The following is a 56436-nucleotide window of genomic DNA, read 5'->3' on the forward strand; positions in this document are numbered from 1 at the left end:
CCTGACTTACTTTAGTGTGAGACTCTTGATACTTTCGCTATCTGATCCGAGGATCAGCTCGCTTCCATCAAGCGCCCACACTTATCGGCTGTTAATTTTTAAAGAGCATTCTGCGAGGAACTTCGTGTTTCCCGGCAGCGCTGCGTTTTCAGCAGCAGAGAAGCGAGATTATGAACCGTGTTTCGCAGTTCGTCAACAACTTTTTAACACCATCGTTGCGACTGCGGGGCTCAACTTCCAGGCTAGTGGCGCGCTCCAGACTTCAGCACACCACCCGCCCTGCTTCCCTTCTCCCGCGCCGCGTTTCCGTTAGCGCGAAAGAGGCGTGATTGTAGGCAGCCTCTTCGATCTGCGCAAGGGGTTTCTCGAAAAATATAAGGCCCCGCACGCTGCCGCGTGCGGGGCCTTATATGGAAGCAGCCGAACCGTCAGGCCGCCGCGCGCACCTGGCGCGCGACGATCTCCATATAGTGATCAAGATCCGGCGTCACCTTGCCTTCCTCCTTCGCCGTATCGTCCCAGCGGCGCAGACGCAGCGCCGCCTCCGCGAACGGGCGCTGCAGGAACGCCGCCGTCTCCTCTTCGCTGAAGATGCCGCCCTGCAGCGCGAGGCTGCGCACCGAGTCCGGCGACAGGCTCTCGAAGTAGCCGGCGTCCGTGCGGCACAGGCAGCGCTTCGCGTCGACGTGCAGCCGGATCGGCTCCAGCACGGCGTCGGAAAACAGCGGCCGCAGGAACGGCAGCACGTAATACTGATGCAGATCGTCGATCCCGCGCGCGCTCGGCGTCTCGCCCTGGCGATTCAGCAGATGCCCGAGGTCATGCAGGAACGCGGCCGCGACCAGCGCTTCGTCAGCCCCCGCCTCTTCGGCCAGCAATCCACTCTGCAATGCGTGCTCGAGCTGCGTGACCGGCTCGCCGCTATAGGCCACATGGCCATGCTCGCGATACAGCCCGTGGATCTCTTCCACCGTCAATGCCATTCACTCACTCCCAAGGCAGCGAAAACGTCTTCAGGTTCGTGAAGCTCTTCATCGCCTCCTGAACGCCTTCCTTGTAACCGAGCCCCGAATCCTTGATCCCGCCGAACGGCGACAGCTCGATCCGGTATCCGGGCACTTCCCATACATTCACCGTGCCGACGTTCAGCTCGTTCACGAACCGCACGACCGCCGCCGTGCTGTCGGTACAGACGCCGGACGACAGCCCGAACGCCGTCCCGTTGCTGATCCGGATCGCGTCGTCGATCGTGTCGAACGTGATCACCGGCGATACCGGGCCGAAGGTCTCCTCGCGCACGATCGTCATCGACGGGTCGACGTTGTCGAGCACCGTCGGCGCATACAGCGCGCCGCGCCGCACGTTGCCGGTCAGCAGGCGCGCGCCCCGCGCGACCGCCTCCTCCACTCGCGCCTCGAACAGCCGCGCCGCTTCCTCGTCGATCACCGTGCCCATCTCGTTCGCGGGATCGAACGGGTCACCGTACTTCCATGCGCGCGTCTTCTCGACGAGCAACTCGGTGAACGCGGGCGCGATCGAGCGCTGCACCAGCATCCGCTTGACGGCCGTGCAGCGCTGCCCCGAATTCCGGTACGAGCCGAGCACCGCCAGCGACGTTGCGCGATCGAGATCGGCATCGTCGAGCACGATCAGCGGATCGTTGCCACCCAGTTCCAGCACGATGCGGCGGTAGCCGGCACGCGCAGCAATCGCCTTGCCGATCGCCACGCCGCCCGTGAAGGTAATCAGCGACGCGTGCGGGTGCGTGACCAGTTCGTCCGCGATCTCGCGCGGATCGCCGGTCAGCACCTGCAGCATCGGCTCCGGCAAACCGGCTTCGTACAGCAGGTCGGCCAGGTAGAACGCCGACAGCGGCACCTTCTCCGACGGCTTCACGATCACACGGTTGTTGGTCGCGATCGCCGGCGCGATCTTGTGCGCCACCTGGTTCATCGGATGATTGAACGGCGTGATCGCGACGATCACACCGTCGAGCGGCTGGCGCTGCGAGAACACGCGGCGCGCCTTGCCATGGGGCGTCAGATCGCACGAGAAACTCTGCGCGTCGTCGCGCAACGCCTCGACCGCCGCAAACTTCAACACGTCGGCCACGCGGCCGATCTCGTAGCGGGAATCCTGTTTCGACAGCCCCGATTCGAGCGTGATCAGGTCGGAAGCTTCCTCGGTGCGCTCGCGCAGCAGCGCGGCCGCACGCTCGAGGATCTGCGAACGCTCGTACCGCGTGAGCGTCGGCCGGTACGCCATCGCGTAGTCGAATGCCGTGCGCACATCGTCGACGCTCGCCAGCGGCGCCGTCCCGACGCGCGTGCCGGTGTAAGGGTCCATGACATCGAGCGTGCGTTCCCGCGTCGCGCGGGTGCCGCACCAGCGCAGCGCCTCCGCACGAAACGCCGGATGATCGTGTCGGGGATGAGCCATCATGTCGCGACCCGGTTCAGCACGAAATCGAACACGTCGAAGTTGCGCGGGCGACGCGCAGGATCGATCGGCTCGATACGGCGATTGAACAGCAGCGGTACTTCCTGCTCCGACACGCCGCCATGCGAACGCAGCGGCACCGTGAGGCCCGACAGATCGTGTTCGCGCTCGCGCGTGCCGAGCGTCATGTCGCGGCGGCCGATCACGACGAGATCGCCGATCCGGTCGGCCGGCAACTCGAAACGGGCGGCGGCTTCCGCGTTGTCGAGCACGAGCTCGACGCCGTCGAGGCCGCCGACGCGCCACATCGCCTCGGCCCGGTCGACGCCCGGCGCCAGATAGACGGTCGCAAACGAGCCGAGCGCGCCGTGGTGCACGACGTACGGATCCGTGATCGGCAGGATCACGCGCGCGGCCTGCACGCCGTACCAGCTGTCGAATGCATCCTGCAGATAGATGACGTTCGGCCGGCCTGTCGCAGGATCGTGCTTGGCGTTCATCCCGTGGTCGGCCGTGAGGCCGATCGCCCAGCCGAGCGCGTCGAGTTGCGCAAGATAGCCGTCCATCATCGCGTAGAACGCGTTCGCGCCGGCACTGCCCGGCTCGCACTTGTGCTGCACGTAATCGGTGGTCGACAGGTACATCAGGTCGACCTGGCGCGTCTGCGCAAGCCGCACGCCGGCCGCGAACACGAATTCGGACAACGCCGCGCTGTAGACGTCCGGCGACGGCAGGCCGACCCAGTCGAGCACGTCGACGATCCCGTTTTCGGCGAGATTCGCCTGCGCGGCCTTCTCGGCCGAAAAGCAGATGCCGTTCAGCTGCCAGCCGAGCAGCCGGCGCAACTTGTCCTTCGCCGTCACGACGGCGACCCGCGCACCCGCGTCGGCGGCCGCCGCGAGCAGCGTGCCGGCCCGCAGGTAGGCCGGGTCGTTCATCATGACTTCCGCGCCGCGTCCGCCGTCGGCGGCCGGATCCCAGAAATAGTTGCCGCAGATCCCGTGGACCGACGGCGGCACGCCGCAGACGATCGACAAGTTGTTCGGGTTGGTGAAGGTCGGCACGACGCAATCGGCGCGCCAGGCCGTGCCTTCCGCGATCATCCGGCCGATGAACGGCGCGACGCCCGCGGCCACCGCCCGTTCGAGATAGTCGTACTCGCAGCCGTCGACGCAGACGACGACGGTCGGCTCGACCGGCAGCCGGTAGTGACGGCCGTTGACGTCGACGGAACGTCCCGCGAGACCCGTCGATGCGCCGGCTGCCGACGCTTCACCAGGCTGGCGCAAGGCGAACGCGGCGTTCATGATGCCACCCGCTTGCCGCGCGGCACGCGCGCAGCGATCAGCAGCAGCGCCGCGAGCGACGCGCCGAGCATCAGCAGCGACAGGGCCGATGCCGGAAGGTAATACCCGCGCTCCACCTGGCCGATCACGACGATCGGCACGGTGGCGAAGCCGGGCGGATAAACCGTGAGCGTCGCGCCGAGCTCGCCGAGCGACAGCGCGAACCCGAGCGCGAGGCTCGCGCGCAGCGCCGGCACGAGCTGCGGCAGCAGCACGCGGCGCAGCACCATCGCGGGCGGCGCACCGAGGCTTGCCGCCGCCTCGCGCAGCACGGTCAGTTCCGGACGCAGCGCGGCGGCCGCGCAGCGATAGCAGAACGGCAAAATCAGCGCGAGCTGCACGAGCACGACGATCGCCGCCGAACTCGACAGGTCGACCGGCTTCTGGTGATACGCGATCAGCACCGCGAGCCCCAGTACGACGCTCGGCACGCCGTTCGGCACCATCACGAGCGCATCGACCACCGCGCCGAGGCCGCGCCGGTCGCGCCCTTCGAGCGCCAGTGCAAGCCACAGCCCGAGGACCGTGCCGACCGCCGACACGCCGAAGCCGATTTCCAGGCTCGTCAGCAGCGCATCGTATTCCGGCGACCCGAGCCGCTCGAACCAGCGCAGGCTGTAGCCGGCCGGCAGAATCGTGCCCGACCACTGCGTCGACACGCTCGACAGCGCGACGACGATGACCGGCAACACGAACAGCCAGAAGCACGCGAACGCAGCCAACGCGAGCGCCGCGCGCGACGCATGCTTGAGCACCGTGTCGCCCCAGCCGATCTGGTGGCGCGGCACGGCTTGCCCGATACGAAATTCAGCGGACATCGTTTCCTCCCGTCGCACGCCGGTTCACCCGGCGATAAACCGCATACAGCGCCAGCGACAGCGCGAGCATCACGACCGCGCCGGCCGACGCGGTCGGCAGATCGAGGTCGACCGTCGCGCTGCTGTAGATCGCAACCGGCAGCGTCACGAGCCGCGCGCTGCCGAGCACGAGCAGAATCCCGAATTCGTTCAGCGTCAGCAGGAAACACAGCACGGTGCCGGCGGCGATGCCCGGCCACGCGATCGGCAGCACGACGCGACGTGCCAGCATCCAGCCGGACGCGCCGAGGCTGCGCGCGGCTTCGATCAGCCGCAGATCGAGCGTCGCGAACGACGCGAGCGTCGGCCGCACGACGAACGGCGTATAGAACACGGTCTGCGCGAGGATCACGCCGCCGATGCCGAACAGGAAGTTCAGCGGCGGCTCCTCCAGATGGAACAGGTGCTGCAGCGCGATGCTGATCGACCCTTGCGAGCCGTACAGGAAGATCAGCGTGAACGCGACGAGGAACGACGGGAACGCGACGTACAGCTCCAGGAAACGCGTGACGAGCGACGCGCCCGGAAACGGCTTGAAGAACAGCAGTGCAGCCAGCAAGACGCCGAGCACCGACGCCGTGCCGGCGCTCGCGAACAGCACGCCGAGTGTGGTCAGCATCACGCTGCGCGTGTCGGGGTTGCCGAAGAACGTGCGGTACGCGGCGAAACTCAGCCCGTGGTCGCCCGACACGCTCAGCAGCACGAGCCGCACCAGCGGATAGACGACGAGCGGGCCCAGCAGGACGGTCGCGAGCGCGGCCAGGTGCAGATCACCCATGCGCTTGCGGCGCCGCGCGGCGGCGGCGTGCGCGGCGGCCGACGCGAGCACGTGCGGCGGCAGGCCGGCTTCAGGGCTCGATAAGGACGACATCGTCTGCCTCGCAATGCAGGGAAACGCGCGCACCGCGCTCGGGAGCCGCACCGCGGCCGCGTTGCATCGTGACGCGCACCGGCTCGTCGGGGGCCGCATCGATCGTGACCGCGATCGACAGGTCCGCGCCCTGCCATTCGACGGACGATACCGTGCCGTGCAGCCCGCCCGCGGCGGGCGGCATCAGGGTCAGGCGCTCGGGGCGCACGCAGGCCACCTTGCCGCGCACTTCGTGGCGCGGATCGCCGAGCGGGAAGATCACGTGCGGCGGCAGCAGGTTCGCCGGGCCGAGATAGCGTGCGACGTAGCCGTCCTGCGGCGCGTCGTACAGCTGCTGCGGCGTACCGAGCTGCGCGATGTGGCCGTCGCGCATCAGCAGCGCGCGATCGGACAGCACGAGTGCGTCGTCGCGGTCGTGCGTCACGCAGACGACGGTCAGGTTCGGCAGGCGCTCGTGCAGCGCCTTCAGTTCGCTGCGCACCGATGCGCGCAGGTTGGCGTCGAGCGCCGACAGCGGCTCGTCGAGCAGCAGCACGTCCGGCTCGATCACGAGCGCGCGCGCCAGCGCGACGCGCTGCTGCATCCCGCCCGACAGTTGCGCGGGCAGGTGATGGCCCGCATCGCCGAGCTGCACGAGCTTCAGCGCATCGGCGACGCGGCGCGTCACTTCCGACGACGCCATGCCGCGTGCGCGCAGCCCGAATGCGACGTTCTCGAACACCGTCAGGTGCGGGAACAGCGCGTAATTCTGGAACAGCAGACCGAGATTGCGCTTGTGCGGCGGCGCATAGGTCAGGTCGCGTCCGGCCACGGTCAGCGTGCCGGTCAGGCCGTCGGCCTTCACGAACCCGGCGATGAAGCGCAGCAGCGTGGTCTTGCCGCAGCCGCTCTTGCCGAGCACGGTCAGAAATTCACCGGCACCGATCGACAGCGACAGATCTTCCAGCACCGTGCGTGCGCCGTAGCGCACGCTCAGGTGTTCGATCTGCACGCCGCCCGGCGCGCCGGACCGCAGCGTTGCCTGCGGTTCGGCGGCGCCGAATGCGCCGGGATGGGTCAGGGTGGTGTCCACCGGGTTCATCCTCTTGCTCACAAATACAGGCGGCGTGCGCCGATCACTTCGGCTTGACGACGTCGAGCTGCTTGCCCGAGCTGCCGATCACGTCCTTCTTCCAGCGCTCGATCCACACCGGCTTCTTCGCCATCACCTGGGTCCAGTCGACCGGGATCAGCTTCACGCCCGAAATCGCCTTCTTGACCGCCTCGCCGTTCTTGCCGGCCAGCGGCACGTCCGTGCGGCCCGGGATGCCGTACATGTCCGGCACCTTCGACTGCACGTCCGTCGACATCAGGTAGTCGATCAGTTTCTTGCCGGCGTCCTGGTTCGGGCCGCTCTTGATCAGGCCGATGCCGTAAGGGAGCTGGAACGTGGTCGGCTGGTCGCCTTCCTTCGCGGCCAGGAAGATCGGCTTGACGGACAGCGCGCCGTGTTCGGCGTCGTCGAGGTCCATCTGCAGGTCGCCGTTCGCGACGCTGATTTCGTTACGCGACAGCAGCACGTTCAGGTAGCCCGTGCCCTTCGTGTGGAACTTCACGCTCTGCGACAGCTTCGCGAGGTAGTCGAACGCCTTGTCCTCGCCCATCAGCGACGTCGTCAGGATCAGCACGGCCATGCCGTCGCCGGCGGTGGCCGGGTTCGAGTACGCGACCTTGCCGGCGTAGGCCGGCGCGAGCAGGTCGGCGAACGTCTTCGGCTGGTTCTTCACGACATCCGGGTTGATCGCGAACGAGAAGTAGTTGTTCACGAACGTCGCCCACGTGCCGTCTTCAGCCTTCGCGATGGCCGGCACGTTCTTGTAGTTCACGCTCTGGTACGGCTGCAGCAGGCCCATCTGGCCAGCTTGCTGAATGAACGGCGGCAGCGTGACGATCACGTCGGCCTTCGGGGAGTTCTTCTCGATGTTCGCGCGGTTGACGACTTCACCGCTGCCCGCCGTCACGATGTTGACCTTGACGCCTTCCTTCTTCTCGAAAGCCGGCAGCACATCGCGATAGAGGTTCTCGAGACCGTCTGCCGTATACAGCACGACCGCGCTCGCCGCATGTGCGGGCAGCGCGGCGCCCATCAGGCCGGCGACGCTGGCGGCCAGCGCAAGCTTGCGGAACGCGCCGGCAGCGGCGCGCGAGGGTTTCTGCAGTGTCATCTGACTTCTCCGTAGGCGGAACACCAAATGGCCGGGGCACGATCCGGCTCTCCTGTTATCTCCGGGCAAGGCCGATCGACGGCCCGCCTCGCTACCGCGCCGAGGTGAGGTTTCGCGCGGCAAGCGAAGGATCACAGCGTTCGATGACAAACCCGTGACGAATGCGGCAATTTCCAAAAAATGACACATTTTGCCAATATCATGCAAGTCATTCAGAAATGCCGCACGGCGTTTCTTCCGACCTTTGCAGAGGAAAACCATGTCCGATCCGATTCTTCTTACGCCTGGCCCGCTCACCACGTCCGCCACAACGCGCCACGCAATGCAACACGACTGGGGCTCGTGGGATGCCGCGTTCAATCAACTGACGGCCAGCGTCTGTGCGGATCTCGTCGCGATCGCGCACGGCGGCGATGAATACGTGTGCGTGCCGATGCAGGGCAGCGGCACGTTCTCCGTCGAAGCCGCGCTCGGCACGCTGGTGCCGCGTGACGGCGTCGTGCTGGTACCCGACAACGGCGCGTACTGCGCGCGCATCCTGAAGATCCTCGGCCGGCTGGGTATCGAAGCCATCGCGTTGCCGTTCGGTGAAGATGCGGCCGTCGATCCGGCCGCGATCGAAGCCGCGTTCGTGCGCGAGCCGCGCATCACGCACGTCGCGCAGGTGCATCTGGAGACGAGCGCCGGGATCCTGAACCCGCTGGACGACATCGCCGCCGTGTGCCGGCGCCACGGCAAGCGGCTGATCGTCGACGCGATGAGCTCGTTCGGCGCGCTGCCGATCACGCTGGCCGGCAGCGGCATCGATGCGCTGATCTCGGCGAGCGGCAAATGCCTAGAAGGCGTGCCGGGGATGGGGTTCGCGATCGTGCGGCGCGACGCGCTCGACGCGAGCGAAGGCAACTCGCCGTCGCTCGCGCTCGATCTCCACGATCAATACGCGTACCTGCGCAAGACGGGCCAGTGGCGCTTCACGCCGCCGACGCACGTGATCGCCGCGCTGCGCGCCGCACTCGATCAGTACCTCGCCGAAGGCGGCCAGCCGGCGCGCGGCGCGCGCTATGCAGACAACTGCCGGACGCTGGTCGAGTCGATGCACGCGCTCGGCTTCACGCCGTTCCTCGATGCGCGCGTGCAGGCGCCGGTGATCGTCACGTTCCACGCGCCCGACCACCCGGCCTACGATTTCCGCCGCTTCTACGACGCGGTGCGCGACGCGGGCTTCATCCTGTATCCGGGCAAGCTCACGCAGCTCGAGACGTTCCGTGTCGGCTGCATCGGCGCGATCGACTCGAACGACATCCGCCGCGCGGTCGCGGCCATTGCGCAGGCGGTCGAATCGCTCGGCATCGCGGTGCAGCGCGCGTAAGCGCCATACCAAGCCAGCCGACTCATCCGCCGGCGCGCGCACGCAAAAAAGCCCGGCGGCCTTGCGGCTGCCGGGCTAACGCACAGGATCTGCGTGGAGCCGGTGCTTACAGCTCGATCCGCTTGATGTCGCCGACCACGAAGATGTACGACGCCGCGCCGACCAGCGCGATCACGCCGATGAACACGAGCGCGCCGACGAACGACCCGGTCGACGCGACGATGAAGCCGACCACGAGCGGCGTGACGATGCCCGCCAGGTTCGCCGCGAAGTTGAAGATGCCGCCCGTGACGCCGAGCAGGCCGTCCGGCGCGATGTCCGACACGAGCGTCCAGCCGAGAGCAGCCATCCCCTGCGCGAAGAACGCGACCGACATGATCGCGATCACGGCCTCGTTGCTCTGCACGTAGTTCGCGAGAATGATCGTCGATGCGAGCAGCAGGCCCGCGATGATCGGCAGCTTGCGCGCGAGGTTCGCGGACTTGCCGCGACGCAGCAGCCAGTCGGAGAAGATCCCGCCGAACATCACGCCGACCGACGCGGCGATGAACGGCATCACCGCGAAGAAGCCGATCTTCAACCAGCCCATGTGGCGCTCGGTGGCGAGGTAGGTCGGGAACCAGGTCAGGAAGAACACGAGCGTCGAGTTGCCGGCGAACTGGCCGAGGCAGATGCCCGCGAGCTGGCGCTTCTTCACCAGTTGGCCGACCATCGCCCAGCTGAACTTGGCCTGCGCCGGCTTGTCGCCCTTGTCGCCGCTCTTGCGCGCACCGTGCACGAGACCGCCGCCCGCCTCGATATAGGCCAGCTCCTCCGAATTCGCACCCGGATGGTTGCGCGGCTCGTGATAGAACTTCCACCAGACCAGGCCGAACACGATGCCGACCGCGCCGACGACCCAGAACAGCGAGCGCCAGCCGAACGCCCCCATCAGCGCGAACAGCACCGGGCTGAAGAATGCGAGGCCGATGTACTCGCCGACCGTGTAGGTACCCGTCGCCATCGCACGCTCGTTCTGCGGGAACCACGTCGCGACGACGCGGCTGTTGGTCGGGAAGCACGGCGCTTCCGTCACGCCGAGGCCGAGCCGGCAAGCGAGCAGCGTCGCGACGCCCGGCACGAAGCCTTGCAGGAACGTGCACAGCGACCACAGCGTCATCGACCAGTAATAGGTGATCTTGCTGCCGAAGCGGTCGAGGAACAGGCCGCCGGGAACCTGCATCGCGACATACGTCCACGAAAACGCGGAAAACATGATGCCCATCACGGCCGCGTTGATGCCGAGCTCCTTGGTGAGCTGAGGCGCAGCCACCCCCAGCACGGTGCGGTCGAGATAGTTGATCATCGTGCCGATCGCGAGCAGCGCGAGAATCTTGTAGCGCGCCGAAGTGCGCCGGACGGTGCCGGACGCCTGCGCCGGCGCGGCGCTCGTGTGAGTGGTGTGCTGCATGGTCGTCTCCTGGTCTCTCTTTCTGGAATAGGTCAGCGCGCGACGAGCGACTGAAAGTGTTCGAACATCCGCTCGGCGTCGGGCGTGCGTCCGGTGAATATCTCGAACGCGTCGACCGCCTGGTAGACGGCCATCCCGCCACCCGGCAGCGTGGCGCAGCCGGCCGCGCGCGCCGCGTGGATCAGTTCGGTTTCGAGCGGGAAGTACACGATGTCGGCCACCCACATGCCCGCGTGGAGCAGTTCGGCCGGCAGCGGCAGGCCCGGATGCTTGGCCATGCCGGTCGGCGTGCAGTGGATCAGGCCGGTCGCCGCGCGCATCGCGGCCGCGAGATCGTCGCCCTGCACGACGCGTGCCGCCGGGAAACGCTGCTGCAGCTCGGCGGCGAGCGCGGCGGCGCGCGTGCCGTCGACATCGAAAATCGTCAGTTCGGCCGCGCCCATCTGCAGCGCTGCGTGCGCGACGGCCGCGCCCGCGCCGCCCGCGCCGAGCTGGACGACGCGTTCGAGCGACGCGCCCGGCAACCCGCGGCGGAACGATTTCGCGAAACCGGACCAGTCGGTGTTGTGGCCGATCCGCTTGCCGTCCTTGAACAGCACGGTGTTCACCGCGCCGAGCGCGCGTGCGTCGTCCGACAGTTCATCGAGGTGTTCGATCACGCGCTGCTTGCACGGGTGCGTGATGTTCAGGCCGTTGTAGCCCATCCGCTGCGCGGCATCGAGCAGTTGCTGCAGCGCGTCGACGGTCACGCCCAGCACGTCGAGATCGATGCGCCGGTAGACATAGCCGAACCCCTGGCGGAATCCTTCTTCCTCGTGCATCGCGGGCGACAGCGAGCCGCCGATGCCCTGGCCGATCAGGCCGATCAGAAACGACGGGCGGCTCATCGTGCGGCTCCCTGCGCGAACAGCGTCGCCAGGCGCTGCAGCGCGAAGAGGTAGCCCTCGGTGCCGCAGCCGCAGATCACGGCTTCGGCGAGCGCCGACACATAGGAATGGTGCCGGAACGCCTCGCGGCGATGCACGTTCGAGATATGCACTTCGATCACCGGCTTCGCGATCGCGGAAAGCGCATCGGCCAGCGCCACCGACGTATGCGTATAGGCGGCCGGGTTGATCACGATGCCGTGCGTGTCGTGACGCGCGGCGTGCAGCCAGTCGATCAACTGGTGCTCGGCGTTCGACTGGCGGAAGTCGATTTCCAGCCCGAGCGCCTCGCCCGCCGTACGGCAGCGCTGCTCGACGTCGGCCAGCGTTTCCGCGCCGTAGATATGGGGCTCGCGGGTGCCCAACAAATTCAGGTTCGGGCCGTTCAGCACGAGCACCTTGTGCTTGCTCATCGTGTTTCTGCTCCTGAAACAGGGGCAGACCACGATCGGCGCCGCCCCGAAGACATCGGAATGTGGCGCTAGTGTGCGCCCGTGCAAGCGGGCTGTCTTTTCGGGTTTTCGCTAATTTGTACCACCTAGTTAGTTTGTACAATATGCATCACCCGCCTAGTAAATTCGGGATATGGCGCCTGTCATGAACTCAACGACTGGTTCATTCAGGGCCGGTTCGGCCAACGCCATGCCCGCTCATCCTCAGGAATCGCCCATGCAGCGCTCGATCGCCACCGTGTCACTGTCCGGCACGCTCGCCGAGAAACTCGCCGCCATCCAGGCCGCAGGCTTCGACGGCGTCGAAATCTTCGAAAACGACCTCGTCTACTTCGATGGATCGCCGGCCGACGTCCGGCGCATGGCCGCCGATCTCGGCCTCGACATCGTGCTGTTCCAGCCGTTTCGCGACTTCGAGGGGGTGAGCGCGGCCCAGCTCGCCCGCAATCTCGACCGGATCAAGCGCAAGTTCGACGTGATGCATGCGCTCGGCACCGACCGCATCCTGGTGTGCAGCAACGTATCGGCCGACACGATCGCGGACGACGGGCTGCTCGTCGACCAGCTCGGCGCGCTCGCCGAAGCCGCGCGGCAGGCCGGTGTGGTCGCCGCGTACGAAGCGCTCGCGTGGGGGCGCGTGGTGAAGCGCTACGGCCATGCTTGGAAACTCGTGAATGCCGTGAACAGCCCGCACCTCGGCCTGGCGCTCGACAGCTTCCACACGCTGTCGCTCGACGATTCGCCGGACGCGATCGCGGACATCCCCGGCGACCGGATCGCGTTCGTGCAGATCGCCGATGCGCCGAAGCTCGCGATGGACGTGCTCGAATGGAGCCGCCATTTCCGCTCGTTCCCGGGCCAGGGCGACTTCGACCTCGCACGCTTCACCGCGCGCGTGATCGAGTCGGGCTATACGGGGCCGCTGTCGCTCGAGATCTTCAACGACGGCTTCCGCGCGGCGCCGACCGCGATCACGGCGGCCGACGGCCATCGCTCGCTGCTCTATCTGGAAGAACTGACGCGCGAACGGCTCGCGCAGGACGGCCGCGCGCCGGCCGCCGACCAGCCGCTGTTCGCGCCGCCGGCGCCGCCCGCGCACGTCGGGTTCCAGTTCATCGAATTCGCGGTCGACGCGCAGGCGGCGGCGACCGTCGGCGAATGGCTCGGCCGGATGCGCTTCCGGCTCGCGGGCCGCCATCGCTCGAAGGACGTGACACTGTTCCAGCACGGCGCCGCGTCGATCGTGCTGAACGCCGAGCGCGACTCGTTCGCCGACGCGTTCTTCCAGCAGCACGGACTGTCGCTGTGCGCATCGGCATTCCGTGTCGACGACGCGAAAGTGGCGTTCGAACGGGCGGCCGGCTTCGGCTATGCGCCGTTCTCCGGCCGCGTCGGGCCGAACGAGCGCGTGCTGCCGAGCGTGCAGGCGCCGGACGGCAGCCTCGAATACTTCGTCGACGAAGCGCCGAACGCGCCGACGCTGTACGAATCGGACTTCGTGCTGACCGACATCGACGGCCCGAGCGAAGTCGGCCCGCTCACGGGTATCGACCACGTGTGCCTCGCACTGCCGGCCGACGCGCTCGATACGTGGATCCTGTTCTTCAAGACGGCATTCGGCTTCGAGGCCGAGCGCAGCTGGCTCGTGCCCGACCCGTACGGGCTGATGCGCAGCCGCGCGGTGCGCAGCGCCGACGGCTCGGTGCGGATCGCGCTGAACGCGTCGGTCGACCGGCACACGGCGGTCGCCGAATCGCTCGACCGCTATCACGGCACGGGGCTGAACCACGTCGCGTTCCGCACCGACGACATCGTGAAGACGATCGCCGCGTTCGCGGCCGACGGCATTCCGTTCCTGCGCATTCCGCCGAACTACTACGACGATCTCGCCGCACGCTACGCGCTGCCGGACGACCTGATCGACACGCTGAGCACGCATCACCTGCTGTACGACCGGGACGAACACGGCGGCGAATTCCTGCATGCGTATACAGAACTGGTCGACAACCGCTTCTCGCTCGAGATCGTCGAACGGCGCGGCGGATACGACGGCTACGGCGCGACGAATGCGGCCGTGCGGCTCGCCGCCCAGGCGCAGCGCAGGAAATAAGGGAAGGAAGCCGACAGGGATTCAAGGGGCGCATCGGAATCGCGCCCCGCGGCCGCCTCAAAGGGCCACATCCGGCGCGCGCGATCGTGGTGAATCGCTCGGCCGCGCCCCCGCCCGCACGGCTCGCCGCGAGCGGGCCGGAAACCGCATTCCATCGGGCGTTACATCCGGTAACCCGTACCGCAGCGCAGCATCGCGTCGCCCCGTGCGGTTTTAAGAATCGCTTAAGTCTTCGACGGCACCATCCGCAACCAGTACCCGATGGTTATCTCGAAAAGGAGGAAAGCGATGAGCGCCGTAGAAGCACCCGCGGGCCGCCCGGCCGCGCCCCCTGCAAAGAAGACGATGCTGCGCCGCCTGCTCAGTCATCACGAAATCGCGACGCTGCTCGTGCTGCTGCACGCACCGATCGGCGCCAATGCCAAACCCGAACTGCCTGCGCTACAGGAAGCCGGTCTCGTCGAGATGGTCAAGCTCGACACCGAAACGGCACCCAGCTTCCGGCTGACCGAAGACGGCACCGCCGTGCTGAAAGGGCTCGGCTACCGCTGAGCCGACGTCTTCATCCCTTTCCCGCTTTCCCGCATCACCCCGATTCCCAGCGACCCGCCGGCCCTGTCGGCGTGTCGCGTCACCCTGCCCGCTCCTGCAGCATCAACCGGTATTCCGTCGGCGTGACGCCGACCGTCGCCTTGAACTGGCGCGTGAACGCGCTGTGATCCGTATAGCCGCATAGCGCCGCGACGTCGGTCACCTTGTCGTGCGTGACGAGCAGCGCGGTGGCCGCATCGAGCCGTGTCTTCAGCAGCACCTGGCGCGGCGTCAGGTGGAACACCTTGTGGAAGTAGCGTTCGAGCTGCGCGACCGACATCCCCGCCATCTGCGCGAGATGCTTCAGGTTCAGCGGCTGCACGTAGTGATCCTGGATGTGCTGGACGACGTCGGCGAGCCGGCTGTACGCCGGGTGCGATCCCTCGTGCGCCTTCAGGTCGCGCGAGATGCCCGCGAGGCCGACCACCCTGCCCGCGGCGTCGCGCAGCGGCTCCTTGCAGGTCAGGCACCAGCCCGGCTGACGGCCCGGATACAGGTGCAGCTCCAGCTGGTCCATCAGTTGCTGGCCGGCATTGATCGTCGCCATGTCCTGCTCGAAATAGCTGCGGCCGAAGCGGCGCGGAAACACTTCGTCGGCCGTCTTGCCGAGCAGGTCGCGCTTGTCCTTGTAGCCGCAGCGCATCGCCAGCGTGCGATTGACGATCGCGTAGCGGCCGCTCGCATCCTTCACGAAGAAGGCGACGTCCGGCAGTGCATCGAACACCGGTTCGAGCAGGCGGAAGTGCGCAAGCATCGCGCCGAAATCGGCATTGTCGGGCTGGTAGCGCAACGGTTCGGACAGGCTCATGGGCGGTACGGCAAGCAAGGGCGTCATCCCGGCAACCGCAATGCGAGTGGCAGATGGCGTCGATTATAGAAGCGCCCTTCGATCGCGTCGCGCCGATCGCAAAGGCGGGCAAGTTGGCGGCAGCCGGCGCAACGCGCCGCCGATCGGCCGGCATCGTCATGCGACATACGTTGCGTGCGCAACCACTGCGTCGAGCGTGCGGCGGCCGGCCGCGACTCCGCTTGTGTCGACGGAGCCACCTCGCGTGCGCCGGTGCCGGCACGCCACGCGGACTGGCGCACTCGCACACCGGCACGGTACGCCCGAACTCGCCAGCATAAAAATGCGAACGTGCAGCGTCTTGGCGCGTTTGCGCATTCGGCGTGACGATTTCGGCATATATCAGGGTTATCGACGATATGCCGATATCGTCGCCGGCCGCGCATCGAACGCGCAAGACGCACGCATTTTCGCTATCTAGACTTCGCTTCACGGTCACGAGACGACCTCACGCCGCGGCAGCAATCGGCATGCGTGGCCTGCGGCATCCGCCATCCGATACGCCGATTCCGGCACAGCCCGGGCAGCACGCGGCACGCACGCATGGCCCTCGCATCGGCCTGCCGACTGAACCGTCTCGCCCGGTTTACCGGCGCCGGCCCGCCAGCCGGCGGCGGCCCAACCACGCCATCAAGGGGAAGTGAAAGTGAAGCTGAAGGTATCGCACGTCGCGCTGGCCGCTGCCTGCGCACTGTCGGGCGCGCACGCCATCGCCGCCGACGTCGTCAAGATCGGTTTCGCCGCACCGCTGACCGGCCCGCAGTCGAACTACGGCACGGACATGCAGAAGGGCGTGCAACTCGCGATCGCCGATTTCAACGCGACGCGTCCGACGATCGGCGGCAAGCCCGTCACGTTCCAGCTCGACTCGCAGGACGACCAGGCCGACCCGCGCACCGGCACGACCGTCGCGCAGCGGCTGATCGACGACAACGTCCGCGGGATCATCGGGCACTTCAACTCGGGCACGAGCATTCCCGCGTCCGACCTGTACGATCGCGCGGGGCTGCCGCAGATCTCGATGGCCACGTCGCCGCAATACACGGCGCGCGGCTACAAGACGACCTACCGGCTGCTGACGAGCGACGCGCAGGCGGGCCGTATCGTCGGCACGTACGCGGTGAAGACGTTGCGCTTCAAGCGCATCGCGATCATCGACGACCGCACGGCCTACGGCCAGGGCATCGCCGACGAATTCGCGAAGGCCGTCGAAGCGGCCGGCGGCACGATTATCAAGCGCGACTTCACGAACGACAAGGCGCTCGATTTCTCGGCGATCCTGACCAACCTCAAGGGGATGAACCCGGACGCGATCTTCTACGGCGGCGGCGACGCACAATCGTCGCCGATGATCCGCAAGATGCGCCAGCTCGGGATGAAGTCGGCGTTCGTGACGGGCGAGATGTCGCGCTCGCCGACGTTCCTGAAGGTCGGCGGCGACGCGGCCGAAGGCGCGATCGTCTACATGGGCGGGCTGCCGAAGGAGAAGATGCCGGGCTTCGCCGGCTACGCGGCACGCTACAAGGCGCGCTTCAACGAAGACGTGATCACCTACTCGCCGTACTCGTATGACGGCACGATCGCGCTGCTCACAGCGATGAAGGACGCGAACTCGACCGACCCGAAGGTGTACACGCCGTATCTCGGCAAGGTGTCGGTCAAGGGCGTGTCGGCCCCCAGCATCGCGTACGACACGAAGGGCGACCTGAAGGATGCACCGGTGACGATCTACAAGGTCGAGCACGGCGCGTTCAAGCCGGTCGATACGATCGCCGGCAACTGATCCGCAAGACCCTGCCCCGCGCGGCGCGTCAGCGGCTCACCGGCCGCCCGCGCCGCGCGCCCTTTTGCGTCCGTGTTTGCGTCTGCTCCGACTTCGCGATCCGAACCGTTCCTCGGCGCGCCCCCACGCGCGTGCATTTCGCGCTCCTGTAGAATCCCCCCACCCGCTTTGACGCTTCGTCTCCGCCGCGCCCCATCCCGGTGCGGCGGCGCGTGTTTCGTGCCGCACCCGGCACGCCGCACGCTTCGACGACGCAAGCCGCGCCTTGTCAGTCCATGCCGAAAAGCGGGCCCTGGAGACGCAGCACCGACAACACCATTCGAAAAACCAATCGTCCTGACCATGCAAGCTTCCGAATTGAGCGGCGTGCCTCGCGCCGCCGAACGCGCGCTCACGCGCAGCGACTACAAGACCCTTGGCCTCGCTGCACTCGGCGGCGCCCTCGAGTTCTACGACTTCATCATCTTCGTGTTCTTCGCGCCGGCGATTGGGCAACTGTTCTTCCCGCACGACATTCCCGACTGGCTGCGCCAGCTGCAGACGTTCGGCATTTTCGCGGCCGGCTACCTCGCGCGCCCGCTCGGCGGCGTGATCATGGCGCACTTCGGCGACCTGTTCGGCCGCAAGCGGATGTTCACGCTGAGCGTGCTGATGATGTCCGTGCCGACGCTGCTGATGGGCCTGCTGCCGACCTACGACACGATCGGCATCCTCGCGCCGGTGTTGCTGCTGCTGTTCCGCGTGCTGCAGGGCGCGGCCGTCGGCGGCGAAGTGCCGGGCGCGTGGGTGTTCGTGTCCGAGCACGTGCCGTCGCGCCACATCGGCTATGCGTGCGGCACGCTGACCGCGGGCCTGACGGCCGGCATCCTGCTCGGCTCGCTGGTGGCCGCGGGCATCAACAGCCGTTACTCGAGCGCCGAAGTCGGTGCGTTCGCATGGCGCATCCCGTTCCTGCTCGGCGGCGTGTTCGGCCTGTTCTCGGTGTACCTGCGCCGCTGGCTGCACGAGACGCCGGTGTTCGCCGAGATGAAGGCGAAAAAGGCGCTCGCGGCCGAGATTCCGCTGAAGGCCGTGCTGCGCGACCACGGCCGCGCGGTGATCGTGTCGATGCTGCTCACGTGGATGCTGTCGGCCGCGATCGTCGTCGTGATCCTGATGACGCCCGCGCTGCTGCAGAAGCAGTTCCACCTGACACCCGCGACGACGCTGTTCGCGAACAGCGTCGCGACGCTGTGCCTGACGGCCGGCTGCATCACCGCGGGTTCGCTCGCGGGCTGGATCGGCGCGAAGCGTGTGCTCGCCATCGGCGGCATCGGGCTGGCCGCGTGCTACTACCTGCTGTTCACGCAGGTCGCGGCCGACGCGTCGACGCTGCCGCTCTACTACGGGATCGCGGGCTTCATGGTCGGCACGATCGGCGCGGTGCCGTTCGTGATGGTCAAGAGCTTCCCGGCCGTCGTGCGCTTCTCCGGCATCTCGTTCTCGTACAACGTCGCGTACGCAATCTTCGGCGGCCTCACGCCGGTGATCGTGTCGCTGATGATGAAGTCGAACCCGCTCGCACCGGTGGTGTACGTCGCGGCGATCTGCGTGCTCGGCGCGATCGCCGTGCAGTTCTCGAAGGATGCGAAGGAGGATTCGCCGCACTGAGCGGCGACGGGGCGCGTGCGGCGGCGTCCAGCGCCGCATCGAATGACCGGACGCACACGCGACGCACGCGCGCTCCATGAACAAAGGGCCGAATCCCGCGGGATTCGGCCCTTTTGTTTTGCTTCAGCGCAACGGCAACGGCCCGAGTCGGTGCGATCAGCGCAGGCTGCCGTACGTCGTGCTCGGCCGACGCAGGCCGTCGATGCTCGCGCCGCCGGCGCCGGTGACGAACAGCAGCAGGAAACCGCCGGCGATCGCGATGTTCTTCCAGAAATGGATCACCATGTCGTGCTGGACCGCGGCGTCCGTCGCGTCCCAGAAATTGTGCCCGACCATCGCGGTCGCGACCGTGTAGAACGCCATCAGCAGGGCGAGCGGTTTCACCTTGTAGCCGACGATCAGCAGCAGCCCGCCGAGCCCCTCGATCGCGACGACGATCGGCCCGATCACCTGCGGATACGGCACGTTCAGACCATGCAGGTAGCCGATGAAATCGCCATAGCCGAGCAGCTTCATCACGCCGCCCCACAGGAACAACGCCGCCAGCGCCAGGCGCGCGAAAAAAATGACGCCGGAATCGACGGAACGCGTCATGCCTCTCTCCTCGTATGCAATTCGGCCGGCTGCCCGGAGCACACCCGGACAGCTCGGCGCCGCGCGACCCTGCGGGGCCCGCGGCAAATGGGCCAGCATAGACAGAGTTTCGGCCGTGTCCAAGAAAAAGGTTGTAGCAAATCTTTACACGGCGGCCGCCGCGCGGCCCGATGACGGCGGGATGAAAACGCGTTTAGCCCGCGTCGCTCAACAACACGCCCTTCTTGAAGATGAAGCAGCCGTAGCCGCGCAGCTCGCCGGTGACGATCACCGCGTACGTCTGCTGCGCGCGCTCGTAGAACGCGAACCGCTCGATGCCCGTGAGCGGCACCGAGCGCCCTTCGGCACGATCGATCTCGGCCTGCACTTCGCGCTGTACGGGAGGCACCGCGGCTGCGTCGCCGACGACTTCCATTCGCCACGCGGGGGTGTCGACGTACGTGTCGAGCGGCAGCACGGACAGCACCGCGCGCACGACGCGTGCCGAATCGGCGCCGTCGATCCGCAACGCGCGGCCGACCACCGTGTGCTCCGCGACGGATTCCGCCGGGAAATTCGCATCGCAGATCGCGATTTCGTCACCGTGGCCCATCGCGCGCAGCGTGTGCAGGATGTCGGCGTGCAGCAGCGGGTCGAGATTCTTCAGCATGTCGGCTAGTCTCCGGGATCAGGAACGAACGCATAACGTTACCCGATCCCGGTGGACACTGCGCATGCGTCGCTCGCGTCACGACGCCGCGGCCGGCATTTCGTCGATGAAACCCGTGACCGATGCGAGGCGGCCCGACGCGTCGACGGTGCCGAAGTCCGAACCCTTCACGATCGCCGCGCCGTCGGGCGACACGAGCGCCCACGAGAACCGCAGGTGCTGGCCGAACCCATCGACGTCGGTCGTGCGGCGGAAGCGGAACGCGGGGAAACGCGCCTGCACGGCCGCGATCATCGCGTCGATGCCGGCGTGGCCGTCGCCGGTCATCAGCGGATCGCGATAGGCCGCGTCGCTCGCGTAGGTCGCATCGATCAGCGCGCGGCGGCGCGCGACGTCGGGTTCGTTCCAGGCGTCGATGTAGCGGTCGATCAGGTCGGCGTGAACGGACGAGGCGGATTGGGCGGTGTTCATGGCGAGGCTCCTTGTGTCGATGAGAGGGCGATGTCGCGAACGTGGCGTGTTTCGTGTTCGCGTGCAGACATCGTCGCCTGCCTAGCGCGGGCGGTCGATTACGTGCGGGGTAAGGAAATCGCGCCGGTCGCGTCGAGCCAGTGGCCGCTCCGCACGCCGGACATGATCCGCCATGCTGCAAGTTCTCCTCATCATGGACATCCCGCCGACACTTGCTCCACCGAAATGAAAACGGGCGCCCTCGGGCGCCCGCTTCGTCCGGTGGCAACAGCCGCGCGTGTCAGGTCACCGGCGCCGGATTGAACAGCGTCAGCGCATTCGCGAGCTTCCATTGCTCGGCCCACGTGCGGCGCTTGCCGCTCGCGACGTCGAGCATCAGCCGGAACAGCGCCCAGCCCGTGTCCTCGATCGTGGCCGCGCCGGTCGCGATCTGACCCGCGTCGAGATCCATCAGGTCGTGCCAGCGGCGCGCGAGATCGCTGCGCGTCGCGACCTTGATCACCGGCACCTGCGCGAGCCCGTAAGGCGTGCCGCGACCGGTCGTGAAAATATGCAGGTTCATCCCGGCCGCGAGCTGCAGCGTGCCGCAGATGAAGTCGCTCGCGGGCGTCGCCGCGTACAGCAGCCCCTTCTGCTTCGCGCGATCGCCGGGACGCACGACGCCGGCGATCGGCGCACTGCCCGACTTCACGATCGATCCCATCGCCTTCTCGACGATGTTCGACAGGCCACCCTTCTTGTTGCCGGGCGTCGTGTTCGCGCTGCGGTCGACGCGGCCGCGCTGCAGGTAGCGGTCGTACCAGTCCATCTCGCGGATGATCTCGCGCGCCACGTCCTCGTTCGCCGCGCGCGACGTGAGCTGCGCGACGCCATCGCGCACTTCCGTCACCTCGGAGAACATGATCGTCGCGCCCGCGCGCACCAGCAAGTCGGCCGCGAAGCCGACGGCCGGGTTCGCGGTGAGCCCCGAGAACGCATCGCTGCCGCCGCACTGCACACCGACGACGAGATCCGATGCCGGGCACGTCTCGCGGCGGCGGCGGTTGAGCCGCTCGAGATGCGATTCGGCCATCGTCATGATCGAGTCGATCATCGAGTTGAAGCCGACGTGCGCGGCGTCCTGCAGGCACACCACGCCGCCGTTGTCGGTCGCACCGTCGGCCGCGACCGGAATCGTGCCGGGCGGCAGCAGGCGCTCGGGCTGCAGCTTCTCGCAGCCGAGGCTCACGGTCATCACCTCGCCGCCGAAGTTCGGATTCAGGCTGATGTTGCGCAGCGTGCGGATCGGGATGTCGGCATCGGGCGCGTCGATCGCCACGCCGCAGCCGTACGTGTGCTCGAGCCCGACCACGTCGTCGACGTTCGGGTAGCGCGGCAGCAGCTCGGCCTTGATCCGCTTCACTGCGTGCTCGACGACGCCCGACACGCACTGGACGGTCGTCGTGATCGCGAGGATGTTGCGGGTGCCGACCGAGCCGTCGGCATTGCGGAAGCCCTCGAACGTATAGCCTTCGAGCGGCGGCAGCGGCGGCGCGGCGCGGGTTGCGAGCGGCAGGTCGTCGAGCCCCGGCGGCTCGGGCATGCGCATCGTGCGCTCGTTGACCCAGCTGCCGCGGCGCAGCTCGACCAGCGCATAGCCGATCACCACGTTGTAGCGGACGATCGGGTCGCCGGCCGCGAGATCGACCAGCGCAACCTTGTGCCCCTGCGGCACGCCTTCGCGCAGCGTCAGCCCGTCGGCGAACGTCGCACCCTCGGCCAGGCCGCCGTCGTTGACGACGATCGCGACGTTGTCGTCCGGATGCACACGGATATAGAGCGGGGAAGCAGTCATCGAAATTCCTGGAAGCTATCGGCCATATCGTTAGTCATCATACGACATTCGACCGGAGTCGGCGATGCTGCGTAAACCCTTATCCGGAAAGACCCTACTATTTCTTTACCAGCAAACCGCTTGCGTCCCCCCTCCCCTCGTTGTACGATGACATACAACGACATCGCCAATGTGGCTCGTATGCCGTTCCCGACGAACCCAGCACTCGCGCTAGACGGACGACCCAACCATGACCTCACCGCAAGAACTCAAACAGATCATTTCCCACGGCCTGCTGTCGTTTCCGCTGACGGACTTCGACGCCGAAGGCAGCTTCCGCCCGTCCACCTATGCCGAGCGCCTGGAATGGCTCGCGCCGTACGGTGCGAGCGCACTGTTCGCGGCCGGCGGCACCGGTGAATTCTTCTCGCTCACGCAGCGCGAGTATTCGGACGTGATCCGTGTCGCGACGGAAACCTGCAAGGGCAAGGTGCCGATCCTCGCCGGCGCGGGCGGCGCGACGCGCGTCGCGATCGAATATGCGCAGGAGGCCGAGCGCCTCGGCGCGAGCGGCGTGCTGCTGATGCCGCATTACCTGACCGAAGCCAGCCAGGAAGGGATCGCCGACCACGTCGAGCAGGTGTGCCGTGCGCTGAAGATCGGTGTCGTGGTGTACAACCGCGCGAATTCGAAGCTGAACGCCGACATGCTCGAGCGCCTCGCCGATCGTTGCCCGAACCTGATCGGCTTCAAGGACGGGGTGGGCGAAATCGAAAGCATGGTGACGATCCGCCGCCGGCTCGGCGACCGGTTCGCGTACCTCGGCGGGCTGCCGACGGCTGAAGTCTATGCCGCCGCGTACAAGGCGCTCGGCGTGCCGGTGTATTCGTCGGCCGTGTTCAACTTCATCCCGAAGACGGCGATGGCATTCTACGAAGCGATCGCGAAGGACGACCACGCCACGGTCGGCCGCCTGATCGACGAATTTTTCCTGCCGTACCTGAAGATCCGCAATCGCCGCGCGGGCTACGCGGTCAGCATCGTGAAGGCGGGCGCGAGGCTCGTCGGCCATGACGCAGGCCCGGTGCGTGCGCCGCTCGTCGATCTCACCGACGAAGAAGCGGCGGAGCTCGACGTGCTGATCAAGAAGATGGGGCCGCAATAAGCGGTGTTCGTCGGCGGCGCACGTCGCATTGGCACCGCGCCGGCAGTGCTACATCGCGGCCGGCATTCGCCGGCCGCGCCCTTTTGCGCGCTTTCCGCGATGACGCACGCATCCGCCGCCATGCGTGTCGCCACCGTCACATCTGCGCGATGACCCCGACGATCCGGTAACGCACGTTCCCCAGCTTGACGCGTGTCGCCTCGATCTGGTCCTGCGCACCCGATCGCGCGCGCGAATTCGATTCGCTGCCGAGGATCTGCCCGAGTACGTCGCGGTCAACGACCGCGTCGAAGAACCGGCCGACCGTGATCGTCGCCGACTGCTTCGCGGTCGCGAGCTGGCTGTTCGCCTGCATCAACGCTTCGGTGCGCAGGCCCGGATCGCGTTCATCGATGCCGCGCCGGTACTGGAGCGCGAACACCAGCGCTTCCATGTCCTGCCGGAAACGGCGAACGGCTTGACCGAACACGAGCGAATGCGCGTCGGAACCGGTGACGAGCCGCCCCTGGTTGATCGTGATGTCGAATTCGCTGCCGCCCAGGTCGCGCTGGAATTCCAGCAGTGCATTCGCGAGCACGCGTCCTTCGCTGTACTGGCCAATCTGGGTGCGCACGGATTTCGCGACGTCGCCGATCGCTTTCCACAATCCGGCCGCGAACAGGTGGTCGCCACGTTTGTTGATATTCATGGATTCGGTACCCTTTTAGACTTTTTCTCGATCTCTCAGGTTTCGCCCGCAGGTCGGTCGACCCGGGGCTTCGGTACTGTAGGAGAAAAGCGGGCGGCGGGAAAGCCGGCCCCAAAGCTGCGATGCAAAAAAGGCGGAAGCGGCTTACCGGCCACTTCCGCCTTTTCGTTTGTTGCAACCCGCAAGCACCCAGGCTCACCGGTCGCAATGGAACGCTCCCTCAATCGAGGTGCGTCATCACTCCGCCTTCCCGTCCCGCAGCCGCGGAATCGCGAGCGGATTGCTTTCCTGCAACCCTTCCGGCAGCAGATCGTCCGGGAAATCCTGGTAGCACACCGGCCGCAGGAAACGCTCGATCGCCGTCGCGCCGACCGACGTGACGGCCGGGTTCGACGTGGCCGGGAACGGCCCGCCGTGCACCATCGCGTCGCACACCTCGACGCCGGTCGGGTAGCCGTTGACCAGCAGGCGGCCCGCCTTGCGTTCAAGGATCGGCAGCAGCCGGCGCGCGAGCGGCTTGTCGTCGGCATCCATCTGCAGCGTGGCCGTCAGCTGGCCTTCGAGCGCTTCGAGCACGCGCGCGACTTCGTCGAGATCGCGGCAACGCACGATCAGCGACGCCGGCCCGAACACCTCGTGGCTGAACGCCGGCTCGGCGAGGAACGCCTGCGCACCGACTTCGTACAGCGCGCCGCCGGCCTGGCAGTCGGTCTGCGCCGCCTCGCCCGCGCCGATTTCACGCACGCCCGGCAGTTCGGCCAGCTTGCCGCGGCCGTTGCGATACGCATCGGCGATGCCGCGCGTGAGCATCACGCCGGCCGGCTTCTTTGCGAGCGCCTGCGCGGCGACGGTTTCGAAGCGGTCGAGATCGGGGCCGTCGATCGCGAGCACGAGGCCCGGGTTGGTACAGAACTGGCCGACGCCCAGCGTCAGCGAATCGACGAAGCCCGTCGCGATCGCGTCGCCGCGCGCGGCAAGCGCCGCCGGAAACAGCACGACGGGGTTGATGCTGCTCATTTCCGCGTAGACGGGAATCGGCTGCGGGCGCGCGTTCGCGAGCTGCACGAGCGCCATGCCGCCCTGCCGCGACCCCGTGAAGCCGACCGCCTGGACCGCCGGATGGCTGACGAGCGCCGCGCCGATCACGCGGCCGGGGCCGACCAGCAGCGAGAACACGCCCGCCGGCATCCCGGTTTTCGCGACGGCGGCGCGGATCGCGCGGCCCACCAGCTCGGACGTGCCGAGGTGCGCCTCGTGCGCCTTCACGATCACCGGGCAGCCGGCCGCGAGCGCCGACGCCGTATCACCGCCGGCCACCGAGAACGCGAGCGGGAAATTGCTCGCGCCGAACACGACGACGGGCCCGAGCCCGACTTTCTGCAGCCGCAGGTCCGAACGCGGCAGCGGCGTGCGCGCCGGCTGCGCGGGATCGATCGACGCGGCGAGAAAGCGCCCGTCGCGCACGACGCGCGCGAACAGCCGGAGCTGGCCGACGGTACGACCGCGCTCGCCCTGCAGCCGCGCGACGGGCAGGCCCGTTTCGGCGTGCGCGCGCTCGATCAGCGCGTCGCCGAGCGCGACGATTTCATCCGCGATCGCGTCGAGAAACGCCGCCCGGGCCGCGAGCGGCTGCGCGCGGTACGCGTCGAACGCATCGCGCGCGAGTTCGCATGCGCGCTCGACGTCGGCCTGCGACGCAACGCCGAACGCCGGCGCGTCGATCGGCTCGCCCTTCGACGGGTCGAACGCGCGCAAGGTACCGGCCGAGCCGGCGACCGCTTCGGCGCCGATCAGCATCTCTCCAGTCAGTTGCATGGGGTGTGCTCCGTGGTTCGGGAATAGGTCGTTTATTGTAGCTCAACAGATATGATGTCCGCCCACCTTGCTTCAATATTCGCGTCAATGATCGGGCGGGTGCCGGCACGCGCAAAACCCTTATTTCACGCGCCAATATCTGGGATTTTTACGCCTTCACGTCACCATCCAGAGGGAAAACCCGAGGTTTCTGCGTCTGATTATTGCCAATAAACTGTCGCCAAGTCATACGACGACATACATTAAAGTGTCTAATCAAACCCCTTCTCGCGAGCTTCCGCTCGACCTCGCGCGCACCGCGCGCCGGACCGCCGTGCGCTACTGGATCCTGGCGATGCTGTTCGTCGTCACGACGCTCAACTATGCGGACCGCGCGACGCTGTCGATCACCGGCACGCCGATCCGCAAGGCGTTCGGCATCGATCCGGTGACGATGGGCTACATCTTCTCGGCGTTCAGCTGGGCGTACGTGCTCGCGCAACTGCCGAGCGGCTGGCTGCTGGACCGCTTCGGCGCGCGGCGCGTGTATGCGGCCAGCATCTTCCTGTGGTCGGCGTTCACGCTGCTGCAGAGCACGATCGGCCTCGGCGGCAGCGCCGCGTTCGCGGTCGCCGCGCTGTTCGCGATGCGCTTCGCGGTCGGCATCGCCGAAGCCCCCGCCTTTCCGGCGAACGCGAAAGTGGTCGCGAGCTGGTTCCCGACCGCCGAACGCGGCACCGCGTCGGCGATCTTCAACGCCGCGCAGTACTTCGCGGCCGTGGTGTTCTCGCCGCTGATGGCGTGGCTGACGCATGCGTACGGCTGGCACCAGGTGTATCTGTGGCTCGGCCTCGCGGGCATCGCGCTCGCGTTCCTGTGGCTGCGGGTCATGAAGGATCCGGCCGACCATCCGGCCGTGAACCGCGCGGAACTCGAGCATATCGAGCAAGGCGGCGGCCTCGTGCGCACCGCCACACGCAGCGGCAACGGCGCGCGCTCCGAAAGCAGCCGCGTGGCCGGCTGGTACTACGTGCGCCAGCTGCTGTCGAACCGGATGCTGATCGGCGTATATCTGGGCCAGTATTGCGTGAACGTGCTCACGTACTTCTTCCTCACGTGGTTCCCGATCTACCTCGTGCAGGCGCGCGGGATGTCGCTGCTGAAGGCCGGCTTCATGACGTCGCTGCCCGCGATCTGCGGGTTCCTCGGCGGCGTGCTCGGCGGGATGCTGTCGGACGGGCTGATCCGCCGCGGCGTGTCGCTCACGCTCGCGCGCAAGATCCCGATCGTCGGCGGAATGGCGCTGTCGATGGTCATCATCGGCTGCAACTACGTCGACAGCGAAGTGCTGGTGATCGTGCTGATGGCCGTGTCGTTCTTCGGCAAGGGGATCGGCTCGCTCGGCTGGGCCGTCGTCGCGGATACCGCGCCGAAGGAAGCGATCGGCCTGTCGGGGAGCCTGTTCAACATGTTCGGCAACACGGCCGGCATCGTCGCGCCGATCGCGATCGGCTACCTCGTCGGCGCGAGCGGCTCGTTCAACGGCGCGCTCGTGTTCGTCGGGCTGAACGCGCTCGTCACCGTGTTCAGCTATCTCGTGATCGTGAAGGACATCAAACGCGTCGAACTGCGTCATCGCGACGCCTGACGTTCGGCTTCAAGACAAAACGACGGCGGCCGCATGAAAACGGCCGCCGTTGTTGCATTCGACCTCGGGTACCGGCCGTCAGATCGATGAATGCGCGACGCGCAGCATGTCGTGCACGCCGGACGTCATCAGCGCGAGGAACGCGAGCAGGCCCACGTAGCAGAGCGCGTACGTCGTCTTCGTCTCGATCGACGTCGCGTAGTACACGCGGTTCTCCGGCGCGTCGGGATCGTAGCGCCACGCACGCCTCAGCTGCGGCAGCGCGAGGATCGCCATCACGATCAGCAGCGGGCTCGGGCGGTACACGAACAGCGCGATCAGCACCGGCACGCCCGCGAACCAGATGCGCGGCGACAGCACCGCGGTGATCCGCCCGCCGTCGAACGGCGACAGCGGAATCATGTTGAACAGGTTCAGGAAGAAGCCCGTGTACGACAGCGCGAGCAGCAGGTTGCTGTCGGTGTGGCGCGCGGCCGCGTAGCAGGCCAGCGCGCCGAGCGTGCCGACGAACGGCCCGGCAAGCCCGACGTACGCCTCGGTTTCCGCGTCGTGCGGCATCTCCTTCAGCTGGATCCAGGCACCGACGAACGGGATGAAGGTCGGCAGCCCGACGTCGAGCCCGCGCCGCTGCGCGGCGATATAGTGGCCGGCCTCGTGCACCAGCAGCAGCGCCACGAAACCGGCGGCGAACCGCCAGCCGTAGAACAGCGCGTAGACCGCGATCGACGCCAGCATGGTGCCCGCCGACATGAGCACCTTGCCGAGCTTCAGGCCGCCGAAGATCAGCAGCAACAGCTTCGTCATTCCTTGCGCTCCGTGCCGGATACGTCGGCGACGCTGGATGCCTCGGCGACGGCCGGCACCGCGGCCGCCTTCGGCTTGCGCCCGAAGAAGCGCTTCAGTGCCGCACCACCGGCCAGCAGCGCGACCGCGCCGATCTTGAAGAACTTCACCGCAAACGCGCCGATCAGCGCGAGCAGGCCGAGCTTCTTCGCGCCGACGCCGACGATCAACGCCGCGAGGCCGTATTCGGCGACGTGGTCGGTCGACTTGTTGAAATCGGCGTAGCGCTTGCCGTCGTTGAAGCGGATGTTCGACAGCAGTTCGTCGGCCGACGCCTTGTATTTCGGCAGGTCGGCCAGCGTCGACGCCATCGTCAGCGACAGGTAGCCGTCACGGCCGAGCACGAGCGTCCGGTAGTTCACGCCGTCGTTCTCGGCGTTCGGGGCCGCGCCCTTGTCGCGGATGATCGCGGACCACACGAGCCGGTGCGTGGCGGCGTCGTAGGCGGGCGCCTTCGCCCAGCCGACCACCTCGGTCTCCGGCAGGCCGCGCTCCTTGCGCCCCGGGTTGTCTTCCTCGGTGCCCGACTGCAGGCTCTTCAGCAGTTCGTCGGGCTTCCAGTCCTTCGCGTCGTCGTCGCGGATATAGCCGCTCGGCTCGAACGACACGACCGAAATCCAGTCGGCATCGGGATCGTCGGGCAGCACGAGGCCGACCAGCTTGGATTCGTCGATCGAGTTGCCCATCGAGCGCAGGTAGCGGCCGGCTTCGGCAGCCGGCACGAACGATTCGCCGGCTTTCAGCTTCAGCACGGCTTCGTGTTTCACGTCGATATCGGTCGGGCCCTTCACGACCGCGTCGTTGGCGGCCGCGGCGGCGGCCCTCATTTCCACCTGCGCAGCTTCGGTCTGCGCGTGGCCGGTGGTCGCGGCGAATGCGAGCGTCGCCACGCAGGCGAGCCGGACGGCAAGTTTTTTCATTGTTGGATTCCCCTGGAATGCCTTGTCGTAAATATGCACGCCACCGGCCCAGGCGTTTTCAATCGCGGGTCCGGCGTCGTCTCTCAGTTGGCACGGGGGCTATGGTAACGCAGCGCGGTGACGCGCCCGGGGAGCGGCGCGATGCTTACGTCCGAGGTAATGCCCAAGGTACGCGGGATTGCCTATCATCTGCCACATGAACCCGACCGCCGCCCTCCATTCGCCCTCCCCGTCCGCCGGCCGCGCGCCAGGCATCGGCCCGCTGCTGCGCACGTGGCGGCAACGCCGCCGCCTGAGCCAGATGGCGCTCGCGCTCGACGCGGACGTCTCCGCGCGCCACCTGAGCTTCGTCGAATCGGGCCGCGCGCAGCCGAGCCGCGAGATGGTGCTGCATCTTGCCGAGCGTCTCGACGTACCGCTGCGCGAACGCAATGCGCTGCTCGTCGCGGCCGGCTTCGCGCCGCTATTCCGCGAACGGCCGTTTTCGGATCCGCAACTGGATGCCGCGCGCCATGCGGTCGAAGCCGTGCTGCGCGGCCACGAGCCTTATCCGGCGCTCGCCGTGGACCGCCACTGGACGCTGCTCGCCGCGAACCGGATGCTCGGCGCGCTGGTCGCGCAAGCCGACCCGGCGCTGCTGCAGCCGCCCGTCAACGTGCTGCGGCTGAGCCTGCATCCGGACGGGCTCGCGTCGCAGATCGTCAACTGGCACGAATGGCGCGCGCACATCCTGCATCGGCTGCAGCGACAGATCGATGCGAGCGGCGACCGCACGCTGCACACGCTGCACGACGAACTCGCCGCGTATCCGGCGCCGGCCGGCCAGCCCGACGACACGCAGGCGCGCACCGACTTCGCGGAGATCGCCGTGCCGCTGCGGCTGCGCACGGCGGCCGGCGAACTGACGTTCTTCAGTACGACGACGGTGTTCGGCACGCCGGTCGACGTGACGCTGTCGGAACTCGCAATCGAGGCGTTCTTTCCGGCGAACCCGGAGACGGTGGAGGCCATGCGGGCGCTGGCGGATGCGTTGCCGGAGGAATAAAGCCGGCCGGCGCGCCGGCGCCGCGGCCGCGATCAGCGGCGCTCGAGCGCCAGCTTCACGCCGAGCCCCAGCAGCACCACCCCGCTGACGCGATGCATGCGCGTCAGGATGCGCGGATTGCGGCGGATCGATGCAGACAGCAGGCCCGCGAACAACGCGACTGGCCCTTTGACGAGAAACGTCAGGCCGGCAAACGTCGCGCCCAGCACGAACAGCGACAGCATCGGATGCGCGGTGCCCACCGGCACGAATTGCGGCAGGAACGCCAGATAGAAGAGCGCGACCTTCGGATTCGACACGTTGGACAGCGCGCCTTGCGCGAACGTGCGAAGCCGCGATGCCGGCGCACCGTCGCGGCCGCTCGCGAGCGTCAGTTCGCCCGACGAACGCAGCAACGTGATGCCGAGGTACAACAGATACAGCGCACCGATCACCTTCAGCGCCGTGAACAGCCATTCGGATGCCTGAAGAAGCGCGCCCAGACCGAGCGTCGCGAGCATCGTATGAACGAGCAGCCCGACGCTGACGCCCGCGGCCGTCACGAGGCCCGCGCGCGTGCCGCCGGACAGCGTGCGTGACATCACGAGCACCATGTCCTGACCCGGCGTGACGATGATCAGAAGCGACGTTGCGATGAACGGCAGCCAGGATAGATGTGACATGGGAGCGCTCCTGAAGGGATAGCCGGCGGGCGGGAATCGCCCGGCCGGTCTTCAGATTATCGGTGCCCTTCCGTGGAGATTGGATGCGTATTTGGCTACGTGAGATCCGCGATTTGGAGCTAATCTCTAGTTTTCAAGCTTCTGGTAGCAAAAAATGCCAATCAAACTGGACGCGATCGACCGGCGCATTCTGCGTGCATTGCAACGGAATTCGAACCAGACGAATGCCGAACTAGCACAACAGGCCGGGCTGTCGCCCACGCCATGCCTGCGCCGCGTTCATCTGCTCGAGGAACAAGGCGTGATCGACGCATATGTCGCGCTCTTGAACCCGGCTGCCGTCGACCTGCGATTCACCGCGTTCGTGCGCGTCACGCTGGAGCGCCAGGATAAGACCACCGTCGAACGCTTTGCGCGCGAAATAGAGCAAGCGCCCGAAGTACTCGAATGTCATCTGATGGCCGGCAGCTACGACTATCTGCTGCGCGTGATCGCGCGCGATCTCGACGACTACCAGCGCTTTCAGATGGAAACGCTCACGCAGATCGAAGGCGTCCGCAACGTCGAAACGGAGATTCCGCTGAAACGCATCAAGCAGACGGTTCGCCTGCCGATCTAGGCATCCAGAAACGTCACGGCCTGCCCTGCCGGCTCCCCGTTCAGTTCGCCATCGCGCACCACGACCTGCCCGCGCACGACCGTATGCACGGGCCAGCCCGTCACCGCGCACCCGTCATAGGGCGTCCAGCCGCTCACGCTGGCGATCCATTCGTCCCGGATCACGCGACGCGCTCGCAAGTCGACGATGCTGAAATCGGCGTCGTAACCCACCGCGATCCGCCCTTTCCCCGCGATGCCGAAGATGCGCGCCGGCCCGGCACTGGTCAGGTCGACCAGCCGCGCGAGGCTCAGGCGGCCCGCCTGCACGTGATCGAGCATCAGCGGCAGCAGCGTCTGCACGCCGGTCATCCCGCTCGGCGATTGCGGATAAGGCCGGCGTTTTTCGTCGCGCGTATGCGGCGCGTGATCGCTGCCGATCACATCGACCACGCCATCTCGCACGGCCTGCCAAAGCGCATCCTGATGATGCCGCTCGCGCACCGGCGGATTCATCTGCGCGAACGTGCCGAGCCGCGCGTAGCAATCGGGCGCGTGCAGGCTCAGGTGATGCGGCGTGACCTCGACGGTCACGCGATGCCGGTGTTGCGCGAGAAACGCCATTTCCTCGGCAGTGGACACGTGCAGCACATGCAGCCGCCGGCCCGTCTCGGCAGACAGCCCGACGATGCGCCGCGTCGCCGCCAGCGCGCTTTCCTCGTCGCGCCAGCGAGGATGATCACGCACGTCGCCGCTGGCTTCGACGAGCGCCCGGCGTTCGCGCAGCCGCGCCTCGTCTTCCGCATGCACGGCCATGCGCCGCCGCCCGCTGCGCACGATCCGGCGCAACACGGCTTCGTCGTCGGCCAGCAGGTCGCCGAACGAACTGCCCATGAAGACCTTCACGCCCGCGCAGCCCGGCAGGTTTTCGAGTACCGGCAGCCGTTCGGCGTTCGCGGCCGAGCCGCCGATGTAGAACGCGTAGTCGCACCAGGCACGGCCGCGCGCAAGATCCAGCTTGGCCTGCAGATCCTGCGCGGTCAGCGTCAGCGGATGCGTGTTGGGCATCTCGAAGATCGTCGTGACGCCGCCGAGCACCGCGCCGCGCGTGCCGGCCTCGAGGGTCTCCTTGTGCGTCAAGCCCGGTTCGCGGAAATGCACCTGGCTGTCGACGACGCCCGGCAACACGTGCAGGCCGCCGGCGTCCAGCAGGACGTCGGCGCTCCACGTGCCGTGCAATGCGCCCAGCGCGACGACACGGCCGTCCACGCACGCGATGTCGATCCGCTCAGCCCCGTTGGGCGTCATCGCCGTGCCGCCGTGCACGAGCAGGCCGGCGTGACGTCGCCGCAGCGCATCGCTCACGCCCGCTTCACGTCGGATAGGCTCGTCCATGACTCAGAACTCGTTCTGGATGTGCTTGTAGCCCAGTACCAGCGCATTGTTCGTGCGTGCGACGTCCTCGGAGAAATCGCTTGCGTCGGCCGTCACCTGCGGCAACGCGGCGAGATCGGTTTCCGGCCCGATGCGCTCGGTCGAACGCACGTAGAAACCCGGCGGCAGATGGCAGCCGTCGACGACCGCGTTGTAGCGCACCACGCAGCCGTCGTCGATCGTGCAGTTGAACAGCACGCTGTTGAAGCCGACGAACACACCGTTGCCGACCTTGCACGGGCCGTGGACGATCGCGCGATGCGCGATCGACGTGTGCTGGCCGATGGTGACGCTCGCGCCCGACTTCGAATGGATCACCACGCCGTCCTGGATGTTCGAATGCGCGCCGATCACGATCGGCGCGATCCGGCCGCCGGCATCCGTTTCGTCGGCGCGGATCACCGCGTACGGGCCGATGAACACGTTCTCCTCGACGATCACGAGCCCGCACAGAATGGCGGTCGGATCGACGAAGGCGCTCGGGTGAATCTGCGGCAGGTCGCCGCGCGGGTTCTTTCTGATCATCAGGATTCCTGCCTTGAAAGGGGGTGGCCGCGCTTGATCCGCTCGAACAGGCCCGGATCGCGCCACTGTGCGGCGATGGCCGGCGCGAACACGATGTCGTCCAGGTCGATGCGGCCCATGCGCGGGTTGAACGCATCGTCGCGAAAGCACTGCGCGTAACCGGTCTCGGTCTCGTGAACGATGATCGAATGCAGCCGAACGTCGGCTTCGCCGTTCGTCATGCGGGTGCTGGACAGCGCCGCATCGACGAGGCGAAAGAACACGCGCGAGAACTGCTCGGCGCTCGGCGACACGGGCAGCAGCACCCAGCGCTCGGAATGCCGGCGCATGCTTTCGACATAACACGGGTCGTCGTCCGTCCACAGCGTCACCGCGTGATCGAACGCGTCGATCAGGTCGCGCACGTCGCCCTTGAGCAGCCCGAAGTCGTAGATCATCTGCCCGTGATCCAGCGCGTGCGCTTCCAGCAGCAGCTCGACGCGGTACGAATGGCCGTGGATCGAATGCGAGCAGCGCCGCGTGCTGCAGCCGCGCACGACGTGCGCGTTCTCGAAGCGGAACAGCTTGCGGATCAGCATGCGTCGGCGCCTTCGCGCACCGGCGCGGCCCAGGCCACCGCATCGTGCGGATGCAGGCTTTCCAGATGGCGCACGTGCACGTGCGGGGTCGCATGGTGGCCGTCCAGCGCGGCCTGGACCCGGCGAGCGGCGTCCTCGACGAACATCAGGTTGCCGCCGTTCAGCACCGCGAAGGCCTGCTCGTCCGCGCGCTTGACGGCCGTCTGCACCGGCGTGCCGAGCGCGTGCTCGATGCGATCGATCAGGTCGATCAGCCCCAGCGTCGCGCCATCGGCGGGCAGCGCCACGCTGACGACGGCTTCGCTGCGCTGGCTGTGCGGCGTGGCCGCCGTCGCGTGCCGCTTCAGCCACGCGGCGACCGCCGCCGGCTCCACGCGATCGTCGCGACCGAATGCCGCCAGGAACGCCTGCTCGACCCAGTGCCGCGACAGCGCGGCGGAGCACGGGCACGTCGACGAATAGACGACCGTCACCTGCGCGCGCAGCGCGAACCGGGAGCCGGTCAGCATCGCGTCGATCCGGACCGGATAGGCTTTCCATCCGGCCAGCCCGTCCGTCACCAGCGCGGCGCGGCGTGCCAGCAAGTCGAAGCGCAACCGCAGCCGCGCGCTGCGCGTGTCGCAGTCGCGATGGCTGTCGACCATCGCGTGCAGCACACGCTGAAGGCCGGCCGGCGACAGCGCCGCGCCATCATCGAGCCCGTCGAGCAGCCGGTACAGCCGCGACATGTGGATGCCCTTCACGTGCGGCGCAGGCAGATCGACCTGCACGTCGGCGCGCGCATGCACGTCGCGCCGGCAGCCGGGTTCGGCCACTGCAACGGGCAGGTCGATGCCCTGCATGCCAACCCATTCGAGCGGGCGGCCACCCGGCGCGGCATCGGTCAGGGAAATATCGGGAAGCGGTGCGTTCATGCTCGGAATCCGGTGGAGCGCCTTCTCCATCCGGATCGATGCAGGAAGCGCGGTCAGGTCAGGGCCAGTCGCGAAACGGGTTGTCCCACGTGGTCCAGTGTTCGGGGCCGGTGGCCATCTCGGCGTCGGTCAGCAGACACGCGTCGAAGCGTGCGCGTAGCGCCGGCTCGTCCATGTCCATGCCGATCAGCACGAGCTCCTGCCGCGCATCGCCGACGTGCTCGTCCCAGCGCGCGCGGATCTGCGCGACGGCTTCCGCATCCTGCGGCCAGCGCTCGGGCGGCATGGCCGCCCACCAGTAGCCGGCCGGCCCGTGCCGCGCGACCGCGCCGGCCTGCGACCACGAGCCGGCGACGGTCGGATGGGTGGCGAGCCAGAAGAATCCCTTCGAGCGGACGACGCCCGGCCATTCGCTTTCGACGAGATCGAAGAAGCGCTGTGGATGGAACGGCCGGCGCGCACGATAGACGAAGCTGCGGATGCCGTACTCGTCGGTCTCGGGCGTGTGCGTGCCGCGCATCTCCTGCAGCCAGCCCGGCGCGCGCGATGCGGCTTCGAAGTCGAACAGGCCCGTGTCGAGCACGCGCTCGAGCGGCACCTTGCCGAACTCGGCGATCTCGATCCGTGCGCGCGGGTTCAAACCGCGCAGCAGCGCGACCAGCTGCTCGCGCGCGCTTGCGTCAATCAGGTCGATCTTGTTGATCACGATCACGTCGCAGAACTCGATCTGGTCGATCAGCAGATCGACGACCGTGCGCGCATCTTCCTCGCCCATCGATTCGCCGCGCGACTGCAGGCTGTCGCGCGACGCGTAGTCGCGCAGGAAATTGAACGCGTCGACCACCGTCACCATCGTGTCGAGCCGTGCGACTTCGCCGAGGCTGCGGCCGTCCTCGCCTTCGAACGTGAACGTCTCGGCCACCGGCAGCGGCTCCGAGATGCCGGTCGATTCGATCACGAGCTGGTCGAACCGCCCTTCGCGTGCGAGCCGGTCGACCTCGATCAGCAGGTCCTCGCGCAGCGTGCAGCAGATGCAGCCGTTGCTCATCTCGACCAGCTTCTCGTCGGTGCGCGACAGCCCCGCGCCGCCGTCGCGCACGAGCGCGGCGTCGATGTTGACCTCGGACATGTCGTTGACGATGACCGCGACGCGCCGGCCCTCGCGATTGTTCAGGATGTGGTTGAGCAGCGTCGTCTTGCCGGCGCCGAGGAAGCCGGACAGGACGGTCACGGGAAGCCGCGTGGACGGGGAGAGTGCGGGGCTCATCGGGCGATTCCGGGAGGAGAGTGGACGATCATCGAGTGATACATAGTATCGCAACGATATAACATATCATTTCAAACGTCCAGCATGCCGGTTAGGTTTTGTCCGGAGCGGACCGCGCCGCTCCGGCATCACGCCGTCATGTATAGAGCGACGCCTGCGGCAACTCGCCCGTCAACGCGAACCGGCCCACATCCCGCAGCCGGTAGTCGAGCGGATCGTGCAGCGTATGCGTGCGCGCGTTCCGCCAGAAGCGGTCGAGGCCGAGCGACGCGGCTGTCGCGCGTGCGCCGCAGGCGTCGAACAGCGCCTCGCCGTTCTCGAGCGCCGCGCGCTGCGCGACGATCTTCGCCTCCGATACCGCGAGCGCCACCTCGGCGCGCTCGTCCGCCGTCAGCGCATCCTGTCGCGCCCATGCACGCTGCAACGCGGCGGCCGCGCGATCGGCCAGCACCGCCGCGGCGATCGCCCGCACGCGCATGTCGCCGAAGCGCTGCAGCGTGTACGGATCGTCGCTCGCCTGCGCGACCTCCGACTGGATCCACGGGCGGCCATGCTTCAGCACGTAGTCGCGCGCTTCCGCCAGCGCGCCTTCCGCGAGCCCGACGAACAGGTTGGTCAGCACGAGCTGCGACACGAGCGTGCGCAGTGTCGCGCGCGGGGTCGGCGGCGTCTCGGAACGGTGCAGTACCTCGTCCGCCGCAAGCGTCACGCCGTCGAAGCGCACGCTGCCGCTGTCGGTCTGGCGCTGGCCGATCGGATCCCAGTCTTCGTTGACCGTGATCCCCGCACGATCGGTCGGCACCACGCCGAACACGGTGCGGCCAGTGTCCGGATCGTGCGCGGACACCGTCATCCGCTGCGAGCCGCGCGTGCCCGAACAGAAGCCCTTCACGCCCTCGAGCCGGTAGCCGCCGTCAGGCGTGGCCGTGGCCACGAGCCGCGTGTCGAGCGGATTGACCGCGTTGCCCCACCACCATTGCTGCTCGACCGTGCCGCGCAGGTAGCGTTCGCGCTGCGCGGCGTTGCCCCACACGTCGACGCTCACCACCTGCAGGCACTGGAACCCGACGAGATGCGCGAGCGCGCTGTCGACGCGCGCGATCTGCCGGATCGCATCGTAGATCTCGGGCCATGCGGCTTCCTGCCCGCCGAACGCACGCGGCACCGCGAGCGTCAGCAGGCCCGCATCGGCGAGCCACCGCTTCTCCTGCGCCGCATGACCGCCCGCGCGGTCGCGCGCGGCGGCCGTGGTGCGCAACGCGTCGATCGCGCGCGCCAGCGCGACGGGGTCGAAAGCAGGCGTATCGGTATCGGGCGCAAAGGTCGCCGGGCCACGCGGATCGTTCATGCGACGGCTTCCTGCGCAACCGCTTCACCCGACAGCGGCACCAGCGCGTCGAGCTGGCGGCCGGTCAGCCGCGACAGGATCTCGCGCCGCCAGTCGTCGTAGATCGCGCGGTATTCGGCGATATCCGCGCCGAACACGTGTGCGGTATGCGCGTACTCGTCGTGCAGATAACCGTCGAGCCGCGCCTGCGTTTCCTCGTCGGCCGCGATCACGCGATCGATCAGCGCATCGCGTTCGGCCACCGGCAGCGCCTTCAGCGTGTCGAACCACCACTGGACGATCTGCACGCGATGCCATTCCTCGTCCGGCCGGATCCGGTTCTCGCCATGCTCGCGCATCGCGGAATCGCCGATGAGGCCGGTCTTGCGCTGGATCCACAGCTTCGCGAGGATGTGCAGCTCGTAGTGCCATTCGAACGCGAGAAAGCCCGCGATGTCGCGCACCGCGATGTCGCCGATGCGCGCCCAGTGCGCGGAGACGAGGCGGTCGACTTCCGGCAGCGGATCGCGCCCCGTCAGTTCGGTCACGCGTTCGCGGCCGATCACCGCGTGCGCGCCGTCGTCGCCGAGCTGGCGCGACAGGATCAGCTGGAAATGCGGATCGTCGCGGAACAGCGTGTCGATCGCCTTCGCGACGACCTGCACGATGAACAGGTCGTGCGACGCCATCTTCGTGTAGTAGTCGGCGACGGCGGCCAGCTCGTCGTCGTTGTGCGGCTCGCGCGGCGGCGTGGCGAGCTTCGCCGGGAAGTCAGGACGATGGCGTCGCGCCACGTCGAGAAACAACGCTTCCTCGAATTGTCCGTTCCATTCGCGCGGCGCGCCGATGGGCAAGGTCATAGGTTCTTTCTCTCAGGATCATGAATGAAGCGAGCGGACTCTTGTGGCGTCGCTCAGGTACGCCGGGTCACACGTCGGACCAGGCGGTCGCCCGTGATTTGCACGGCCGAGACGAGCGCGATCAGGATCACGATCACGGTCGCCATGACGGTGGTGTCGAAACGCTGGTAGCCATAGCGGATCGCGAGATCGCCGAGGCCGCCCGCGCCGACGGCGCCCGCCATCGCCGTCGAGCCGATCAGCGCGACGACGGTAATGGTGAAGCCGCCGAGCATGCCGGGCAGCGCTTCGGGCAGCAGCACGTGCCAGACGATGTGGCGGCGCTTCGCGCCCATCGCGAGCGCGGCCTCGATCAGCCCGCGGTCGACTTCACGCAGGCTCACCTCGGCGATCCGCGCGAAGAACGGGATCGCGGCGATCGACAGCGGCACGACGGCCGCCCAGACGCCGATCGTCGTGCCGATCAGCACGCGCGTGAACGGCAGCAGCGCGACGAGCAGGATGATGAACGGCGTCGAGCGGAACACGTTGACGAGCGCGCCGAGCACCGCGTTCACGCCGCGCCGCTCGTAGATGCCGCCGGGCGCGGTCGTCACGAGGATCACCGCGAGCGGGATGCCGATCAACGCGGCAATCATGGCCGATGCGGCGACCATCGACAGCGTGTCGCGGATCGCGTCGAGCAGTTCGGGCCACCAGAGGTCAAACATAGCCGAGCACCTCCGCGTGATTCGCGTGGCGACGCGCGCGTTCGAGCAGCGCGGCTACTGCACCGCCGCGGGCCGGCGGTTGGCCGGCATCTTCCGCGCGCAGGGCTGCCGCGATCACGAGCCGCCCCTGTGCGTGCCCCTGGATGCGCTCGATCCCGCCGTGCAGGAACCTCACCGAACCGCCGAGCGCCACTGCAAGCGCGCCGACATCCGGCTCGCCGCCGCTCTCGCCCGTATAGCGGACGTCGAGCACGACCTGCGCGCCTTCAGGCAACGCGGCTTGTTCCGGCAACGGCTGCACGCGCGCGGCCAGTTCGGCCGGCAGGTCGTGCACGAGCGTGCTGAGCAGCGCGCGCGTCGCGCCGTGGCGCGGATCGCCGAACACGCGCCACACGGGGCCCGTTTCGACGACTTCGCCCTGCTCGATCACCGCGACCGTGTCGCACACCGCGCGGATCACTTCCATCTCGTGCGTGATCAGCACGATCGTCAGCCCGAGGCGGCGGTTGATGTCGGCGAGCAGCGCGAGGATCGACTGCGTCGTCTCGGGATCGAGCGCCGACGTCGCCTCGTCGCACAGCAGCACCTCCGGATCGTGCACGAGCGCGCGGGCAATGCCGACGCGCTGCTTCTGCCCGCCCGACAGGCTGGCCGGATACGCGTCGCGCTTCGCGGCGAGCCCGACGAGTTCGAGCAGCGCCTCGACCTTGCGCACGCGCTCGGCCTTCGGCACGCCGGCGATCTTCAGCGGCAGCGCGACGTTCTCGAACACCGTCTTCGCGGACAGCAGGTTGAAATGCTGGAACACCATGCCGGTGCGGCGCCGCAGCGCGACGAGGCCATCCTCGTCGAGCGCGCCGACGTCGACGCCCTGCACGCGCACGCGGCCCGAGCTCGGCCGTTCGAGGCCGTTCACGAGCCGCAGCAGCGTCGACTTGCCGGCGCCGCTGCGGCCGATGATCCCGAAGACCTCGCCGCGCCGCACGTCGAGCGTCACGTCGCGCAGCGCGGCGGCCTGGCCGCGCGGCGTCGCGAACACCTTGCCGACCTGCTCCAGCGACACGGCAACGCCGCCGGCCGGTTCGGCCAACGCAGCCGCTGCGTCATGCGTCGCGGCAGCCGTGGCGGCCCGCACGGCCGACGTATCGATGAAACCCAGCGTATCGAACAATTGCGTCATCGCTTCGCTCCGTCACGTTCAGACATGCGCGGGATGCGCGGATTCGGCGTGCACGGCGGCGCCCGGCCGGTGCTGCGCGCCCGTATGCCACGCGGGCAGGCGCGGGCCCGCGCCGAACAGCTTCTCGCGCAGCGTGGGCGCGGGATCGTAGTCTTCCTTGTAGACGCCGCGGTTCTGCAGCTCGGGCACGACCCAGTCGACGAAATCCTCGAACGATTCGGGCATCACGGTGCGCGTCAGGTTGAAGCCGTCGATCCCGGTCTCGTCGATCCACGACTGCAGCTCGTCCGCGACCTGCGACGGCGAGCCGACGATCGGCGCATAGCGGCCGCCGAGCGACATCTGTTCGAGCATGCGGCGCACGGTCCACGTGCCGGTCGTGCTCTTGCGCGAGATCGCGTCGACGGCCGACTGGATCGAATCGGTCTTCACATACGAAATCGGCTCGTCGAGGCCGTACTTCGCGAAGTCGATGCCGGTCGAGCTCGCGAAATGCGCGAGGCCCGCTTCGGCGCTCGCGTAGCGCCGGTATTCGTCGAATTTCTCGCGTGCCAGAAGTTCGGTTTCCGCCGTCACGACGCTCACGCCGGCAAAGATCTTGATCGACGCCGGGTCGCGGCCCTGCCGTGCAGCGGCCGCGCGAATGTCGAGTGTCGCCGCGCGCGCGGCGGCCTTGCTTTGCCCGTTCACGAACACGCATTCCGCGTGACGCCCCGCGAACTCGACGCCGCGCGCGGACGAACCGGCCTGGTACAGCACCGGCGTGCGCTGCAGCGACGGCTCGCTCAGATGAATCGCGTCGATCGAATAGAACGGTCCGTCGTGCTTCACGCGCCGCACCTTGCCCGGCTGCGCGAACACGCGCGCCTTCGCGTCGCGGATCACCGCATCGTCGTCCCAGCTCTGTTCCCACAGCTTGTAGACGACGTCCATGTAGTCGTCCGCGCGCTCGTAGCGGTCGTCGTGGCCGATCTGCTGCGCGAGGCCCATGCCGCGCGCGGCGCTGTCGAGATAGCCGGTGACGATGTTCCAGCCCACGCGCCCTTTGGTCAGGTGGTCGAGCGTCGACATGCGGCGCGCGAACAGGTAAGGCGGTTCGTAGGTGAGGTTCGCGGTCACGCCGAAGCCGAGGTGCCGCGTGACCTGCGCCATCGCGGGCACCAGCAGCAGCGGATCGTTGACGGGCACCTGCACCGATTCGCGCAGCGCGGTGTCGGGCCCGCCGCCGAACACGTCGTACACGCCGACGATGTCCGCGAGGAAGATCCCGTCGAACTTGCCGCGCTCGAGCGTCTTCGCGAGGTCGGCCCAGTAGTCGAGATCGGTGTAGTGCGCCGAGCGGTCGCGCGGATGCGTCCACAGCCCGTGGTTGATGTGCCCGACGCAGTTCATGTTGAACGCGTTGAGCAGGATTTTCTTGCGGTTCGCCGTCGTCATGCCGCCTCCGTCACCACGCGATCGCGTACAGCGAGCCGAACGCGTTGTCGAGCGCCTTGCGCACCGCCGGCGAGTGCTGGTAGATCGAGATGAACTTGCGGATGCGCGGATCGTTCACGCTGTCCGGGCGCACGACCCACTGGATCGCGAAGATCTTGTTCTCGGTGCCGTCGAACAGCAGCGCGCTGTTCGGGTCGGTCGTGCCGGCGAGCTTGATGAAGCTCGGGTAGCCCTGCGCGAGATCGACGTCGTCGAGCGAACGTGCGAGCTGCGACGCTTCGAGCGGGATGATCTTCAGGTGCTTCGGGTTCGACACGATGTCGTGCGTCGTCGCGCGGTAGTCGGCGCCCGGCGTCAGCGTGATGAGCCCCGCGCGCTGCAGCAGCAACAGCCCGCGCCCGCCGTTCACCGGATCGTTCGCGATCGCGACCTTCGCGCCGTCCTTCAGCTCGCTGAAGCTTTTCACCTTCTTCGAATAGAGGCCGATCTTCATGATCGTGCCGGGCGCGATCGACACGAAGTTGTAGCCGCCCTGCTTGTTCGCGTTCTCGAGAAACGGGATGTGCTGGAAGTAGTTGACGTCGATGTCCTTGTTCGCGAGCGCCGCGTTCGGCGTATTCCAGTCGGTGAATTCGACGATCTTCACGTCGAGCCCCTGCGCCTTCGCCTCCTTCGCGGCAACTTTCAGCGCTTCGATTTGCGGGCTGGTCGAGATGCCGACCTTCAGCGGCGCGGTGTCGGCGTGCGCGCCATTGAGCAATGCGACGCCAAGCACGGCGGCAGCCAGCAGGCGCGCGACGCGGCCGGCGGAAAAGCGGGCGGAAAAAACGGCATGCAGCATGAAACCACTCTCCTGTCCAAAGACGGTATCGATGGATGAGCGACGCCGCGGCGAACGCACGGGCGTTCTCCGGACAGAGGTCAAACGCATCGGAAAAGATCAGCCGATGATAGAGAGCGGCGCGGGGGCGGTCTACGAAGCGATTGTGCGAAGAAAATCGCGCGCGGCGATATGGCGGGCGGCCATGCGGGATCGGAGGTGCGACCGGGCGCCCGGCCGGCCGCCAGGCCGAAATCTCGGCCTGGGCGCCGGGCGAATTCCGAAATCTCGGCCAGCCGGTCGGGGCCGCCTTTCCGCAGACGAAACAAAATCCTTATAAATCAATGCATTAAAAATCTTCCGGCGAGCGGGATTTCTGGCACGGGGGTTGCGTAATAGACGGCACACGATGCCGCGAAGCCATGCAGGCATACCAACATCAGGAGACACGTCTTGCAGACCTCTATCCATACCCCGTCCCATCCGGAGCCGGTTTCCGACGCCGTCGCCGCCCCGCGCGCGCGCTTCTGGCCGGAAGGCTGGTGGAAACTGATGGAAATCCGCATCGGCATCATTCCGCTGCCCGTCTACTTCATCCTGCTCGCGCTGATCGTCGGCTTCTCGGTGACCGGCAAGGTGCCCGGTGAAATCTCGATGGCGATCGCGGTGCTCGCGTTCTTCGGCTTCACCTGCGCGGAACTGGGCAAGCGCCTGCCGCTCTTGCGCAACATCGGCGCGGCCGCGATCTTCGCGACCTTCGTGCCGTCCGCGCTCACGTACTACCACGTGCTGCCGAAGCCGGTGCTGAACCTCACCGTCGAGTTCACGAAGTCGACCAACTTCCTGTACCTGTTCATCGCGTCGATCATCGTCGGCAGCATCCTGAGCATGGATCGCCGCGTGCTGATCCAGGGCTTCGTGAAGATCTTCATCCCGCTCGCGGCCGGCTCGGTCGCGGCCGCGATCGTCGGCACGGCGGTCGGCACCGTGCTCGGCCTCGGCGCGCGCCACACGCTGCTGTACATCGTCGTGCCGATCATGGCCGGCGGCGTCGGCGAAGGCGCGATTCCGCTGTCGATCGGCTATTCGGAATTGATGCATCTGCCGCAAGGCGAGATGTTCGCAATGGTGCTGCCGCCGGTGATGCTCGGCAGCCTGACCGCGATCATCCTGTCGGGCGCGCTCGACATGCTCGGCAAGCGCTTCCCGCACCTGACCGGCAACGGCCGCCTGCAGGTCGGCGAATCGGGCGACATGACGCCCGAGAACGAGGAAATCCGCGGCCACGTCGACGTCTCGCACATCGCGGGCGCCGGCATCACCGCCATCACGCTGTATCTGGTGGGCCTGATGGCGCACAAGCTGTTCGGCCTGCCCGCGCCGGTCGCGATGCTGTTCCTCGCGGTGCTCGTGAAGCTCGCGCGTGCGGTGTCGCCGCCGCTGCAGGAAGGCGCGTTCGTCGTCTACAAGTTCTTCTCGACCGCCGTCACGTACCCGCTGCTGTTCGCGATCGGCGTCGCGATGACGCCGTGGGACAAGCTGACCGCCGCGTTCACGATCGTCAACGTCGTCACGATCGTGTCGACCGTCGCGACGCTGATGGGCACCGGTTTCGTGGTCGGCCGCCTGATGAAGATGTACCCTATCGACACCGCAATCGTGAACGCCTGCCATAGCGGGCAAGGCGGCACCGGCGACGTCGCGATCCTGACTGCCGCGAACCGGATGCAGCTGATGCCGTTCGCGCAGATCGCGACGCGGATCGGCGGCGCGATCGTCGTCACGGTCACGCTGATCCTGGTCGCCCACTTCGGATGACGCGCCGCCGCGCGCACCGTCGCGCCGGCCGCTTTGCACGCGCCGCCGCCGGCCCAGCCGGCGCGCGGCGCGCGTCGTTCGGGGCGTCGTTTCGGGCGTCACGCCGGGCGGGCGGTTGCGGGTTTCGATGAGGGCGAACGTGCAGAAGAGCTTCAAGGGCATCCCGTGGTGGGGCTGGGCATCGGCCAGCGTGCTGTATGTATGCGTGGCGGCCGCGGCCGTCGATTTCGCGTGGGAACGCGCGATCGACGCGCTCGAGGAAACCGGCGCGCACCGGCTCGACCTGTACGCGTCGAGCCTGAAGAGCGAGCTCGGCCGCTTCGAGATCCTGCCCGGCCTGGTCGCGCGGCAGGACGGCGTGCGCGCGATGCTGAAAGCCGCGCCGCATGAGGCTCCCGAACTCGTGCACACGGTCGACACCTACCTCGAAGCCGTGAACCGCGACGCGGGCAGCGGCGCGGTCGACGTGATCGACCTGCAGGGCGACGTGATCGCCGCCAGCAACTGGAACGAGACGCTCAGCTTCGTCGGCACCAACGTGTCGTACCGGCCGTACTTCAAGGACGCGCTCGCGCGCGGCAGCGGCCGCTTCTTCGGTATCGGCACCAACACCGGCGTGCCGGGCGTCTACTTCGCCAGCGCGGTGCGCGACGAAGGCGTGCCGATCGGCGTGGCCGCCGTGAAGATCAGCGTCGATCCGCTCGAATCGGCATGGCGCGCGCCGGGCGTCGCCGCGATGGTCGTCGATCGCAACGGCGTGGTCGTGATCTCGACCGAACCCGCGTGGAAATTCACCGCGCTGCGCCCGATCACCGCGCAGCAGCAGCGCGACATCCAGGCGTCGCGGCAATACGCAGGCCGCACGGTCGATGCGCTGCCGTACCGCCATATCGGCGACCGCAGCGCGGCCGCGTGGTTCGGCACCTTCCCCGATACACGCCACAGCGGCCGCACCACGCGCTATCTCGTGATGTCGCGCCCCGCGCCGCAGGCCGGCGATTCGCTGATGGTGCTGCTCGACATCGCGGGCGCGCGGCGCCAGCAGCAGACGGCCTTCGTGTTCGTCACCGGTGCGTTCCTGATCGCCGCGCTGCTCGCCGGCTATGCGATCCAGCGCCGTCGGGCCATCGTCGCGCGACTGAACGCGCAGGACGCGCTGCGGCGCGCGAACGACCAGCTCGAGCTGACCGTCGCGCAGCGCACGGCCGCGCTGACGACCGCGAACGAACGGATGCAGCGCGAGATCGTCGAGCGCGAGCGCACCGAGCAGCGGCTGCGCGCGTCGCAACAGGAAGTCGTGCATGCGGGCAAGCTCGCGGTGCTCGGGCAAATGGCCGCCGGCCTCACGCACGAGCTGAACCAGCCGCTCGTCGCGATCCGCACGCTGTGCGACAACGCGCGCACGTTCTTCGAGCGCGGCCAGCCCGCGCCGGCGCTCGCCAATCTCGAACGGATCGGCAAGCTCGTCGACAGCATGGCGGTGCTCACCGGCGAGTTGAAGACCTTCGCGCGCAAGCCCGACGTCGAACGCGTCGCGGTGTCGCTGAACGAGGCCGTCGCACATGCGCGGCTGATCTACGATGCGCGGATCCGCGACGAAGGCGTGCAGCTCGACGTGAACATCGCGCCGGGCACCGCCGTATCGGCCGAATCGAGCCAGTTGCAGCAGGTGATCGTGAACCTGCTCGGCAACGCGCTCGACGCGGTGCACGACGCGAGCGTGCGCCGCATCGTCATCGCGGCCGCCGGGCCGGACGAAGCCGGCCGCGTGCGCTTCACCGTCGCCGACAGCGGCGCGGGCATCGCGCCCGAGGTGCTGCCGCACCTGTTCGAGCCGTTCGTCACGACCAAGCCGCGCGGCCAGGGCCTCGGGCTCGGCCTCGCGATCACGTCGCGCATCGTCGAGGCGTTCGGCGCGAAGATCGCCGCGACGAACCGCGACGAAGGCGGCGCGCAGTTCAGTATCGAATTCGCGGCGGCCACGCTGCAAAGGACAGAGCATGGAAGATGAGATTCGGGTGCTGGTCGTCGAGGACGATGAAAACGTCCGGATCGGCGTCGAGCAGGCGGTAGCGCTTGCCGGCTTCGCAGTGGACGCATTCGCGTCGGCCGCCGACGCGCTGCATCACGTCGCGCCCGGCGCACCGGTCGTGATCGTGTCCGACGTGCGGATGCCGGGCATCGACGGGCTGCAGCTGCTCGATCGCGTGATGGCCATCGACGCGCAGATCCCGGTCGTGCTGATCAGCGGCCATGCCGACATCTCGACGGCCGTCGGCGCGATGCAGGTCGGCGCGTACGACTTCATCGAGAAGCCGTTTTCGTCGGACGTGATCGCGGGGCGCGTCGCGCGCGCGGTCGAGAAGCGCCGTCTGACGCTGGAAGTGCAGGGGCTGCGCGCGGCGCTGAACAACTGGCAGGGCATCGAGGCGTTCGTGCTCGGCAAGTCGCCCGCGATGGCCGACGTCCGCAAGAAGATCCTGCGCCTCGCCGATACGTCGGTGTCGGTGCTGATCACCGGCGAGACGGGCACCGGCAAGGAACTGATCGCGCGCAGCCTGCACGACTTCGGCGGCCGGCGCGACGCGCATTTCGTCGCGCTGAACTGCGGTGGTTTGCCGGAACAGGTGTTCGAGAGCGAACTGTTCGGCCATGAAGCCGGCGCATTTACCGGCGCGATCAAGAAGCGTATCGGCAAGATCGAATGGGCGGACGGCGGCACGCTGTTCCTCGACGAGATCGAGACGATGCCGATTCCGCTGCAGGTCAAGATGCTGCGCGTGCTGCAGGAGCGCGTGGTCGAGCGGCTCGGCGCGAACGAGCTGATTCCGGTCGACTGCCGCGTGGTCGCCGCATCGAAGGCCGATCTTGCCGAGCTCGCGGCCGACGGCCGCTTTCGTGCTGACTTGCTGTATCGCCTCAACGTCGCGCAGATCGAACTGCCGCCGCTGCGCGAGCGGCGCGAGGACGTCCCGCTGCTGTTCGAGCATTTCGTGCTCGCGGCCGCGCGCCGCTTCGGGCAGCCGGCGCCGGTCGTCACGGCTGCGCAGGTGTCCGAACTGATGACGCATGCATGGCCGGGCAACGTGCGCGAGCTGCAGAACGTGGCCGACCGCTTCGTGCTCGGGCTGACCGGCGACAGCCTGCTGTCGTCCGGCGGCGCGCCGGCCGCAGGCGGCACGCTCGCGGAGCAGCTCGCGTATTTCGAGCGGATGCTGATCGAGGACATGCTGCAGCGTCACAACGGCAATGTTGCGGACGCAAGCGAAGCGCTCGGGATGCCGAAGAAAACGCTCTATCACAAGCTGCGCAACCTGCGGATTCCCGCGCGCGGCGACGCGGCGGCCGATGGCGGCGAATGACGAGAACGAGGACACGCACTCCAGCATGGATCGCATCGACATCACCGAACACGGCCGCGTCACCGGCCACCTGATCCGCGGCGTCACGCACGCGCAGAAAACCTTTCGCCCGAGCGACTGGCCCGAGCGCCTCGCGGGCGTCATCACGCTGTTCGTCGGCGAGCGGCGGCCCGGCTATCCGTGCGCGCTGTCGCGGCTCGCGATGCCCGTCGTCGACGGCAACGTCAAATGTCTGTTCGTGTCGGACGAATTGCGCACCGTGTGCGCGGACGCGTTCGATTTCGCGATGCAGTTCGCGACCGACAACGATCTCCCGGTCGTGCTTCAGACCGCACCCGCGCTGGCGGTGCGCTGACGCGCGGGCCGCTGTCGCGGCGCGCTTTCTTCCCGTTTTCCAAAGATGCGATGTGCAGGTGCGCAGGTCGCCGCACGTCTTTATCCGGCCTTTCCGGCGCCGCGACCAATCGTCAGATTATTGAAAGCATCGACACCCATCCCCTTCCGACAAGGGTTTCCGGCCGAGCCATCAATAAAATTGATCGTCACGATGAAAATTATGCGTTTTCCTTGCAGGTCGCCGTGATGCATAGTTGCGTCGTGTTGACGCACCTTTGAGTCTTTCAGTCATGAACATGCGAATCGAGCCGTCCGTGCTCGCGAACCCCGACCTGCAATTTGCGACGCTCTCGTCAGGCATCAGCCTGCCGTATGTCGAGCGGGGCAGCGGCGCGCCGATGGTGTTCGTGCACGGCTCGCTGTGCGACTACCGCTACTGGGATCCGCAGCTCGCCGCGCTGTCGGCCCACTACCGCTGCATCGCGCCGAGCCTCAGCCATTACTGGCCGGCCGTCGAAGCGGGCATCCAGGACGAGTTCAGCTGGCAGAACCACGTCGACGAGCTCGCCGAATTCATCGACGCGCTCGATCTCGGCCCCGTGCACCTGGTCGGCCACTCGCGCGGCGGCAGCGTCGCGTTCAACGTCGCGCGCCAGCATCCGCATCTCGTCGAATCGCTGACGCTCGCCGATCCGGGCGGCCCGCTGCAACAGCCGGGCGTGCGCGAAGCCGCGCTGCCGGCCGCCGCGATCGCGCTGCGCACGCAGGCCGTGAACCTGATCGGGCAAGGCGACGTCGAATCGGGCCTCGAGATGTTCGTCGATTCCGTGAGCCTGCCGGGTGCATGGAAGAAGAGCACGTCGCGTTTCCGCACGATGGCGATCGACAACGCGAGCACGCTGCCGAAGCAGTTGCTCGACCCCCTGCCCGCGTACTCGCAGCACACCGCCGGCGACATCGCATGCCGCACGCTGCTGATCGACGGCCAGCGCAGCCCGAAGATGTTCCGCCACAACGTCGACACGCTGTCGCAGTGGATCGGCAACGCGCAACGGCAGACCGTCGCCGGCGCGTCGCACGGGATGAACGCGGCAAGCCCCGCCGTGTTCAACCGCTTCGTGCACGAGTTCGTCGCCGCGTAAAGGCTCCCGGGCGGCTTCCGCGCCGCCCGTTCTCCTCGCTGTTCAACGACGATGCGGATACGCGCCGCATCGCCGCTTCATCAACCGCCGTGCGTCACCGGCGCGTCCGCCCCGTCAATCCGCCTGCGCCATTCCGTCAGCACGGCTTACCACACGGCCGGCTCCGGCTCCGGCTCCGCCTTGCGCGTGACCGCATCGGGCAGCCCGAACACGCTGTCGAACGCCCAGTTGTACGTGAACGTGAAGATCGGGAAGAACACGATCAGCACCGCGTCGTACAGGAACGCCTGCAGCAGCGACACGTCGAGCCACCAAGCGATCAGCGGGATCAGGAACGTCACGAGCGCGATCTGGAAGCCGATCGCATGCAGTACGCGGCGTCCGACCGTGCGCGTCGTCGCTGCACTCCTGCGCTCCCACGCCTCGAACACGAGGTTGTACAGGAAATTGACGGTGACGCCCGTCGTCGAAATCATCACGCCCAGCAGGCCGCTCGCCGCCACGCTGGCGCCGCTCAGCATGCCGAGCACCGACGATGCGATCAGGATACCGAGCACCTCGAACATCACGACGTAGACTATGCGTCTCTTCCACCCTTGCATCACCATCCACCTTCTATCGAACAAGGTGGCGAGACTATCAGCGGGTAGCGCGTCCGCCAAAGTCAGGTCCTTTCAATTTTTCTGACAGGAGGCCAGTGCATGCTGACCAGCGACCACATCGACATGCTGCTGACCGTCATCGACAAAGGCTCGTTTTCCGCGGCCGCGCGCGCGCTCGGCCGCACGCCGTCGGCGATCAGCATGGCGATCGCGAACCTCGAGGCCGAACTCGACCTCGTGCTGTTCGACCGCGGCACGCGCGAACCGACGCCGACCGCCGCGATGGCGGCGCTGCTGCCCGACGCGCGGTCGATCGCCGAGCGGCTGCACGCGCTGCGCGCGCATGCGCAGCACCTGTCGGAAGGCGTCGAGGATACGTTGCGGCTCGGCCTCGCCGCCGAACTCGACGGCGCGTCCGTCGCCCGCGCGCTGACGGCCGTCGCCGCGAAATACCCGGCGCTCGCGATCAGCATCGTCACGGCGCCGCAGGACGTGATCATCGATGCGCTGCATCGCGGCGCCGTCGATCTATGTGTCGCGTATGGCGGGCTCGACCTGCATCCGCAGGAGCAGATCCACGCGCTGTGGACCGAGACGCTCGTCGCGGTCGCCGCGCCAAGCCATCCGGCGATCGCCGAATGCGCGCAACCGGAAGCAATCGAGCGGTTGTCGGGCTTCAGGCAGATCGTGATCGCCGATCCCGAGCGGCCGCTGACTGACGTGCGGCCGGTGATCGGCAACCGCACGTGGAAGGTGACCGACATGGCCACCGCAATCGCGCTCGTGAAGGCCGGGCATGGCTGGGCGAACCTGCCCGAATCCATGATCGGCCGATACGTCGCCGATGGCGAGCTCGCGCCGCTCGTGTTCGCGAACATCCGCAACGGGTTGCCGCTGCCCGTGTACCTGCGGCGGCCGAAACATACGGGGCTCGGCAAGGCGGCGAGCGAACTGGTTCGCGCGCTGCGGGTGGCGGGTGACGAAAAATGACCGGCGTGGCGGCGAACGCCGCCACGCCGTCGATCAACGCCGGACGGCCTGACCGTTAGTTGCGATCAGTGCGTGGCCGCCGCCGCCGCGCTCTGGATCGAATCGACGAGCGACACGTTGTCGTAGCGTCGTCCGGCAATGCCCCATCCACCGTCGACCGCATGAACCACATTCACCCACACCTGCGCGGCCGTCAGCCGCCCACCTGCCCAGCGCAGCACGATCTCGGTCGCCCGTTCGACGAATTCCCGCTGCCGCTCGGGCGCCGCGAGCGCCACGGCGGGCAACTTCAGCTCGACGAACGCAGCGGGCTCCGCGCGCCCCCGCACGAAGGTCCGGTGTCGCGGCAGCACGTTGAGCGTGCCCACCACGTTCGGCGCCAGGAACGCATTCCCGGTCAGCCCCTCCACTTCCAGCAGCGCATCGGTCAACTCGGCAAACACCGGCCCCTCGTCGTCCGGCGTGAAAACCCCTTCTGATACGGTCAGCGTAATCGGCATCGCACTTTCTCCAGGTCAGGTCATCGGGATCGTGACGTGATATAAATACCAGTCACTCTCTATACATTAGACACTGATCGCTCTCTATGCAAGATAAAGAGTGATCGCTCTGAAGCGAGCCTGTCATGCGTTATTCCGTCGAGCACAAGCACGAAACCCGTACGCGCATCCTCGAAGCCGCGAGCCGGCTGTTCCGCGAGGAGGGGTATGGCGGCTCCGGCATCGGTCCGCTGACGAAGGCGGCGGGCGTCACCAACGGCGCGTTCTACGGCCATTTCAAAACGAAGGGTGAAGCGTTCCGGCAGGTCGTCCTCGATGGCCTTGCCCAGCTCCGGCACGGCGTCGCGACGTTCAAGGCCGAGCATGGCGCGCGTTGGCGGCGCCCGTTCGTGTCGTTCTACCTCGGCCCGCGACGCACCTGCGAACTCGGTGAAAGCTGTGCGCTGCCGAGCCTGTCCCCGGAAGTGATGCGTGCCGATGACGAGACGCGCGACGCGTACGAGCAGGCACTGCGGCAGATCGTCGACGAAGTGTCGGCAGGAATGGAAAGCGCACCCGATGACGATCGGGCTATCGCGTTCCTCGCGCTGCTGTCAGGCGGTGTCACGCTTGCGCGCGCGGTGCGCGATCCCGAGCTCGCGCAACGCATCGCCGATGCGGTCGGCCGCTACGCGGTCGTGATCGCCGAGCGCACGGACGTGAAGCCGGAGCAACAGGCCTGACTGCCCTGACTAACCGCCAATAAAAAACCCGATCCGCGTCGCCACGGATCGGGGTGCTTCGATCGACTACCCGGTAAGTCGGCCCGTCTCGGGCCGGTGCATCACCGCGCCGCCACCTCCGCCTTGCCCGTCGCCGCATCGCCCACCGCCGTCGGTGCCGGCCCCCATCCGCCGCCCAGCGCGCGGATCAGGTTCACGGTCGACACGGCCTGCGCGCCGGTCAACTGGTTCGACTGCAACTGCGACTGCAGCACCGAGCGCTCGCTGTCGATCACGTCGAGATACGCGACCTCGCCTTCCTGATACTGCGTGCGCGACAACGTCGCCGCGCGGCGCGACGCGTTGACGGCCGCATCCTGCGCGCGGATCTGGTCGTCGAGCAGGCGCAGGTCGGCGAGATTGTCCTCGACCTCGCGGAACGCGACGAGCACCTGCTGCCGGTAGTTCGCGACCTGCTCGTCGTACTGCGCGCGTGCCTGCTGCACGCCGGCCGCACGGCGGCCGCCGTCGAACAGCGGCAGCGTCAGCGCGGTGCCGGCGAACGGCCCGAGCAGGAACGTGCGGCTCGACCACAGGAACAGGTTGCCGAGCGTCGACGCCTCATACCCGAACGCCCCCGTGATATCGAGCTTCGGGAAGTACGCCGATTTCGCGAGGCCGATCCGCGCGTTCGCGGCCGCCATCGCACGTTCGGCCGCCGACACGTCCGGACGGCGTTCGAGCAGCGCGGACGGCAGGCCCGCGGGGATCTTCACCGCGACCGGCACGATCGGCGTTTCCTTGAACGCGAAATCCGCCGGCGCCTTGCCGAGCAGGATCGCCAGCGCATGCTCGGACGCCGCGCGCCGCCGCGCGACGCCGACCGCATCGGCCTGCGCGGTGGCCAGCTCGTTCTTCGCGCGCGACACGTCGAGCTCGCTGATGTCGCCTTCGTTGAAGCGGCGCTGCACGAGCTTCAGTGCCTGCTCGCGCAGCTCCACCGTGCGGCGGTACAGGTCCTGGTCGGAATCGAGCTGACGCAGTTCGAAGTAGTTCTGCGCGACGTCCGCCTGCAGCGCGAGCTGCACCGAACGGAACAGCGCTTCGCTCTGCGCCTGGTCGGCACGCGACGCCTCGACGTTGCGGCCGACGCGGCCGAACAAGTCGGCTTCATACGACACCGTGCCCTGCGCGCGCCACAGCGTCGCGTTGGTCGGCCCCGTGCCCTGCGGCTGGAACTGCGACGCCGACGACAGCCCCTCGCGCGTCGGCCCGAAGCCGGCGCCGATCTGCGGGAACCATTGCGAGCGCGCGGTGCGGGTCGCCGCACGCGCTTCCTCGACCCGCGCGGCCGCGGCCTTCAGGTTCTGGTTCGCGGCGAGCGCCTGCGCTTCGAGCGAATCGAGCACCGGGTCGCCGAACACCTTCCACCATTCGCCGCGATGCGCGCCGTCCGCCGGCTCGGCCGTCTTCCACGTGCCGGCCTGTTCGCCGGCGGCGAGCGTCGGCGCTTCCTTGAACGCGGCAGGCGTCGGCGCATCGGGGCGCTTGTAGTCGGGCCCCACCGCGCACGCGGCGAGCAGCGTCGCGAGCAGGGTGCTCGCGGCCGCCACCTTCGCGAAGCGCATCAGGCCATTCGTGTTGTGCAAGTTATTCATCTTCCTGTCCTCAAGCATCCGAAGCCGGCACGTGCTGGGACGGCACACCGTAACCCGCCGAGTCCTTCCCGGCGACGTGGATCTTGCCGCCCGCGAGCGTGCGCAGCACGACGTAGAACACCGGCGTCAGCATCAGCCCGAACAGCGTCACGCCGAGCATCCCGAAGAACACCGCGACACCCATCGCATGGCGCATTTCCGAACCGGCACCCGTCGACGTGACGAGCGGCACCACCCCCATGATGAAGGCGATCGACGTCATCAGGATCGGGCGCAGCCGCAACCGGCTCGCCTCGATCGCGGCCTCGAGCGGCGTCCTGCCGTCGTGTTCGAGTTCACGCGCGAACTCGACGATCAGGATCGCGTTCTTCGCCGACAGCCCCACCAGCACCATCAAGCCGATCTGCGTGAAGATGTTGTTGTCGCCCTGCGTGAGCCACACGCCTGTGAGCGCCGACAGAATGCTCATCGGCACGATCAGGATCACCGCGAGCGGCAGCGTCAGGCTTTCATACAACGCCGCGAGCACGAGGAACACGAGCAGCACGCTGATCGGGAACACGTACATCGCCGAATCGCCGGCAAGAATCTGCTGGTACGTGAGGTCGGTCCATTCGAACCGCACGCCGCGCGGCAGCGTTTCATGCGCGATGCGCTCGATCGCCGCCTGCGCCTGCCCCGACGAGAAGCCCGGTGCCGGGCCGCCGTTGATGTCGGCCGCCGTGTAGCCGTTGTAGCGCACGACCATTTCCGGGCCGAACGTCGGCGTCACCGTGACGAGCGACGACAGCGGCACCATCTCGCCACGGTCGTTGCGGGTCTTCAACTGCAGGATGTCGTCCGCGCGCTGGCGGAACGGTGCATCGGCCTGCACGCGCACCTGGTACACGCGCCCGAAGCGGTTGAAGTCGTTCACGTACAGCGAACCGAGATACACCTGCATCGTGTTGAACACGTCGGTCACGGGCACGCCGAGCTGCTTCGCCTTCACACGATCGAGATCGACGTTGAGCTGCGGCACGTTGATCTGGTAGCTCGTGAACAACGGGCCGAGTTCAGGCGCCTGCTGCGCGCGCTTGATGAAGTCGTTGGTCGCATCCGCAAGCCGCGCATAGCCGACCGCGCCGCGATCCTCCACCTGCATCTTGAACCCGCCCAGCGTACCGAGGCCGAGCACCGGCGGCGGCGGGAACACCGCGACGAACGAGTCCTTCATCGCGCCGTACTTCTGGTTCAGCGCCCCCGCGATCGCGCCGGCCGACAGCGCCTTGCCGTGCCGTTCCGAGAACGGCTTCAGCGTGACGAACACGATGCCCGCGCTCGAGCTGTTCGTGAAGCCGTTCACCGACAGCCCCGGGAACGCGACCGCGCTCTCGACGCCCGGCTGCTTCAGCGCGATCGAGCCCATGTCGCGGATCACCTTCTCGGTGCGGTCGAGCGACGCACCGTTCGGCAGCTGCGCGAACGCGATCAGGTATTCCTTGTCCTGCGCGGGCACGAAACCACCCGGCACGACCTTCGACACGAGCACGGTCGCGCCCACCAGCACGAGGTACACGCCGAGCATCAGCGTCTTGCGCGACAGCACGCCGCGCACGCCGCGGCCGTAGTTCTCCGCGCCGCGATGGAACACCTTGTTGAAGCCGCGGAAGAAGCCGCCGAGCACGCGGTTCATCACGCGCGTGAGCCAGTCTTCCTTGTCGCCATGGCCCTTCAGCAGGATCGCGGACAGCGCCGGCGACAGCGTCAGCGAGTTGAACGCCGAGATCACCGTCGAGATCGCGATGGTCATCGCGAACTGCTTGTAGAACTGGCCGGTCAGGCCCGACATGAACGCGAGCGGCACGAACACGGCGACGAGCGTCAGCGCGATCGCGATGATCGGCCCGCTCACTTCCTGCATCGCCTTGTAGGTCGCCGCCCGTGCGTTCATCCCGCTCTCGATGTTCCGCTCGACGTTCTCGACCACCACGATCGCATCGTCGACCACGATCCCGATCGCGAGCACCATCCCGAACAATGACAACGCGTTGATCGAATAGCCGAACGCGAGCAGCAGCGAGAACGTGCCGATGATCGACACCGGCACCGCGATCAGCGGAATCAGCGACGCGCGCCAGGTCTGCAGGAACACGATCACGACGATCACGACCAGCGCGATCGCTTCGAGCAGCGTGTGCACGACGGCCTTGATCGACGAACGCACGAACTGCGTCGGGTCATAGACGATCTTGTAGTCGACGCCCGCCGGCATGTCCTGCTTCAGCTCGGCCATCGTCTTGCGCACTTCGTCCGAGATCTGCAGCGAGTTCGCGCCCGGCGACTGGTTGATCGCCATCGCGACGGCCGGCTTGTTGTCGAGCAGCGAGCGCAGCCCGTATTCGGACGCGTCGAGCTGGATCCGCGCGATGTCGCGCAGGTGCGTGACGCCGCCGTCCGGCGTCGTCTTCACGACGATGTCGCCGAACTCGTCTTCCGTCTGCAGGCGGCC

Annotated in this window: 51 protein-coding genes (1 of these 51 only partly in view); 16 read left to right on the forward strand and 35 right to left on the reverse strand. The window is 67.5% G+C overall.

The window, feature by feature from the left end; all coding sequences use genetic code 11:
* Nucleotides 1-428: 428 nt before the first annotated feature.
* From CFB41_RS29575 to phnS, 7 genes are read right to left on the reverse strand one after another with little or no spacing between them, the layout of a single operon-like run.
* On the reverse strand, nt 429-983 hold the full coding sequence (locus tag CFB41_RS29575; protein WP_089441589.1) for a phosphonate degradation HD-domain oxygenase: 555 nt from the start codon (nt 981-983) through the stop codon (nt 429-431).
* Between the two features lie 4 nt (nt 984-987).
* Nucleotides 988-2442 (reverse strand): phosphonoacetaldehyde dehydrogenase, encoded by a 1455-nt coding sequence (gene phnY / locus CFB41_RS29580; protein WP_089459038.1) that lies wholly within the window; start codon nt 2440-2442, stop codon nt 988-990.
* Complete coding sequence (gene phnA / locus CFB41_RS29585; RefSeq protein WP_089459039.1) at nt 2439-3746, reverse strand: phosphonoacetate hydrolase; 1308 nt, start codon at nt 3744-3746, stop codon at nt 2439-2441. Before phnA ends, phnY begins: the two co-directional genes overlap by 4 nt.
* Complete coding sequence (phnV, locus tag CFB41_RS29590) at nt 3743-4603, reverse strand: 2-aminoethylphosphonate ABC transport system, membrane component PhnV (protein WP_060074338.1); 861 nt, start codon at nt 4601-4603, stop codon at nt 3743-3745. The genes phnA and phnV overlap by 4 nt, the downstream gene beginning before the upstream one ends.
* Nucleotides 4593-5513 (reverse strand): 2-aminoethylphosphonate ABC transporter permease subunit, encoded by a 921-nt coding sequence (locus CFB41_RS29595; RefSeq protein ID WP_089459040.1) that lies wholly within the window; start codon nt 5511-5513, stop codon nt 4593-4595. Before CFB41_RS29595 ends, phnV begins: the two co-directional genes overlap by 11 nt.
* Nucleotides 5491-6594 (reverse strand): 2-aminoethylphosphonate ABC transport system ATP-binding subunit PhnT, encoded by a 1104-nt coding sequence (gene phnT, locus CFB41_RS29600; RefSeq protein ID WP_069252529.1) that lies wholly within the window; start codon nt 6592-6594, stop codon nt 5491-5493. Before phnT ends, CFB41_RS29595 begins: the two co-directional genes overlap by 23 nt.
* 34 nt (nt 6595-6628) lie before the next feature.
* Entirely contained in the window at nt 6629-7717 is a 1089-nt protein-coding gene (phnS, locus tag CFB41_RS29605) for a 2-aminoethylphosphonate ABC transporter substrate-binding protein (RefSeq protein WP_089459041.1), read from the reverse strand.
* A gap of 259 nt (nt 7718-7976) precedes the next feature.
* Between phnS and CFB41_RS29610 the strand changes: the two genes are divergently transcribed.
* Nucleotides 7977-9086, forward strand: a complete 1110-nt coding sequence (locus tag CFB41_RS29610) for a 2-aminoethylphosphonate--pyruvate transaminase (RefSeq protein WP_089459042.1) — start codon at nt 7977-7979, stop codon at nt 9084-9086.
* 106 nt (nt 9087-9192) lie between these two features.
* Here the strand turns inward: CFB41_RS29610 and CFB41_RS29615 are convergent, their stop codons facing one another.
* The 3 genes from CFB41_RS29615 to aroQ are packed head-to-tail and all read right to left on the reverse strand — an operon-like array spanning nt 9193 to nt 11875.
* A complete protein-coding gene (locus CFB41_RS29615; protein WP_089459043.1) occupies nt 9193-10536 on the reverse strand; it encodes an MFS transporter in 1344 nt (447 codons plus the stop codon).
* A gap of 32 nt (nt 10537-10568) precedes the next feature.
* On the reverse strand, nt 10569-11423 hold the full coding sequence (locus tag CFB41_RS29620) for a shikimate dehydrogenase (RefSeq protein ID WP_089459044.1): 855 nt from the start codon (nt 11421-11423) through the stop codon (nt 10569-10571).
* Nucleotides 11420-11875 carry a type II 3-dehydroquinate dehydratase gene (gene aroQ / locus CFB41_RS29625; RefSeq protein WP_089441581.1) on the reverse strand — a complete coding sequence of 152 codons (456 nt, stop codon included), beginning with the start codon at nt 11873-11875 and terminating at the stop codon, nt 11420-11422. The genes CFB41_RS29620 and aroQ overlap by 4 nt, the downstream gene beginning before the upstream one ends.
* 256 nt (nt 11876-12131) lie before the next feature.
* On the opposite strand from aroQ, the gene CFB41_RS29630 reads away from it, so the two are divergent.
* Together CFB41_RS29630 and CFB41_RS29635 are read left to right on the forward strand one after the other, a co-directional pair.
* Complete coding sequence (locus CFB41_RS29630; protein WP_089459045.1) at nt 12132-14024, forward strand: bifunctional sugar phosphate isomerase/epimerase/4-hydroxyphenylpyruvate dioxygenase family protein; 1893 nt, start codon at nt 12132-12134, stop codon at nt 14022-14024.
* A gap of 288 nt (nt 14025-14312) precedes the next feature.
* Nucleotides 14313-14576 carry a hypothetical protein gene (locus tag CFB41_RS29635; RefSeq protein ID WP_039367795.1) on the forward strand — a complete coding sequence of 88 codons (264 nt, stop codon included), beginning with the start codon at nt 14313-14315 and terminating at the stop codon, nt 14574-14576.
* Between the two features lie 79 nt (nt 14577-14655).
* Here the strand turns inward: CFB41_RS29635 and CFB41_RS29640 are convergent, their stop codons facing one another.
* Nucleotides 14656-15450, reverse strand: a complete 795-nt coding sequence (locus CFB41_RS29640; protein ID WP_089459046.1) for an AraC family transcriptional regulator — start codon at nt 15448-15450, stop codon at nt 14656-14658.
* Between the two features lie 658 nt (nt 15451-16108).
* On the opposite strand from CFB41_RS29640, the gene CFB41_RS29650 reads away from it, so the two are divergent.
* Together CFB41_RS29650 and CFB41_RS29655 are read left to right on the forward strand one after the other, a co-directional pair.
* Nucleotides 16109-17245, forward strand: coding sequence for a branched-chain amino acid ABC transporter substrate-binding protein (locus CFB41_RS29650; RefSeq protein ID WP_089459281.1), 1137 nt, complete (start codon nt 16109-16111; stop codon nt 17243-17245).
* 342 nt (nt 17246-17587) lie between these two features.
* Entirely contained in the window at nt 17588-18895 is a 1308-nt protein-coding gene (locus CFB41_RS29655) for an MFS transporter (RefSeq protein ID WP_089459048.1), read from the forward strand.
* A 156-nt stretch (nt 18896-19051) separates the two neighbouring features.
* On the opposite strand, the gene CFB41_RS29660 is transcribed toward CFB41_RS29655, so the two are convergent.
* The 4 genes from CFB41_RS29660 to garD all read right to left on the reverse strand — a co-directional run bounded on the left by CFB41_RS29660 (nt 19052) and on the right by garD (nt 22443).
* Nucleotides 19052-19489 (reverse strand): DoxX family protein, encoded by a 438-nt coding sequence (locus CFB41_RS29660; protein WP_069260786.1) that lies wholly within the window; start codon nt 19487-19489, stop codon nt 19052-19054.
* Nucleotides 19490-19682: 193 nt separating this feature from the next.
* Complete coding sequence (locus tag CFB41_RS29665) at nt 19683-20138, reverse strand: RbsD/FucU family protein (RefSeq protein ID WP_089441574.1); 456 nt, start codon at nt 20136-20138, stop codon at nt 19683-19685.
* A 78-nt stretch (nt 20139-20216) separates the two neighbouring features.
* On the reverse strand, nt 20217-20609 hold the full coding sequence (locus CFB41_RS29670) for a nuclear transport factor 2 family protein (protein ID WP_089459049.1): 393 nt from the start codon (nt 20607-20609) through the stop codon (nt 20217-20219).
* A gap of 280 nt (nt 20610-20889) precedes the next feature.
* A complete protein-coding gene (gene garD / locus CFB41_RS29675; RefSeq protein ID WP_089459050.1) occupies nt 20890-22443 on the reverse strand; it encodes a galactarate dehydratase in 1554 nt (517 codons plus the stop codon).
* Between the two features lie 229 nt (nt 22444-22672).
* On the opposite strand from garD, the gene kdgD reads away from it, so the two are divergent.
* The gene (kdgD, locus tag CFB41_RS29680) at nt 22673-23587 is read left to right on the forward strand and encodes a 5-dehydro-4-deoxyglucarate dehydratase (RefSeq protein ID WP_089459051.1); all 915 of its coding nucleotides are present in this window, start codon (nt 22673-22675) and stop codon (nt 23585-23587) included.
* 136 nt (nt 23588-23723) lie between these two features.
* Here the strand turns inward: kdgD and CFB41_RS29685 are convergent, their stop codons facing one another.
* Together CFB41_RS29685 and CFB41_RS29690 are read right to left on the reverse strand one after the other, a co-directional pair.
* Nucleotides 23724-24275: a hypothetical protein gene (locus CFB41_RS29685; protein ID WP_089429010.1), complete on the reverse strand. Its 552-nt coding sequence runs from the start codon at nt 24273-24275 to the stop codon at nt 23724-23726.
* A 237-nt stretch (nt 24276-24512) separates the two neighbouring features.
* On the reverse strand, nt 24513-26090 hold the full coding sequence (locus CFB41_RS29690) for an aldehyde dehydrogenase (NADP(+)) (protein ID WP_089459052.1): 1578 nt from the start codon (nt 26088-26090) through the stop codon (nt 24513-24515).
* Between the two features lie 247 nt (nt 26091-26337).
* On the opposite strand from CFB41_RS29690, the gene CFB41_RS29695 reads away from it, so the two are divergent.
* Nucleotides 26338-27717 (forward strand): MFS transporter, encoded by a 1380-nt coding sequence (locus tag CFB41_RS29695; protein WP_089459053.1) that lies wholly within the window; start codon nt 26338-26340, stop codon nt 27715-27717.
* A gap of 78 nt (nt 27718-27795) precedes the next feature.
* On the opposite strand, the gene CFB41_RS29700 is transcribed toward CFB41_RS29695, so the two are convergent.
* Both CFB41_RS29700 and CFB41_RS29705 read right to left on the reverse strand, forming a co-directional pair.
* On the reverse strand, nt 27796-28521 hold the full coding sequence (locus CFB41_RS29700) for a site-2 protease family protein (protein WP_089459054.1): 726 nt from the start codon (nt 28519-28521) through the stop codon (nt 27796-27798).
* Nucleotides 28518-29480: a DUF2167 domain-containing protein gene (locus tag CFB41_RS29705; protein WP_089441566.1), complete on the reverse strand. Its 963-nt coding sequence runs from the start codon at nt 29478-29480 to the stop codon at nt 28518-28520. Before CFB41_RS29705 ends, CFB41_RS29700 begins: the two co-directional genes overlap by 4 nt.
* Before the next feature lie 196 nt (nt 29481-29676).
* Between CFB41_RS29705 and CFB41_RS29710 the strand changes: the two genes are divergently transcribed.
* Complete coding sequence (locus CFB41_RS29710; protein ID WP_089459055.1) at nt 29677-30525, forward strand: helix-turn-helix domain-containing protein; 849 nt, start codon at nt 29677-29679, stop codon at nt 30523-30525.
* A gap of 32 nt (nt 30526-30557) precedes the next feature.
* Here the strand turns inward: CFB41_RS29710 and CFB41_RS29715 are convergent, their stop codons facing one another.
* A complete protein-coding gene (locus CFB41_RS29715; RefSeq protein WP_089459056.1) occupies nt 30558-31187 on the reverse strand; it encodes a LysE family translocator in 630 nt (209 codons plus the stop codon).
* A 154-nt stretch (nt 31188-31341) separates the two neighbouring features.
* Between CFB41_RS29715 and CFB41_RS29720 the strand changes: the two genes are divergently transcribed.
* Nucleotides 31342-31806, forward strand: a complete 465-nt coding sequence (locus CFB41_RS29720; protein ID WP_089459057.1) for an Lrp/AsnC family transcriptional regulator — start codon at nt 31342-31344, stop codon at nt 31804-31806.
* On the opposite strand, the gene CFB41_RS29725 is transcribed toward CFB41_RS29720, so the two are convergent.
* From CFB41_RS29725 to CFB41_RS29775, 11 genes are all read right to left on the reverse strand, one after another.
* On the reverse strand, nt 31803-33179 hold the full coding sequence (locus tag CFB41_RS29725; RefSeq protein WP_089459058.1) for a dihydroorotase: 1377 nt from the start codon (nt 33177-33179) through the stop codon (nt 31803-31805). The genes CFB41_RS29720 and CFB41_RS29725 overlap by 4 nt on opposite strands.
* A 3-nt stretch (nt 33180-33182) precedes the next feature.
* Nucleotides 33183-33743: a carbonate dehydratase gene (locus CFB41_RS29730; RefSeq protein WP_089433370.1), complete on the reverse strand. Its 561-nt coding sequence runs from the start codon at nt 33741-33743 to the stop codon at nt 33183-33185.
* Complete coding sequence (locus CFB41_RS29735) at nt 33743-34321, reverse strand: 6-carboxytetrahydropterin synthase (protein ID WP_089459059.1); 579 nt, start codon at nt 34319-34321, stop codon at nt 33743-33745. The genes CFB41_RS29730 and CFB41_RS29735 overlap by 1 nt, the downstream gene beginning before the upstream one ends.
* Complete coding sequence (gene folE2 / locus CFB41_RS29740) at nt 34315-35235, reverse strand: GTP cyclohydrolase FolE2 (RefSeq protein WP_089459282.1); 921 nt, start codon at nt 35233-35235, stop codon at nt 34315-34317. Before folE2 ends, CFB41_RS29735 begins: the two co-directional genes overlap by 7 nt.
* A gap of 58 nt (nt 35236-35293) precedes the next feature.
* Entirely contained in the window at nt 35294-36502 is a 1209-nt protein-coding gene (gene zigA / locus CFB41_RS29745; RefSeq protein WP_089459060.1) for a zinc metallochaperone GTPase ZigA, read from the reverse strand.
* Nucleotides 36503-36638: 136 nt separating this feature from the next.
* Complete coding sequence (locus tag CFB41_RS29750) at nt 36639-37850, reverse strand: acyl-CoA dehydrogenase family protein (RefSeq protein WP_089459061.1); 1212 nt, start codon at nt 37848-37850, stop codon at nt 36639-36641.
* Nucleotides 37847-38689: a hypothetical protein gene (locus CFB41_RS29755; RefSeq protein ID WP_089459062.1), complete on the reverse strand. Its 843-nt coding sequence runs from the start codon at nt 38687-38689 to the stop codon at nt 37847-37849. Before CFB41_RS29755 ends, CFB41_RS29750 begins: the two co-directional genes overlap by 4 nt.
* A 53-nt stretch (nt 38690-38742) precedes the next feature.
* Nucleotides 38743-39399 (reverse strand): methionine ABC transporter permease, encoded by a 657-nt coding sequence (locus CFB41_RS29760; RefSeq protein WP_089459063.1) that lies wholly within the window; start codon nt 39397-39399, stop codon nt 38743-38745.
* A complete protein-coding gene (locus CFB41_RS29765) occupies nt 39392-40579 on the reverse strand; it encodes a methionine ABC transporter ATP-binding protein (protein WP_089459064.1) in 1188 nt (395 codons plus the stop codon). Before CFB41_RS29765 ends, CFB41_RS29760 begins: the two co-directional genes overlap by 8 nt.
* 18 nt (nt 40580-40597) lie before the next feature.
* Complete coding sequence (locus tag CFB41_RS29770) at nt 40598-42016, reverse strand: LLM class flavin-dependent oxidoreductase (protein ID WP_089459065.1); 1419 nt, start codon at nt 42014-42016, stop codon at nt 40598-40600.
* Between the two features lie 10 nt (nt 42017-42026).
* Nucleotides 42027-42857 (reverse strand): MetQ/NlpA family ABC transporter substrate-binding protein, encoded by an 831-nt coding sequence (locus tag CFB41_RS29775; protein ID WP_039367858.1) that lies wholly within the window; start codon nt 42855-42857, stop codon nt 42027-42029.
* Nucleotides 42858-43289: 432 nt separating this feature from the next.
* On the opposite strand from CFB41_RS29775, the gene CFB41_RS29780 reads away from it, so the two are divergent.
* The 5 genes from CFB41_RS29780 (at nt 43290) to CFB41_RS29800 (ending at nt 49494) form a co-directional block, all read left to right on the forward strand.
* Nucleotides 43290-44654 (forward strand): 2-hydroxycarboxylate transporter family protein, encoded by a 1365-nt coding sequence (locus CFB41_RS29780; protein ID WP_089459066.1) that lies wholly within the window; start codon nt 43290-43292, stop codon nt 44652-44654.
* Nucleotides 44655-44781: 127 nt separating this feature from the next.
* Nucleotides 44782-46665 carry an ATP-binding protein gene (locus tag CFB41_RS29785; protein ID WP_089459067.1) on the forward strand — a complete coding sequence of 628 codons (1884 nt, stop codon included), beginning with the start codon at nt 44782-44784 and terminating at the stop codon, nt 46663-46665.
* On the forward strand, nt 46655-48016 hold the full coding sequence (locus CFB41_RS29790; RefSeq protein WP_089459068.1) for a sigma-54 dependent transcriptional regulator: 1362 nt from the start codon (nt 46655-46657) through the stop codon (nt 48014-48016). The genes CFB41_RS29785 and CFB41_RS29790 overlap by 11 nt, the downstream gene beginning before the upstream one ends.
* Nucleotides 48017-48041: 25 nt before the next feature.
* Complete coding sequence (locus CFB41_RS29795; RefSeq protein WP_089459283.1) at nt 48042-48371, forward strand: DUF3579 domain-containing protein; 330 nt, start codon at nt 48042-48044, stop codon at nt 48369-48371.
* A gap of 271 nt (nt 48372-48642) precedes the next feature.
* Nucleotides 48643-49494: an alpha/beta fold hydrolase gene (locus tag CFB41_RS29800; RefSeq protein WP_089459069.1), complete on the forward strand. Its 852-nt coding sequence runs from the start codon at nt 48643-48645 to the stop codon at nt 49492-49494.
* Between the two features lie 146 nt (nt 49495-49640).
* On the opposite strand, the gene CFB41_RS29805 is transcribed toward CFB41_RS29800, so the two are convergent.
* The gene (locus CFB41_RS29805) at nt 49641-50096 is read right to left on the reverse strand and encodes a PACE efflux transporter (RefSeq protein ID WP_089459284.1); all 456 of its coding nucleotides are present in this window, start codon (nt 50094-50096) and stop codon (nt 49641-49643) included.
* Nucleotides 50097-50195: 99 nt separating this feature from the next.
* Here CFB41_RS29805 and CFB41_RS29810 point away from each other — a divergent pair, with 99 nt between their 5' ends.
* Nucleotides 50196-51086 (forward strand): LysR family transcriptional regulator, encoded by an 891-nt coding sequence (locus CFB41_RS29810; protein WP_089459070.1) that lies wholly within the window; start codon nt 50196-50198, stop codon nt 51084-51086.
* 65 nt (nt 51087-51151) lie between these two features.
* On the opposite strand, the gene CFB41_RS29815 is transcribed toward CFB41_RS29810, so the two are convergent.
* Entirely contained in the window at nt 51152-51586 is a 435-nt protein-coding gene (locus tag CFB41_RS29815; protein WP_089459071.1) for a Tautomerase enzyme, read from the reverse strand.
* Nucleotides 51587-51711: 125 nt separating this feature from the next.
* Here CFB41_RS29815 and CFB41_RS29820 point away from each other — a divergent pair, with 125 nt between their 5' ends.
* Nucleotides 51712-52308, forward strand: coding sequence for a TetR/AcrR family transcriptional regulator (locus tag CFB41_RS29820; RefSeq protein ID WP_089459072.1), 597 nt, complete (start codon nt 51712-51714; stop codon nt 52306-52308).
* A gap of 101 nt (nt 52309-52409) precedes the next feature.
* On the opposite strand, the gene opcM is transcribed toward CFB41_RS29820, so the two are convergent.
* Nucleotides 52410-53945: a multidrug efflux transporter outer membrane subunit OpcM gene (gene opcM, locus CFB41_RS29825; protein WP_089459073.1), complete on the reverse strand. Its 1536-nt coding sequence runs from the start codon at nt 53943-53945 to the stop codon at nt 52410-52412.
* 10 nt (nt 53946-53955) lie between these two features.
* Nucleotides 53956-56436, reverse strand: partial view of a multidrug efflux RND transporter permease subunit CeoB gene (ceoB, locus tag CFB41_RS29830; protein WP_089433382.1) — the 3' portion only. The gene runs 720 nt beyond the window's last position; the window shows 2481 of its 3201 coding nt (coding positions 721-3201); its start codon lies off the right edge, out of view — the gene reads right to left on this strand; its stop codon occupies nt 53956-53958.

The sequence above is a fragment of the Burkholderia sp. AU33803 genome, assembly GCF_002223095.1.
Taxonomy (GTDB): domain Bacteria; phylum Pseudomonadota; class Gammaproteobacteria; order Burkholderiales; family Burkholderiaceae; genus Burkholderia.

What these genes read in the sequence shown, in the direction of transcription:
- CFB41_RS29575 (WP_089441589.1), bottom strand. Translation starts at nt 983, where the DNA reads ATGGCATTGACGGTGGAAGAGATCCACGGGCTGTATCGCGAGCATGGC.
- phnY (WP_089459038.1), bottom strand. Translation starts at nt 2,442, where the DNA reads ATGATGGCTCATCCCCGACACGATCATCCGGCGTTTCGTGCGGAGGCG.
- phnA (WP_089459039.1), bottom strand. Translation starts at nt 3,746, where the DNA reads ATGAACGCCGCGTTCGCCTTGCGCCAGCCTGGTGAAGCGTCGGCAGCC.
- phnV (WP_060074338.1), bottom strand. Translation starts at nt 4,603, where the DNA reads ATGTCCGCTGAATTTCGTATCGGGCAAGCCGTGCCGCGCCACCAGATC.
- CFB41_RS29595 (WP_089459040.1), bottom strand. Translation starts at nt 5,513, where the DNA reads ATGTCGTCCTTATCGAGCCCTGAAGCCGGCCTGCCGCCGCACGTGCTC.
- phnT (WP_069252529.1), bottom strand. Translation starts at nt 6,594, where the DNA reads ATGAACCCGGTGGACACCACCCTGACCCATCCCGGCGCATTCGGCGCC.
- phnS (WP_089459041.1), bottom strand. Translation starts at nt 7,717, where the DNA reads ATGACACTGCAGAAACCCTCGCGCGCCGCTGCCGGCGCGTTCCGCAAG.
- CFB41_RS29610 (WP_089459042.1), top strand. Translation starts at nt 7,977, where the DNA reads ATGTCCGATCCGATTCTTCTTACGCCTGGCCCGCTCACCACGTCCGCC.
- CFB41_RS29615 (WP_089459043.1), bottom strand. Translation starts at nt 10,536, where the DNA reads ATGCAGCACACCACTCACACGAGCGCCGCGCCGGCGCAGGCGTCCGGC.
- CFB41_RS29620 (WP_089459044.1), bottom strand. Translation starts at nt 11,423, where the DNA reads ATGAGCCGCCCGTCGTTTCTGATCGGCCTGATCGGCCAGGGCATCGGC.
- aroQ (WP_089441581.1), bottom strand. Translation starts at nt 11,875, where the DNA reads ATGAGCAAGCACAAGGTGCTCGTGCTGAACGGCCCGAACCTGAATTTG.
- CFB41_RS29630 (WP_089459045.1), top strand. Translation starts at nt 12,132, where the DNA reads ATGCAGCGCTCGATCGCCACCGTGTCACTGTCCGGCACGCTCGCCGAG.
- CFB41_RS29635 (WP_039367795.1), top strand. Translation starts at nt 14,313, where the DNA reads ATGAGCGCCGTAGAAGCACCCGCGGGCCGCCCGGCCGCGCCCCCTGCA.
- CFB41_RS29640 (WP_089459046.1), bottom strand. Translation starts at nt 15,450, where the DNA reads ATGACGCCCTTGCTTGCCGTACCGCCCATGAGCCTGTCCGAACCGTTG.
- CFB41_RS29655 (WP_089459048.1), top strand. Translation starts at nt 17,588, where the DNA reads ATGCAAGCTTCCGAATTGAGCGGCGTGCCTCGCGCCGCCGAACGCGCG.
- CFB41_RS29660 (WP_069260786.1), bottom strand. Translation starts at nt 19,489, where the DNA reads ATGACGCGTTCCGTCGATTCCGGCGTCATTTTTTTCGCGCGCCTGGCG.
- CFB41_RS29665 (WP_089441574.1), bottom strand. Translation starts at nt 20,138, where the DNA reads ATGCTGAAGAATCTCGACCCGCTGCTGCACGCCGACATCCTGCACACG.
- CFB41_RS29670 (WP_089459049.1), bottom strand. Translation starts at nt 20,609, where the DNA reads ATGAACACCGCCCAATCCGCCTCGTCCGTTCACGCCGACCTGATCGAC.
- garD (WP_089459050.1), bottom strand. Translation starts at nt 22,443, where the DNA reads ATGACTGCTTCCCCGCTCTATATCCGTGTGCATCCGGACGACAACGTC.
- kdgD (WP_089459051.1), top strand. Translation starts at nt 22,673, where the DNA reads ATGACCTCACCGCAAGAACTCAAACAGATCATTTCCCACGGCCTGCTG.
- CFB41_RS29685 (WP_089429010.1), bottom strand. Translation starts at nt 24,275, where the DNA reads ATGAATATCAACAAACGTGGCGACCACCTGTTCGCGGCCGGATTGTGG.
- CFB41_RS29690 (WP_089459052.1), bottom strand. Translation starts at nt 26,090, where the DNA reads ATGCAACTGACTGGAGAGATGCTGATCGGCGCCGAAGCGGTCGCCGGC.
- CFB41_RS29700 (WP_089459054.1), bottom strand. Translation starts at nt 28,521, where the DNA reads ATGACGAAGCTGTTGCTGCTGATCTTCGGCGGCCTGAAGCTCGGCAAG.
- CFB41_RS29705 (WP_089441566.1), bottom strand. Translation starts at nt 29,480, where the DNA reads ATGAAAAAACTTGCCGTCCGGCTCGCCTGCGTGGCGACGCTCGCATTC.
- CFB41_RS29710 (WP_089459055.1), top strand. Translation starts at nt 29,677, where the DNA reads ATGAACCCGACCGCCGCCCTCCATTCGCCCTCCCCGTCCGCCGGCCGC.
- CFB41_RS29715 (WP_089459056.1), bottom strand. Translation starts at nt 31,187, where the DNA reads ATGTCACATCTATCCTGGCTGCCGTTCATCGCAACGTCGCTTCTGATC.
- CFB41_RS29720 (WP_089459057.1), top strand. Translation starts at nt 31,342, where the DNA reads ATGCCAATCAAACTGGACGCGATCGACCGGCGCATTCTGCGTGCATTG.
- CFB41_RS29725 (WP_089459058.1), bottom strand. Translation starts at nt 33,179, where the DNA reads ATGGACGAGCCTATCCGACGTGAAGCGGGCGTGAGCGATGCGCTGCGG.
- CFB41_RS29730 (WP_089433370.1), bottom strand. Translation starts at nt 33,743, where the DNA reads ATGATCAGAAAGAACCCGCGCGGCGACCTGCCGCAGATTCACCCGAGC.
- CFB41_RS29735 (WP_089459059.1), bottom strand. Translation starts at nt 34,321, where the DNA reads ATGCTGATCCGCAAGCTGTTCCGCTTCGAGAACGCGCACGTCGTGCGC.
- folE2 (WP_089459282.1), bottom strand. Translation starts at nt 35,235, where the DNA reads ATGAACGCACCGCTTCCCGATATTTCCCTGACCGATGCCGCGCCGGGT.
- zigA (WP_089459060.1), bottom strand. Translation starts at nt 36,502, where the DNA reads ATGAGCCCCGCACTCTCCCCGTCCACGCGGCTTCCCGTGACCGTCCTG.
- CFB41_RS29750 (WP_089459061.1), bottom strand. Translation starts at nt 37,850, where the DNA reads ATGAACGATCCGCGTGGCCCGGCGACCTTTGCGCCCGATACCGATACG.
- CFB41_RS29755 (WP_089459062.1), bottom strand. Translation starts at nt 38,689, where the DNA reads ATGACCTTGCCCATCGGCGCGCCGCGCGAATGGAACGGACAATTCGAG.
- CFB41_RS29760 (WP_089459063.1), bottom strand. Translation starts at nt 39,399, where the DNA reads ATGTTTGACCTCTGGTGGCCCGAACTGCTCGACGCGATCCGCGACACG.
- CFB41_RS29765 (WP_089459064.1), bottom strand. Translation starts at nt 40,579, where the DNA reads ATGACGCAATTGTTCGATACGCTGGGTTTCATCGATACGTCGGCCGTG.
- CFB41_RS29770 (WP_089459065.1), bottom strand. Translation starts at nt 42,016, where the DNA reads ATGACGACGGCGAACCGCAAGAAAATCCTGCTCAACGCGTTCAACATG.
- CFB41_RS29775 (WP_039367858.1), bottom strand. Translation starts at nt 42,857, where the DNA reads ATGCTGCATGCCGTTTTTTCCGCCCGCTTTTCCGCCGGCCGCGTCGCG.
- CFB41_RS29785 (WP_089459067.1), top strand. Translation starts at nt 44,782, where the DNA reads ATGAGGGCGAACGTGCAGAAGAGCTTCAAGGGCATCCCGTGGTGGGGC.
- CFB41_RS29790 (WP_089459068.1), top strand. Translation starts at nt 46,655, where the DNA reads ATGGAAGATGAGATTCGGGTGCTGGTCGTCGAGGACGATGAAAACGTC.
- CFB41_RS29795 (WP_089459283.1), top strand. Translation starts at nt 48,042, where the DNA reads ATGGATCGCATCGACATCACCGAACACGGCCGCGTCACCGGCCACCTG.
- CFB41_RS29800 (WP_089459069.1), top strand. Translation starts at nt 48,643, where the DNA reads ATGAACATGCGAATCGAGCCGTCCGTGCTCGCGAACCCCGACCTGCAA.
- CFB41_RS29805 (WP_089459284.1), bottom strand. Translation starts at nt 50,096, where the DNA reads ATGCAAGGGTGGAAGAGACGCATAGTCTACGTCGTGATGTTCGAGGTG.
- CFB41_RS29810 (WP_089459070.1), top strand. Translation starts at nt 50,196, where the DNA reads ATGCTGACCAGCGACCACATCGACATGCTGCTGACCGTCATCGACAAA.
- CFB41_RS29815 (WP_089459071.1), bottom strand. Translation starts at nt 51,586, where the DNA reads ATGCCGATTACGCTGACCGTATCAGAAGGGGTTTTCACGCCGGACGAC.
- CFB41_RS29820 (WP_089459072.1), top strand. Translation starts at nt 51,712, where the DNA reads ATGCGTTATTCCGTCGAGCACAAGCACGAAACCCGTACGCGCATCCTC.
- opcM (WP_089459073.1), bottom strand. Translation starts at nt 53,945, where the DNA reads ATGAATAACTTGCACAACACGAATGGCCTGATGCGCTTCGCGAAGGTG.